This is a genomic window from Polaromonas sp., assembly GCF_013817205.1.
Classification (GTDB): domain Bacteria; phylum Pseudomonadota; class Gammaproteobacteria; order Burkholderiales; family Burkholderiaceae_C; genus Polaromonas.
On the sequence record NZ_JACDDD010000024.1, the window covers coordinates 1 to 45,927 of the forward strand.

At 62.1% G+C, this 45,927-nt stretch carries 45 protein-coding genes; 19 read left to right on the forward strand and 26 right to left on the reverse strand.

What is annotated here, in order from left to right:
* The 4 genes from H0W47_RS07595 to H0W47_RS07610 form a co-directional block, all read left to right on the forward strand.
* On the forward strand, positions 1-1,057 hold a 1,057-nt coding region (locus H0W47_RS07595), incomplete at its 5' end, for a phospholipase (RefSeq protein ID WP_296922595.1).
* A gap of 84 nt (positions 1,058-1,141) precedes the next feature.
* On the forward strand, positions 1,142-1,501 hold the full coding sequence (locus tag H0W47_RS07600) for a type II toxin-antitoxin system prevent-host-death family antitoxin (RefSeq protein ID WP_296922596.1): 360 nt from the start codon (positions 1,142-1,144) through the stop codon (positions 1,499-1,501).
* 12 nt (positions 1,502-1,513) lie between these two features.
* Positions 1,514-2,002 carry a DUF3368 domain-containing protein gene (locus H0W47_RS07605; RefSeq protein WP_296922597.1) on the forward strand — a complete coding sequence of 163 codons (489 nt, stop codon included), beginning with the start codon at positions 1,514-1,516 and terminating at the stop codon, positions 2,000-2,002.
* Positions 2,003-2,473: 471 nt separating this feature from the next.
* Entirely contained in the window at positions 2,474-3,394 is a 921-nt protein-coding gene (locus H0W47_RS07610) for a restriction endonuclease (protein ID WP_296922598.1), read from the forward strand.
* Here H0W47_RS07610 and H0W47_RS07615 read toward each other — a convergent pair whose 3' ends face one another.
* On the reverse strand, positions 3,395-4,531 hold the full coding sequence (locus H0W47_RS07615; RefSeq protein ID WP_296922599.1) for an iron-containing alcohol dehydrogenase: 1,137 nt from the start codon (positions 4,529-4,531) through the stop codon (positions 3,395-3,397). It abuts the gene before it with no gap.
* A 137-nt stretch (positions 4,532-4,668) separates the two neighbouring features.
* On the opposite strand from H0W47_RS07615, the gene H0W47_RS07620 reads away from it, so the two are divergent.
* Both H0W47_RS07620 and H0W47_RS07625 read left to right on the forward strand, forming a co-directional pair.
* Positions 4,669-5,625, forward strand: a complete 957-nt coding sequence (locus H0W47_RS07620) for an alpha/beta hydrolase (RefSeq protein WP_296922600.1) — start codon at positions 4,669-4,671, stop codon at positions 5,623-5,625.
* A gap of 10 nt (positions 5,626-5,635) precedes the next feature.
* On the forward strand, positions 5,636-6,505 hold the full coding sequence (locus H0W47_RS07625) for a YbgC/FadM family acyl-CoA thioesterase (protein ID WP_296922601.1): 870 nt from the start codon (positions 5,636-5,638) through the stop codon (positions 6,503-6,505).
* On the opposite strand, the gene H0W47_RS07630 is transcribed toward H0W47_RS07625, so the two are convergent.
* On the reverse strand, positions 6,502-7,305 hold the full coding sequence (locus H0W47_RS07630) for an NRDE family protein (RefSeq protein ID WP_296922604.1): 804 nt from the start codon (positions 7,303-7,305) through the stop codon (positions 6,502-6,504). The genes H0W47_RS07625 and H0W47_RS07630 overlap by 4 nt on opposite strands.
* Before the next feature lie 12 nt (positions 7,306-7,317).
* On the reverse strand, positions 7,318-8,271 hold the full coding sequence (locus H0W47_RS07635) for a folate-binding protein (RefSeq protein ID WP_296922607.1): 954 nt from the start codon (positions 8,269-8,271) through the stop codon (positions 7,318-7,320).
* A 47-nt stretch (positions 8,272-8,318) separates the two neighbouring features.
* Between H0W47_RS07635 and mltG the strand changes: the two genes are divergently transcribed.
* The 8 genes from mltG (at position 8,319) to H0W47_RS07675 (ending at position 14,948) form a co-directional block, all read left to right on the forward strand.
* Positions 8,319-9,326 (forward strand): endolytic transglycosylase MltG, encoded by a 1,008-nt coding sequence (mltG, locus tag H0W47_RS07640; protein WP_296922609.1) that lies wholly within the window; start codon positions 8,319-8,321, stop codon positions 9,324-9,326.
* A 26-nt stretch (positions 9,327-9,352) separates the two neighbouring features.
* Positions 9,353-10,084 (forward strand): dTMP kinase, encoded by a 732-nt coding sequence (gene tmk / locus H0W47_RS07645; protein ID WP_296922612.1) that lies wholly within the window; start codon positions 9,353-9,355, stop codon positions 10,082-10,084.
* Complete coding sequence (locus H0W47_RS07650; RefSeq protein ID WP_296922614.1) at positions 10,081-11,145, forward strand: DNA polymerase III subunit delta'; 1,065 nt, start codon at positions 10,081-10,083, stop codon at positions 11,143-11,145. Before tmk ends, H0W47_RS07650 begins: the two co-directional genes overlap by 4 nt.
* A gap of 50 nt (positions 11,146-11,195) precedes the next feature.
* Positions 11,196-11,573, forward strand: coding sequence for a PilZ domain-containing protein (locus tag H0W47_RS07655; RefSeq protein ID WP_296922617.1), 378 nt, complete (start codon positions 11,196-11,198; stop codon positions 11,571-11,573).
* Between the two features lie 104 nt (positions 11,574-11,677).
* Entirely contained in the window at positions 11,678-12,475 is a 798-nt protein-coding gene (locus H0W47_RS07660; protein WP_296922619.1) for a TatD family hydrolase, read from the forward strand.
* Positions 12,472-13,125: an ankyrin repeat domain-containing protein gene (locus H0W47_RS07665; protein WP_296922622.1), complete on the forward strand. Its 654-nt coding sequence runs from the start codon at positions 12,472-12,474 to the stop codon at positions 13,123-13,125. Before H0W47_RS07660 ends, H0W47_RS07665 begins: the two co-directional genes overlap by 4 nt.
* Positions 13,126-13,308: 183 nt before the next feature.
* Positions 13,309-13,683: a hypothetical protein gene (locus H0W47_RS07670; RefSeq protein ID WP_296922625.1), complete on the forward strand. Its 375-nt coding sequence runs from the start codon at positions 13,309-13,311 to the stop codon at positions 13,681-13,683.
* Between the two features lie 383 nt (positions 13,684-14,066).
* A complete protein-coding gene (locus tag H0W47_RS07675; protein WP_296922627.1) occupies positions 14,067-14,948 on the forward strand; it encodes a hypothetical protein in 882 nt (293 codons plus the stop codon).
* 72 nt (positions 14,949-15,020) lie between these two features.
* On the opposite strand, the gene H0W47_RS07680 is transcribed toward H0W47_RS07675, so the two are convergent.
* The 3 genes from H0W47_RS07680 to H0W47_RS07690 are packed head-to-tail and all read right to left on the reverse strand — an operon-like array spanning position 15,021 to position 16,004.
* Positions 15,021-15,203 carry a hypothetical protein gene (locus H0W47_RS07680; RefSeq protein ID WP_296922631.1) on the reverse strand — a complete coding sequence of 61 codons (183 nt, stop codon included), beginning with the start codon at positions 15,201-15,203 and terminating at the stop codon, positions 15,021-15,023.
* A 34-nt stretch (positions 15,204-15,237) separates the two neighbouring features.
* Positions 15,238-15,534: a hypothetical protein gene (locus tag H0W47_RS07685; RefSeq protein WP_296922635.1), complete on the reverse strand. Its 297-nt coding sequence runs from the start codon at positions 15,532-15,534 to the stop codon at positions 15,238-15,240.
* Between the two features lie 59 nt (positions 15,535-15,593).
* On the reverse strand, positions 15,594-16,004 hold the full coding sequence (locus tag H0W47_RS07690) for a response regulator (protein ID WP_296922636.1): 411 nt from the start codon (positions 16,002-16,004) through the stop codon (positions 15,594-15,596).
* A gap of 266 nt (positions 16,005-16,270) precedes the next feature.
* On the opposite strand from H0W47_RS07690, the gene H0W47_RS07695 reads away from it, so the two are divergent.
* On the forward strand, positions 16,271-16,540 hold the full coding sequence (locus H0W47_RS07695) for a hypothetical protein (protein WP_296922639.1): 270 nt from the start codon (positions 16,271-16,273) through the stop codon (positions 16,538-16,540).
* A gap of 86 nt (positions 16,541-16,626) precedes the next feature.
* Entirely contained in the window at positions 16,627-18,798 is a 2,172-nt protein-coding gene (locus tag H0W47_RS07700) for a catalase (protein WP_296922642.1), read from the forward strand.
* Positions 18,799-18,820: 22 nt separating this feature from the next.
* On the opposite strand, the gene H0W47_RS07705 is transcribed toward H0W47_RS07700, so the two are convergent.
* A complete protein-coding gene (locus tag H0W47_RS07705; RefSeq protein WP_296922644.1) occupies positions 18,821-21,355 on the reverse strand; it encodes a penicillin acylase family protein in 2,535 nt (844 codons plus the stop codon).
* 51 nt (positions 21,356-21,406) lie between these two features.
* Positions 21,407-22,834 (reverse strand): aldehyde dehydrogenase family protein, encoded by a 1,428-nt coding sequence (locus tag H0W47_RS07710; RefSeq protein ID WP_296922648.1) that lies wholly within the window; start codon positions 22,832-22,834, stop codon positions 21,407-21,409.
* A gap of 305 nt (positions 22,835-23,139) precedes the next feature.
* Between H0W47_RS07710 and H0W47_RS07715 the strand changes: the two genes are divergently transcribed.
* Positions 23,140-23,457, forward strand: coding sequence for a hypothetical protein (locus H0W47_RS07715; RefSeq protein ID WP_296922651.1), 318 nt, complete (start codon positions 23,140-23,142; stop codon positions 23,455-23,457).
* A 34-nt stretch (positions 23,458-23,491) separates the two neighbouring features.
* Here the strand turns inward: H0W47_RS07715 and H0W47_RS07720 are convergent, their stop codons facing one another.
* The 6 genes from H0W47_RS07720 to guaB form a co-directional block, all read right to left on the reverse strand.
* Entirely contained in the window at positions 23,492-24,442 is a 951-nt protein-coding gene (locus tag H0W47_RS07720) for an LD-carboxypeptidase (RefSeq protein ID WP_296922654.1), read from the reverse strand.
* Positions 24,439-25,842: a tRNA adenosine(34) deaminase TadA gene (gene tadA / locus H0W47_RS07725; protein WP_296922657.1), complete on the reverse strand. Its 1,404-nt coding sequence runs from the start codon at positions 25,840-25,842 to the stop codon at positions 24,439-24,441. The genes H0W47_RS07720 and tadA overlap by 4 nt, the downstream gene beginning before the upstream one ends.
* 60 nt (positions 25,843-25,902) lie before the next feature.
* Complete coding sequence (locus H0W47_RS07730; RefSeq protein ID WP_296922661.1) at positions 25,903-26,244, reverse strand: FMN-binding negative transcriptional regulator; 342 nt, start codon at positions 26,242-26,244, stop codon at positions 25,903-25,905.
* 12 nt (positions 26,245-26,256) lie between these two features.
* A complete protein-coding gene (locus H0W47_RS07735) occupies positions 26,257-26,871 on the reverse strand; it encodes a 2'-5' RNA ligase family protein (protein WP_296922665.1) in 615 nt (204 codons plus the stop codon).
* Between the two features lie 9 nt (positions 26,872-26,880).
* Positions 26,881-28,500, reverse strand: a complete 1,620-nt coding sequence (guaA, locus tag H0W47_RS07740) for a glutamine-hydrolyzing GMP synthase (RefSeq protein ID WP_296922668.1) — start codon at positions 28,498-28,500, stop codon at positions 26,881-26,883.
* A gap of 68 nt (positions 28,501-28,568) precedes the next feature.
* Entirely contained in the window at positions 28,569-30,038 is a 1,470-nt protein-coding gene (gene guaB / locus H0W47_RS07745; protein WP_296922672.1) for an IMP dehydrogenase, read from the reverse strand.
* Between the two features lie 145 nt (positions 30,039-30,183).
* Between guaB and H0W47_RS07750 the strand changes: the two genes are divergently transcribed.
* Complete coding sequence (locus H0W47_RS07750) at positions 30,184-30,756, forward strand: DUF4124 domain-containing protein (RefSeq protein WP_296922676.1); 573 nt, start codon at positions 30,184-30,186, stop codon at positions 30,754-30,756.
* Here the strand turns inward: H0W47_RS07750 and H0W47_RS07755 are convergent.
* Together H0W47_RS07755 and H0W47_RS07760 are read right to left on the reverse strand one after the other, a co-directional pair.
* Positions 30,750-31,079, reverse strand: coding sequence for an RnfH family protein (locus tag H0W47_RS07755; protein WP_296922679.1), 330 nt, complete (start codon positions 31,077-31,079; stop codon positions 30,750-30,752). The two genes, H0W47_RS07750 and H0W47_RS07755, sit on opposite strands and share 7 nt — an antisense overlap.
* Positions 31,080-31,526, reverse strand: coding sequence for a type II toxin-antitoxin system RatA family toxin (locus tag H0W47_RS07760; RefSeq protein ID WP_296922682.1), 447 nt, complete (start codon positions 31,524-31,526; stop codon positions 31,080-31,082).
* A gap of 55 nt (positions 31,527-31,581) precedes the next feature.
* On the opposite strand from H0W47_RS07760, the gene smpB reads away from it, so the two are divergent.
* Complete coding sequence (gene smpB, locus H0W47_RS07765) at positions 31,582-32,136, forward strand: SsrA-binding protein SmpB (protein ID WP_296922685.1); 555 nt, start codon at positions 31,582-31,584, stop codon at positions 32,134-32,136.
* A gap of 48 nt (positions 32,137-32,184) precedes the next feature.
* Here the strand turns inward: smpB and H0W47_RS07770 are convergent, their stop codons facing one another.
* The 10 genes from H0W47_RS07770 to H0W47_RS07815 form a co-directional block, all read right to left on the reverse strand.
* Entirely contained in the window at positions 32,185-33,309 is a 1,125-nt protein-coding gene (locus H0W47_RS07770; protein WP_296922688.1) for an enoyl-CoA hydratase/isomerase family protein, read from the reverse strand.
* On the reverse strand, positions 33,306-34,190 hold the full coding sequence (locus H0W47_RS07775; protein WP_296922691.1) for a DMT family transporter: 885 nt from the start codon (positions 34,188-34,190) through the stop codon (positions 33,306-33,308). Before H0W47_RS07775 ends, H0W47_RS07770 begins: the two co-directional genes overlap by 4 nt.
* Before the next feature lie 156 nt (positions 34,191-34,346).
* Positions 34,347-36,170: a translational GTPase TypA gene (gene typA / locus H0W47_RS07780; RefSeq protein ID WP_296922693.1), complete on the reverse strand. Its 1,824-nt coding sequence runs from the start codon at positions 36,168-36,170 to the stop codon at positions 34,347-34,349.
* Positions 36,171-36,203: 33 nt separating this feature from the next.
* Positions 36,204-37,226: a tRNA pseudouridine(55) synthase TruB gene (truB, locus tag H0W47_RS07785; RefSeq protein ID WP_296922696.1), complete on the reverse strand. Its 1,023-nt coding sequence runs from the start codon at positions 37,224-37,226 to the stop codon at positions 36,204-36,206.
* A gap of 88 nt (positions 37,227-37,314) precedes the next feature.
* The gene (gene rbfA / locus H0W47_RS07790; RefSeq protein WP_296922700.1) at positions 37,315-37,683 is read right to left on the reverse strand and encodes a 30S ribosome-binding factor RbfA; all 369 of its coding nucleotides are present in this window, start codon (positions 37,681-37,683) and stop codon (positions 37,315-37,317) included.
* Between the two features lie 60 nt (positions 37,684-37,743).
* Complete coding sequence (gene infB / locus H0W47_RS07795; protein ID WP_296922703.1) at positions 37,744-40,626, reverse strand: translation initiation factor IF-2; 2,883 nt, start codon at positions 40,624-40,626, stop codon at positions 37,744-37,746.
* A gap of 27 nt (positions 40,627-40,653) precedes the next feature.
* Positions 40,654-42,192: a transcription termination factor NusA gene (gene nusA, locus H0W47_RS07800; protein WP_296922705.1), complete on the reverse strand. Its 1,539-nt coding sequence runs from the start codon at positions 42,190-42,192 to the stop codon at positions 40,654-40,656.
* A gap of 22 nt (positions 42,193-42,214) precedes the next feature.
* On the reverse strand, positions 42,215-42,790 hold the full coding sequence (rimP, locus tag H0W47_RS07805; protein WP_296922708.1) for a ribosome maturation factor RimP: 576 nt from the start codon (positions 42,788-42,790) through the stop codon (positions 42,215-42,217).
* A gap of 254 nt (positions 42,791-43,044) precedes the next feature.
* Positions 43,045-44,745, reverse strand: coding sequence for an ABC transporter ATP-binding protein (locus H0W47_RS07810; RefSeq protein ID WP_296922710.1), 1,701 nt, complete (start codon positions 44,743-44,745; stop codon positions 43,045-43,047).
* 83 nt (positions 44,746-44,828) lie between these two features.
* Entirely contained in the window at positions 44,829-45,884 is a 1,056-nt protein-coding gene (locus H0W47_RS07815; protein ID WP_296922712.1) for an ABC transporter permease, read from the reverse strand.
* Positions 45,885-45,927 lie beyond the last annotated feature (43 nt).

Here is a 45,927-nt window from a genome sequence, read left to right on the forward strand (position 1 = left end):
GGACATCCGTGTGGTGCCGGGCGCCGCCGGCGGGCCCAAAGGCCTGGTGCTGGGGCCGCTGGACCGCTTCATCTTTGGCGACTGGTTACGGGCAAGCACGCAGGAAGTGCACCTGGTGGGTGCCTCCATAGGCGCGTGGCGCATGGCCACGGCCTGCCTGGACGACCCGGTGACGGCCTTCCAGCGCCTAGAAGACGACTACATCCAGCAGCACATTGCCGCGCCGCCCGGCAAGAAGTTGCCGCCGGCCCAGCTCGTGAGCGAGCAGTTCGGCCAGAACCTGAAGGACTTTTATGGGGGCCGGGTGCAGCAGGTGCTGCAACACCCGCGTTACCGCCTGCACATCGTGACCTCGCGCGGGCGCCACATGTTGCGCCGCGAACATGGTGTGGCCACGCCGCTGGGCTACCTGGGCGCCTTCCTCACCAACACCCTGCACCGCAAGGCCATGGGCGCCTGGCTGGAGCGGGTGGTGTTTTCCAGCCAGCAGGCACCGCTGCCGTTTGCCACCGGCGACTACCGCACGCGGCAGCTGCCGCTGACCGAAGCCAACTTCAACCCGGCGCTGCAGGCCAGCTGCTCCATCCCCTTCATGCTTAAGGCCGTACACAATATCCCCGGTGCACCCCCCGGCGCCTACTGGGACGGCGGCATCACCGACTACCACCTCCATCTTAACTATGCTTCTGATTTGATAGCTGCTAACGAAGGCGGGGCGGGGGCTACAGGCCGAAATGCTTCAAAAACAGGGGGGCTGGTGCTGTACCCCCATTTCCAGAAAGCCGTGGTGCCCGGCTGGCTCGACAAAGGCCTGAAATGGCGCCACGGCGCCACACACTTCCTTGACAACGTGGTGCTGCTCGCGCCCGACGCCGAGTGGATCAAAACCCTGCCCAACGGCAAACTGCCGGACCGCAATGACTTCGTGCGCTACGCCTCTGACCCGAGCGGCCGCATGAAGGCCTGGAGCCGGGCAGTGGCAGCCAGCCGCCAACTGGCGGAAGAATTTCAGGGCTGGCTGGCAAAGCCGGATATGGGGCTGGTCGCCGCGCTGTGAATCCCGACCGTTCAACTTGACATTTGATCCAGCCGTCGGCTAATATTGTGCCATCATTTGATGGCACAAATTGGAGTCTCAACCATGGAAGCATTTGCAATTCGGGACCTGCGCGAACACACCGGTGAGTTGGTGCGTAATGCAGAAAGCGGGCAGTTTTCTGTGGTCTCCAAACACGGCCGTCCCTTGTTTGTTGCCATGCCTTTTACCGACGAGTTGCTCAGCGCCGGCGTGTCGGTGTCACTGGCCGACAGGCTGGTGCAAAGCGGCGAGTTATCCACGTCTTCCGGGGCCAAGCTGGCGGGTATGCCGTATGCGCGCTATTTGCAGCATCTGGGCGCCATGGGCTACAGCCTGCTGGATGACACCGCCCGGCTGGAGGACGAACTCGCCTTGCTTGATCCCACAGAGCCAGTCGAGGCTGACACGCCATCTCCCCGCTGAAAGCTTGGCGCCATGCAACTGCTGGTGACTGACGCGGGGCCGCTGATTGCACTGTCGGTGGCCGATGTTCTGGCGATCACCCTGCAAAGTTTTGAGGTGCTGGTGCCCCAGGCCGTGCTGAACGAGTGTCTGGCCGACCCCTATGCCCCCGGCGCAGTCCCAGTCGCCGAGGCCTTGCGCCAGCAGATGTTCACGGTTGTTCCTGACGAGTCAATCACCCCGCTTGACGCTGCTTTTGCCGCAGGGCTGGGCTCGGGCGAGGCCGCCGTGCTGGCCTACGCGATGCAGCATCAACAAGTCGCGCTGATCGACGAGCGCCGCGCCCGGCGCATCGCCCAGCGCCTGGGGGTGCAGGTGGTAGGTAGCGGAGCCGTGCTGCTGGCCCTCAAATCCAGAGGCCTTATCAGAAGCCTGCAAACCGTGCTGGATATCTGGCAGGCGCATGGCTATTACCTGTCGCCTGAATTGAGGGCAGAGTTGCTGGAGAGGGCGGGGGAGTAGCCCACGCCAGACCTTGGGCGTGATGGTCACGGTGGGCGCCTGGAACATGCTGTCGCGCTTTCTGGTGGCGCTGGAGATGGGACACTGAGGTGCTGCGCCTGCCTGATTTGCTCTGTTTTTGATAGCTGCTCGCGCAGACGGGTCGGGGGCTGGAGGCCGATTTGATGCTGAGAAATTGCAGAAGAGCTGCTTGACGCCTAAACTCCGTCCATCATGACGCCCGACGTCTACCCGCTCAATTCAGACGGAAGCCGAGTAGAGGGCTGCGCTGCAAGTGGTGGCGCCTTACTTTGAGAATGAGCCTGAGATTTGTGGTGATGCAGCAGTGCACTTTGAGGCGATGCTCGCGCTTATTCAGGCCTACGAGGCAAAACACTACTGACAGCAACCGCATACCGGGCTGGGCTACGGAGGTTTTTCACAAGATCAGTAGCTTTGCTGCGAACGCCCCGGTGCAGTTATCCTCTGGCCATGGCTATTCCTGACTACCAAACCTGCATGCTTCCATTCCTACGCTTTCTCGAAGATTGCGAGGAGCACTCCCTTCGCGAGGCTGAGGAGTCGCTGGGAGAGTATTTTCAGTTGTCTGCTACTGAGCGTGCCGAATTGCTGGCAAGTGGGCAGCAGAGAGTCTTCAAGAACAGGATCGGCTGGGCAAGAACCTATCTAAAAAAGGCATGTCTCATCGAGGCGCCCAAACGTGGCGTGTTCAAGATCACAGACAGAGGACTCAAAGTCTTGTCGACCAATCCACTGCGCATCGACGGGAAATTTTTGGAACAGTTTCCTGAATTCATGGAGTTCAGGGAAATCTCCAAGAAACCAAACGAGAACACATTGGCTTCGGAGCCTGCGTTAAATATGTCGGCTACCGTTACACCCGAAGAGGAAATCGAGCGTGCTTACCAAGGGTTACGTGAGCAGCTTGCGCAGGAACTGATTACTGTGATCCTCAGTTGCTCTCCAGCATTTTTCGAACAGCTTGTTGTTGATGTGCTTGTGAAAATGGGTTACGGCGGCTCCAGGCGCGATGCAGGTGAGCGAATAGGGCAAACCGGCGATGGTGGTATCGACGGAATCATCAAGGAAGATCGCCTGGGCTTGGACACAATTTTCATCCAGGCGAAACGCTGGCAAGGATCGGTCGGGCGACCTGAAATCCAGAAGTTTGTCGGTGCACTTCAAGGTCAGCGCGCAAAGAAAGGCGTCTTCATTACTACATCGACGTTTACAGCCGACGCAACTGACTACGCAACAAGAATCGACACGAAGGTCGTGCTCATTGATGGCAAGGCCTTGTCTGCGCTAATGATCGATTTCGATGTTGGTGTTTCGGCCTCGGCCTCGTATGTGGTTAAGCGTGTGGACTCTGATTACTTCGAAGAGGGTTGATTAAAGCGAATCCCCCAACATCCCCGCATACTCCTCAGCCGTCGCAATCCGCGGATTCGTCTTGTGGCAGTGGTCGGCCATCGCGCCCTTGATGATGTCGGGGAACTGGTCGCGGCTTACGCCCATGGCGGCCAGGCCGGTGGGCAGGCCCAGGCGGGCGTTCATGTCGCGGACAGCATCGGCGACATCGCTGCCGGCGGCCAGGCCCATGGCGTGGGCCATACGTTCCAGGCGTTTTTCTTTCTGGATCGATTCGGCACCGGCGTTGAAACGAATCACAGCCGGCAAAAACATGGCGTTGAGTGAGCCGTGGTGCAGGCGCGGGTCGACGCCGCCCAGGCTGTGACTCAGGCTGTGCACGCAGCCCAAGCCCTTCTGGAAAGCCATGGCACCCTGCATGGACGCGCTCATCATGTTGAGCCGGGCTTCGCGGTCGCTGCCGTCTTTGGTGGCGCGTTCGATATTCGCCCAGCCGCGCTGCAGGCCGTCGAGCGCGATGCCGTCGGCGGGCGGGTTGAAGCTGGGCGCCATAAAGGTTTCCATGCAGTGCGCAATCGCGTCCATGCCGGTGGCGGCGGTCAGTTTGGCGGGCAGGCCCAGCGTCAGTTCGGGGTCGCAGATGGCGGTCTTGGGCACGATGTGCCAGGAGTGAAAACCCAGCTTGCGGTGGTCGTCCACGATGATGATGGCGCCGCGCGCGACTTCGCTGCCAGTGCCGCTGGTGGTCGGCACAGCAATCAGCGGCGCGACGCGGTCGGTGATTTTCAGCGAGCCGCCTTCGATGGTGGCGTAGGTGGTCAGCGGGCCTTCATGCGTGGCCGCAATCGCCACGCCCTTGGCGCAGTCGATGGCCGAGCCGCCGCCGACGGCGATCAGGCCGTCGCAGTTGTTGGCCTTGTACATGGCGGCGGCGGCACGCACGGCGGCTTCGGTCGGATTCGAGGGCGTTTCGTCGAACACGGTGACGGCCAGCCCGGGCAGGGCGTCAAGTGCTTTTTGCAGTACGCCCGCCGCCTTGACGCCGGCGTCGGTGACGATCAGCGGCCGCGTGATGCCGACCCTTTCACATTCCTGCTTGAGCAGCTTGACCGCGCCGTACTCGAACTGGATCTGGGTGACGTAATAAATGAAAGCCATGGTGGGGTGTCTCTCTCGTCTGATGCGCACGTTGTAGGATGGGATGACGTTACTTTAATGGCTGCAGGCGACCTGGCCAGCCAGCAAACCCGAAAACCGTCACTTTGGCGATAGCGCTGCCCCGACTTCTTCATCTGATGACACATTCTGCTGTTCCCAAAGACCCCTTGACCCCGGCCATGCGCGACGTGCTGGTGCGCATGGCGCGCGCTGCGCGGCCGCCGCTTCACACGCTGAGCCCGCAGCAGGCGCGCGCCGCGTACGAGGCCGGTGCCGGTGTGCTGGAGATTCCATCGGCACGGCTCGCACGGGTCGAGGACTTCACCATCGCCACGCGCGACGGGTTTGCGCTGCCGCTGCGCCTCTACGCGCCGTCGTACGACAAACTGCCGGTGCTGATGTATTTCCACGGTGGCGGATTCACGATTGGCAGCGTGGCCTCGCATGACATCCTGTGCCGCCAGCTCAGTCATCTGGCCGGCTGCGCAGTGGTCTCGGCAGATTACCGTCTCGCACCTGAATACAAATTTCCGACCGCCGCCAACGACGCCTGGGACGCGTTGGCCTGGCTGTCATTTCATGCTGACGACAAGGGCCTGGACGGCACGCGGCTGGCGGTCGGCGGCGACAGTGCCGGTGGCTCACTGGCGGCGGCCTGCGCCATCCAGGCGCGCGACATGGCCATGCCGCTGGAGCTGCAACTGCTGATTTACCCGGGCTGCGCGCCGCAGCAGGATTCGGCTTCGCATCAGCACTTTGCCGAAGGCTTTGTGTTGGAAACCTCACTCATCAACTACTTCTTCAGCCAGTACTTACGCAGCCCGGCCGACAGGGACGACTGGCGCTTTGCGCCGCTGACTGCACCCGATGTGGATGGCGTGGCCCCGGCCTGGATAGGGCTGGCCGAATGCGACCCGCTGGTCGACGAGGGTGTGGCGTATGCCGATAAACTGCGCATGGCCGGGGTGACGGTGGACCTCGAAATTTACCGCGGCGTGACGCATGAGTTCATCAAGATGGGTCGCGTCATTGTTGAAGCCAGGCAGGCCCAAGCCCATATGGCACATGCGCTGCGTCATGCCTTTTCAAAGTAGAGTGACTGACATGAAACGACACGACTTCCGATTCTTCCACCGGCTGCGGGTGCGTTGGGCCGAGGTGGACATGCAGAAAATTGTCTTCAACGCCCATTACCTGATGTATTTCGACACCGCCGTGGCCGACTACTGGCGCGCGTTGGCCTTGCCGTATGAAGAAACCATGCATCAACTGGGCGGCGATCTGTATGTGAAGAAGGCTTCGGTCGAATACCACGGCTCGGCGCGTTACGACGACCAGATCGACATTGGCATGAAGTGCGCACGCATCGGCAACTCTTCCATGGTCTTTACCGGTGCGATCTTTCGGGGCGATGCGCTGCTGATCACCTGCGAGCTGATCTACGTGTTTGCCGATCCGGCGACGCAAACCTCGCGGCCAGTGCCCGAGGGTCTGCGCAAAATCCTGACTGCCTTCGAGGCCGGCGAAACCATGGTCACGGTCAAGACGGGATCGTGGTCAGAACTGGGCGAACATGCCAGCGCCATCCGCACTTCGGTGTTTGTCGAGGAGCAGGGCATTCCGCCGGAGATGGAATGGGACGAGGCCGACAAGGCCGCCGTGCACGCGGTCGCCTACAACGGCCTGGGCCGGCCGATAGCCACGGGCCGCCTGCTGCAGCACGGGCCGGGCAGCGCAAAAATCGGCCGCATGGCAGTCAACCGCGTGTTGCGCGGCGCCAGCCTGGGACGCGAATTGCTGAACGCGCTGGTGGCGCAGGCCGAGCAACGCGGCGACACCGAGGTGCTGTTGCATGCCCAGCGCAGCGCCGAAGGTTTTTATGCGCGCCTCGGTTTTACGCCACGCGGCGAACCGTTTGACGAGGTGGAGATTCCGCACATTGAGATGGTGCGGGCCATCGGCGCCAAACGCTAACGCTCCCAGCGCAAGCGCAGGTTTTGCATGCCGGGCGTATCGTCGGCGCCGTGCGCGTGGGTGACTTCCTGCAGCGCGATGTCCCAGCCTTCACTGGCGACGGACGCCCCCAGCACGGTGCTGCAACGCGTGCCGTAACCATGTTCGGGAAAGTCAACAAACGCGCTTGACAGCGCCTCTTCCAGCGCCAGCGGCACGCCGGTGTTGGGCAGGTCTTCGCGGTCGGCGCGCCGCCGGTCCTTGAGGGCCCTCATCAGTTCGGCGGTCAGCGCATCTTCATCAGAAGTTGCCAGCGCCGAATACAGCGCCTTTTTCAGCCCCAGCGTTTTTGGCCAGGGTGTGTCGAGTGCGCCGTTGGACAGGCCGTAAACGCCGGGCTTCAGCGCGCGGGATTCGAGGCCGGGGCCGGGCTTGTTGCTGAGCCAGTGCCAGGCGCCGGTTTTAAAGTCACCCAGCACCAGGTTGAAGCCGCCATAGGCTTGGGCCTTGATGCCTGCCATGAAGCTGGCCGCGTCGACAGTGCGGTCCAGCCAGCGCGTGACCAGCTCGCCGCGCGACTTGTCCCCTGTGAGGGACGCCGGGCCGCGCACATTGGTCAGCATGGCGATACGCCCGCCAGCCGTCAGCCCCATCCAGGTGCCGCCGGCACGCAGGTCGCGGCCGGAGATGATTTCATTGCCGCCATCGCCGTGCCAGCGTGCCAGGGGCAGGGTGGGGCGGTCCAGAAACTCGTCGCGGTTGGCGGCGATGACCAGCGGCCAGCGCGCCGAGGCGCCGATGGCAAAGGCAATCAGGCACATCTCAGGACAAGCTCAAATATCTTCGAGCAAGGAGTAAGGCAAAGGCAGCAACACCAACGCCGGGCCAGTCTCACTGCCCAAAGTCAGTCGCCGGCCGTCGGCATCGGCCGCAGCCGAGGTCTGCATCGACAGGATCACGTCGAAACCGCCGCCGGGGCGCGGCGCGCAGGCTGCAACCAGGCCGCAGGGCTGCTCGGCGTCAGACGCGTGAAACACCTCCTGACCAACCGCCGGCTCGCCGTCGGTGTGCGCCAGGTAGGCGCGACGCTTGAGCGTGCCGCGAAACTGGCTGCGCGCCACGATTTCCTGGCCGGGGTAACAACCCTTCTTGAAGTTCACGCCACCGACGGATTCGTAATTGAGCATCTGCGGCACAAAAGCCTCGAAGATCGGCTGGGTAATCATGGCGATGCCGGATAACACATCGAGCCAGTGCCATTGCTCCAGCGGCAACGCCTCGCCAGCCGGCACCGGCGTGCCGGTCGGTGCGCACCACATCGCGCGCGGCTGGCCGTTGCCGGGATAGAGAAACACCACATTTGCGGCATCAAAATTGGCATTGACCCACGTCGGTTGTGTGCCGCCAGCTATCGATTCGATAGCACTTCCGACAAGCCCGAACAGCGCAAAATCAGCCGATGCGTCGCTGAGTTTTGCCTTGGCGCGCAGCACAAACATCGACAGGCGCTTGAGCGTGGCCGCCAGAATGTCCCGGCTGCAGACCATCAGGATCTCATCCTCGCTGCGTTTGAACACGACGAAGCTGGCCTGCATCCGGCCCTTGGCATTGCAGAAGGCCGCCAGACGTGCTTCGGCCAGGCTCAGCAGCGCGACATCCTGCGTCAACTGGCCCTGCAGAAACTTGACGGCGTCTTCGCCCGCGACGCGGATCACGCCGAGATGGCTCAGTCCGGCAACGCCGGACAAGATGGAAACAGGAGGCAAGTCAGTGGGAAGGGTCAACATAAGCTGAATTATCATGGACCCATCGTTTTCAGGAAGGCAACAGGATTGTGCGTCGATTTTTCATGAGTTTGCTGGTGTTGGTGTTTCTCGGCGGCCTGTTGGCGTTTGGCGCGGTCGGCTGGTGGCTGTACCAACCTTTAAGCTTGCAGCCCAAGACCGGCAGCACCGTGGTGGATCTTGAAATCGAGCCTGGCACACCCGCCCAGCGCGTCGCCGACACCGTGGCCGCCAGCGGCGTCGTTGTGGAGCCCATCCTGCTTCACGCCTGGTTCCGGCTGTCCGGCCAGGCCCGCCAGATCAAGGCCGGCAGTTATGAAATCACCCCCGGCACGACCCCACGCTCCTTGCTGAACATGCTGGTGCGCGGCGAGGAGAGTCTCAAAAGTGTGGTCATCGTTGAAGGCTGGAATTTCCGTCAGGTGCGCGCGGCGCTGCAAAAGGCCGAGGCGCTCAAGCCCGACAGCGTGGGTATGACGCCGGACGCCGTCATGACGCAGCTCGGAAAGCCGGGCGTGCATCCGGAGGGCCGTTTTTTCCCCGACACCTACACCTACGCCAAGGGTTCCAGTGACCTGGCTGTGCTCAAACGCGCGGCGCGGGCCATGGACCGGCGGTTGGAGGCCGCTTGGGCGCTGCGCGACGCCGACACGCCTCTGAAGACGCCGGAACAGGCCCTGATCTTGGCCAGCATCATCGAAAAGGAAACCGGCAAACCTGCGGACCGGCCTGAAATCGGCGGCGTGTTCACCAACCGCCTGCGCACCGGCATGTTGCTGCAGACCGACCCAACCGTGATTTACGGCTTGGGCGAACAGTTCGACGGCAACCTGCGCCGGCGCGACCTGCAGGCCGACACGCCTTACAACACCTACACCCGTGGCGGCCTGCCGCCCACGCCGATTGCCATGCCCGGGAAGGCCTCGCTGCTGGCTGCCGTCAAGCCGGCACAAACCAAGGCCTTGTATTTCGTAGCGCGCGGCGATGGCAGCAGCCAGTTCAGCCCCAGCCTGGACGAGCACAACCGGGCCGTCAACAAATATCAACGAAACCAGTAGAGATGGCCCCCACGCTCCGCACTGACATGTCGTCGCTGCCCCCCGAGGGGGCTAATTTTTCTAGGGGCGGCCCGTCGGAAAATTCCGGTCTTTTCATCAGCTTCGAAGGCATAGACGGCGCGGGCAAGTCCACGCACATCGCGGCGCTGGCCGATGCTTTTAGGGCGCAGGGCAGGGCAGTGACCCTGACCCGCGAGCCGGGCGGCACACCGTTGGCGGAAAAGCTGCGCGCGCTGATCCTCAACGATGCGATGGACCCGCTGACCGAGGCCTTGCTGATTTTTGCTGCACGCCGTAACCATTTGACGACCGTGATCGCGCCGGCGCTGGCTCGCGGAGACGTGGTGTTGTGCGACCGTTTCACCGATGCCACCTTTGCCTACCAGGGCGGCGGGCGCGGTTTTGATTTGGACGTGCTATCAAAACTGGAGCTGTGGGCGCAGGCTGCACAAGGGCTAGGGCCTGATTTCGTTCATGAACTGGGCAGAAAGGGCGCACCACCGGCGATTGTGCAGCCCGACCTGACGGTCTGGTTCGACCTGGCGCCCGAAGAAGCCGCGCAACGCCTGGCGGGTGCCCGGGTGCCGGACAAATTCGAGGCCCAGCCGGTCGAGTTTTTCCGGCGCGTGGCCCAAGGCTACGCGGACCGCATGGCGCAGGACCCGGCACGTTTTGCGCGCATCGACGCGGCGCAGAGGCGCGACGCTGTCTGGCATGCTGTTTTTCAGGTCTTCGCGGGCAGGGGCTGGCTGCCATGAGCGAAGAGGTCATCGACGCCAATCCGCCGCTGGCCCCCTGGCTGCATACCCAGTTGCGCAGCCTGCTGGCGCAGCGCGGCCACGCCTGGCTGCTCAGTGGCCCGTCGGGTCTGGGCCAATTCGATCTGGCACTTGCGCTGGCCCGGGCCTGGCTGTGTGAACAAGCCACGCCCGATGGCGCGTGCGGGGTTTGCGGCAGTTGCCACGCCGTCACCGTCCACACCCATGCCGATCTCTGCATGCTGATGCCCGAAACCCTTTCCCTTGCTTTGGGCTGGCCCCTGGACGAGAAAACCCAGGACGACCTGGACGCCAAGAAACGCAAGGCCAGCAAGGAAATCAAGGTCGATGCGGCGCGTGAAGCCGTCAGCTTCACACAGTTCACACGTTCCCGCGGCACGACCAAGGTGGTGCTGGTCTACCCGGCCGAACGCATGAACACCATCACGGCCAACACCTTGCTCAAGACGCTGGAAGAGCCGCCCGGTGCGGTGCAGTTCATTCTGGCGACCGAAGCGGCGCACCAGTTGCTACCCACCATCCGCAGCCGCTGCCAGGGCCACACCATGCACTGGCCAGCGCAGGAAGAGGCATTGGCCTGGTGGGCGGAGCAGGCGCCGGGCGAGGGCAAGGCCTCGTCCCGGCCGGCGCCCGCCGACCTGCACACCCTGCTGGCCGCAGCCGGCGGCCGCCCCGCCGATGCGCTGGACCGGCTGCGCGCCGGGCCCAGTGCCGCCAGCGCCCAGCATTGGCAGGCCCTGCCAAAAGCCATGGCCCGCGGCGACGTCAGTGCGCTTTCCGATATGGCGCCGGCGCAGGCCGTTGATGCCTTGCAAAAACTCTGTCACGACGTGCTGGCGGTCAAAGCCGGCGCGCAGCCCCGGTTTTTCAGGGCGGGCGACCTGCCGGGCGGCAAATCCGTCGGGCCGGGCTTCTTGGCCCTGAGCGCCTGGGCCAAAGAACTGGCCGCCACCGCCCGCACTGTCGAGCACCCCTACAACCCCGGCCTGATGCTGGAAACCCTGGCCAGTCGGGCGCGTCAGGCGTTGGCCGCCAAATAAGCGCGGTTTCTTGCTGACAGCCGGGCGACCCAGCCTATAAACTAGCCCACATGAGCACCTTGCCACCCGCCAGTACCCCCGGCGCCAGCGCCCGGCCCAGCGTCATCCAGCTGGCTATCAAGGAAAAGGCGGCGCTGTACGCGGCCTACATTCCGCTTTTCTCCGAGGGTGGCGTGTTCATCCCGTCCGCGCGGGACTACAAGCTCGGCGACGACGTTTATGTGCTGCTGACGCTTCCGGACGACATCCAGCGCTATCCGGTGGCGGGGAAAGTGGCTTGGGTCACACCAGCACGCGCCTCGGGCAACCGCACCCAGGGGGTGGGCGTGCGTTTTCCAAAGGACGAAAAGTCGCGGCTGCTCAAGCTCAAGATCGAGGAGATCCTCGGTGCGCATCTCGCGTCTGACCGGCCAACTCAGACCATCTAGTTCAGGCTGTCTGCCCGCTCCCGTCATGCTATTATTTTGATAGCTGTGTTCGCCCGTCGGACAAGGGCTGAAGGCCAATTTGATTCATAGCCCCCCGCTCCTTGATGTTCACCGATTCCCATTGCCACCTGAGTTTTCCAGAGCTTCAAGCCCAGCTGCCGCAGATCCGTGAAGCCATGGTCCAGGCCCAGGTAGACCGCGCCCTGTGCATCTGCACCACGCTGGAAGAGTTCGACACCGTTCACGCGCTGGCCACCACGTATGACAACTTCTGGTGCAGCGTGGGTGTGCATCCGGACAACGAAGGCGTCACCGAGCCCACTCTTGACGATCTGGTGCAGCGCGCCGCGTTGCCCAAGGTGGTGGCCATTGGTGAGACCGGGCTGGACTATTACCGCCTTGGCGAGCGCAGTGTGGCCGACATGGAATGGCAGCGTGAGCGTTACCGGGTCCACATCCGCGCTGCCCGCCAGACCGGCAAGCCGCTGGTGATCCATACCCGCAGCGCCTCTGCCGATACCCTGGCCATCCTGAAAGAAGAGGGCGAAACGGCGGACGGAGCAGGGCGGGCCGGCGGAGTGTTCCACTGCTTCACCGAAACTGCCGAGGTGGCGCGCGCCGCGCTTGATCTGGGGTTTTACATCTCGTTTTCCGGCATTCTGACCTTCAAGAACGCAGCCGACCTGCGCGAGGTTGCCCGGTTTGTGCCGCTGGACCGCACCCTGATCGAAACCGACAGCCCTTATTTGGCCCCCATGCCATACCGCGGCAAAACCAACAATCCTTCCTATGTGCCCTATGTGGCCAAACAGGTGGCCGAGCTCAAGCAGCTGCCTGTCGAGGCTATTGCCGAGGCCACCAGCCGCAACTTCGAACGCCTGTTTTCAGGAATCATGACATGAAAAATTACTTCACAAATTACATTAAAAACGCGGTTTATCTTATTGTTTTTGCTGGATATGTTTCGGCATTTGCCGGATCTTACGAGGACTTCTTCAGGGCCATCAAGCGGGACGATGCAGCGCAAGTCCGGCAACTGCTGGGACGCGGGTTCGATGCCAACACCATAGACCCCAACGGCCAGAACGGCCTGTACCTGGCGCTGCAGGAGCCTTCGCCCAAGGTGGCGCAGGTTTTGAGTGAATGGCCCAAAACCAATGTCAATCTCCTTAACGCCCAGGGCGAAAGCGCATTGATGATTGCCGCGTTAAAGGGTGATCTGGCGGCCGCCACCAGCCTGCTCAAGCGTGAGGCCCACGTCAACAAGACCGGCTGGGCGCCGCTGCATTACGCGGCCACCAGCGGCAGCTTGCCCATCCTGAGCCTGCTGCTGGAGCAGCATGCCTACATTGACGCCGAGTCACCCAATGGCAGCACGCCCCTGATGATGGCGGCCATGTACGGCACGCCACAGGCCGTCAAGCTGTTGATCGACGCTGGCGCCGATCCTTCGATCAAAAACCAGCAAGGCCTGACAGCGCTCGATTTTGCACGCCGCGCCAGCCGTCCCGATGCGATCGATTTGCTGGGTGCTGCTATCCGCAGCAAGTAAGCTGCGGGCAAGGGGAAGTTGCCGTGCCAGGACTCGTCGCCACCTTCATCCGCAACCGCAGGGCAAGGGAACATGGTGCTTCTGTGGCGCGCCGGGCGCGGCTGATCGCAGCCCCGCCTTGTTAAACTCATCAAGAACTTGAGCGACCGCGCTTTATTTGTTGTCAATTAATCAGAGGAATCCATGAGTGAAAAGCCGTTTTCTTGCACGCTGAGTGCCGACAAATCACAGCTCAAAATAACCCCGAGCGCAGTGTCAGCCCAGTATTCGGCAGATGAAGTGTCTGATCTGATTGCTTTCCTGGCTCAACTCAGGGCCCAGATGAGCCCGCCCATTGCCGAAGAATCTGGCGATGTGGTGAATTTTGAAGGCGACCGATGGCAAGTTTTCCGCAAACCCGCAGATGGCAGCGCACGAATCTACTCGCGTATTCCGGGCATGGGCTGGTCGTTTATTCATCTGCAAGAAGATGCCGCGGTGGGACTCGCCGGCGTGCTGAATCCAAAGGGCTTGGTGCAAATCGCCCAAGGCGTTGTGACTGAAGCGCCTCGGCGTTGACGCTCATTTGGTGACATACACAAAGCCAAGTGCGCTGCTCAGGCGTTGAAGTCCGAGCCCGGACAGGTCGCCGGATCCAGGTTTGGGTATGCTCCGGGGAACTTGTTTGATGTTCTACGATGTATATTATGTTAACTAATAATTGCACGTGGTCTGATCTCTGATCGCCGATGGCATCTCATTACCCAGCGACCATTCCTCCCCGCCCCATGTTTGCTTCCGGACCGCCAGCAGTGACTGACTGGGTCCGAGTCAGTCGCGCAAGTGGCCGACTGGCGCTTCTTCATCAGTTCCCCCATGTGTGTAGGACGACGGAGCATCTGGCGACGGTGCGCTTGCGCGACAGGCAAACTGTGGGGATGCTTCAAAAACACACTCTGACAATGAGGCGCTGGGTCGCGTCGGCTTGCCTGTTCTCCAGCTTGGGCGCAGGTCTGGCCCATGCGCAGGCACCCGAAACAGGCGCAGCTGCGCTGCAGGCCAAACACACCGCACTCGCACCTCAGCTCGCACGTAATCAGTTCCAGCGCCCCTTGGTGATGGACTCCACCGAGTCTGCTCAGGCCGTCAGCGGCAGTGCTTATGCAGTCATCAACTATCCATACACAACGGTGCTCGCTGCTTTCAAGGATCCTGAAACTTGGTGCGAGGTGATGATTCTTCACCTCAACACCAAACACTGCAGCGCCAACAAGGACAGCCAGCCGGCCACCATGTCGGTGACTGTCGGCAAGAAAACACCCCAAGAACTCAAGGATGCGCACGCCCTGACCTTCGGTTTCACGCCAGCTGCAACCCGGGCCGACTACCTGGCGGTGCGGCTCAACGCGCCCAGGGGGCCGCTGGGCACCCACAACTATCGTATTGACCTGGAGGCCGTTCCAGTCGACGGCGACAGGACCTTCATGCACCTGCGTTATTCCTATGGCTACGGGATGACCAGCCGTCTGGCCATGCAGGCCTATATGGCCACCGTGGCGAACAGCAAGATTGGATTTTCAGAAGTCGCTGGCGAGGCGGGTGGCGCCAAGGCGCCCGTGGGGGGCATGCGCGGCGCGGTAGAACGCAATACCATGCGCTACTACCTGGCAATTGACGCTTACCTGGCTTCGCTGGCAGTTCCGGCATCGCAACAGTTTGAAAAGCGCTTGCAGTACTGGTTTGACGCCACGGAACAGTACCCGCGTCAACTGCACGAGATCGACAAGACGGCCTATTTGAGTATGAAACGCAGCGAATACAAACGCCAGCAGACGCCGCAGTAAGGTCGCGGCTTGGGGCAGGCCTTACGCAGCGCAGGCCTGCGCCCTGCCCCTCTCACCCCACGTTGATGCCGCTCAGGCCTGAACCGGTGTTACCTTGCCTGGTTCCCTGACCGGAATGGTGGGTTCCGTTGTCGGCGGCTCGATGATCTCGGGCGGGCTGCCGGGCCCGGGCATGGGTGGCATCACTGGCGGCGGCATCTCTGGCGGGATCTGGGTGCCCGGCTCAAGGTTGCTGGCCAGGGTCGTTGAATTCATGGTGTTGTGCAATTGAGGTGACTTGAAATGCAGTTCACCGACGGCGTCGGCTCAGCGCAAGCTGGATCAATGCAGTCAGCAAGCCGCCCGCGACCATTGCAGCCAGGGCGGCCTCGAGAGGCCTCTTCCCGACGAGGCGCCCGAGGCGGCCGGGGCGATGCTCGGCGGGTGTGGCTTCGCCATCCGGTAAAGCTTCTTCGTTCTGCAGCGTCCCGGCCGAAGCCGGGCTGACCAGCACGGCCTCTTCGGCGGACTGAAGCACGTCTTCGGTCAGTGGCCGGGGAGGCGCGCCAAAAGGCAAATCGGAAACATCGGATGCGGTGGTGACCATGGATTACCTCTGAATGACACGTTCAAAAAAGAAATGCGCAGGCTTGGGGGCTGCAATGCTTACTCGCTGGCCAACTGGCGCGGCAGGCTGGTTGTTTCGTCGAGGCTCTTGGCCAGGGCGACGCAGTAGCGAACCATGTCGTCGATTTCCGTGGTTTTATCGAAAACCTGATCGACGCCGAGTTGCGCGCAGTTCCAGCGGATGTCTGCCGTCACGTGGTTGCTGAGGACCACGATCTTCTGCCCGGCATGCCGATAACGGCAAGCCTCAACCACTCCCAGGCCGCTGCCAGCACTGAGATACAGGTCAACGATGGCCAAGTCCCAATGCACATCGTCGCGCGCTAGCCAGCGGATGCCCTCTTCCTCGGTTTCAGCCACACCGATGATCGTGATCGGCACCAGATCTTCGAGGGTGACGATCAGGCTCTGCCTGACGGCAGGGTTGTCTTCGACGAGAAAAACACGCATCAGTCATACCTTGGTTGCGGGGTGCTGCCGGCGTCTTGGTGACCCGTCCGGTTCATCCCTGACTTTAGGAGCTTGCGTGGGATTCAGACGCGGGAGAAGTCGGCGTGGTCATGTAGGAGGACGCCGTGCCCAGCGCCGTGGGACGCGTCTTACAGGTGTTCGCGATTGCCCTTACAGACACTGCGGCAGGGCAGCTACTGGCACGCCCCGATAAGCTGCGTAAGGTAATGATTTGCCAAGCATGTCCGCACTATTCAGGACTCACCATGACATTCGCAGCTTCTTCTTCCAAAATTCCGCCGTGTGACGGTGTGCACCCGGTCCGAACGGCTAGCTTGCAGCACTTTTTCCCACTGTGGCAGGTGCTAATGGTTGCGCTGGTTGCGCTGGTCGGATTTTTGGCGGTGGCGCCGGACGGTTTCGCCGAGCCACTACAAAGTTTAGCCAGCTGGTTGATCGTGGGTGGCTTGGCCACCCTCACCGTGCTGGCCGTCGTGACGGGCCTGACCCGGTTGCTGGACTGCGAAGGTAACTGATACCTGATCACCCGGGTGGCGCCATGCCTGCCCCGAAGGGCGTGATCAACGCCCGCATTTTCTTTTGATTTTCCCGAGGACACCTGATGCCGCAACCCAAGCGCAGCGCTGCTACAGCCGCCAAACCTGCTTCCGCAGGTACAGAAAAGCAAAAACAACTGCTGGCTTCAACCGCCGAGGCAATCGGCAACCTGACAACAAATCAGGGTTTGCAGATCCCTGACAACCACAACTCGTTGAAGGCTGGCGTGCGTGGCCCAACGCTGCTGGAGGACTTCATCCTCCGCGAAAAAATCACTCACTTCGACCACGAGCGCATTCCGGAGCGCGCCGTACACGCGCGCGGCACTGCCGCCCACGGGTTCTTCAAGGTTTACAAACCGATGGCGCAATTCACCAGCGCCGGCTTTTTGCAGGACCCGGAGGCCGAGATCCCGGTGTTCGTGCGCTTTTCCACCGTGGCGGGCTCGCGCGGTTCAGCCGACACCGTGCGTGATGTGCGTGGTTTCGCCGTCAAGTTCTACACCAACGAAGGTAACTACGACCTGGTGGGCAACAACATTCCGGTGTTTTTCATCCAGGACGCGATCAAGTTCCCGGACCTGGTGCATGCCGTCAAGCCCGAGCCGCACAACGAAATGCCGCAGGCGTCGAGCGCACACGACACCTTCTGGGACTTTGTGTCGCTGATGCCCGAATCCACCCACATGCTGATGTGGACCATGTCGGACCGCGCCATCCCGCGCAGCTACCGCATGATGGAGGGCTTTGGCGTGCACACCTTCCGTTTCCTCAATGCCAGCGGTGAATCGCATTTCGTCAAGTTTCACTGGAAACCCAAACTCGGCGTCCACGGCCTGGCCTGGGACGAAGCGCAGAAAATCGCCGGCAAGGACGCCGACTTCCACAGGCGGGACCTGTGGGAAGCCATCGATCAGGGCAATTTTCCGGAATGGGAACTGGGTGTGCAGATCATCGAGGAGGGCAAGGAAGACAAGCTGGGCTTCGACATCCTGGACCCGACCAAGCTGATTCCTGAATCGGTGGTGCCGGTTCAGATCATCGGCAAGATGGTGCTCAACCGCAACCCGGACAACTTCTTTGCCGAAACCGAGCAAGTGGCCTTTCACCCGGGGCACCTGGTGCCAGGCATCGATTTTTCCAGTGACCCGCTGCTGCAGGGCCGGTTGTTTTCGTACACCGACACCCAGATCTCGCGCTTGGGCGGCGCCAACTTCCATGAGCTGCCGATCAACAAGGCGGTCTGTCCCTTCCACAACTTCCAGCGCGACGGGATGCACCGCCAGACCGTTAACAAGGGCCGCGTCAATTACGAGCCCAACACGCTGGCCACCGGTTCGGAATACCGTGTCGACGGCGGCGCCCAGGGCTTCCAGTCCTATCCCGAACCGCTGCAGCCACCAAAAGTCCGGCGTCGCAGCCCGTCATTCGATGATCATTTTTCGCAGGCCACCTTGTTCTGGAACAGTCAGACCCCTGCCGAGAAGGACCACATCGTCGCGGCCTTCCGTTTCGAGCTTTCCAAAGTGGATGTGCCGGAAATCCGCCAGCGCATGGTCGACAACCTGGCCCATGTGGACGCCAAACTGGCCACCCGCGTGGCGGCACCCCTCGGCATCAATACCCCCGACGCCAAGGCCGCCGCCGGCCGCCTCGGTTTTCGCGATTACAGGATCGAAAACGCCGTGGAAGAAGATGCGGCGCTGAGCATGGCCAAAACGTCGGACGGTATCAAGACGCGTAAGATCGCCATCCTGGTGGCTGACGGCGTGGACTGGCTGACCTTCAAGCGCCTGCAGCAAGAACTGACTGATGCCGGCGCCGCCTGCAAAGTGGTCGCACCGCAACTCGGCACCGTCAAAACGTCCTCTGGCAAGCAGCTCCCGGTGGACCATACATTTGCCAACGCCCCGTCCGTGATGTTTGACGCCGTGCTGGTACCCGGCGGCGAAGCCAGCGTCGCGGCGCTGTCGCAGCTTGGGGATGCGGTGCACTTCATCCTTGAAAGCTACAAACATTGCAAGACGCTGTGTGCGCTCAACGAAGGCGTGCAGTTGCTCGGCAGCCTGGGTTTTGCGCTCGAAGGCAAGGGCGACCAAGTGATGGAGCCGACCGCCGGCGTGTTGCTTGCCGATGCGCGCAAGACGGTCGAGGGGCAGATTGCCCAAGCCTTTATCTCATCCATCGCTGTCCACCGGCACTGGGACCGACTCAATGTGGATGCCGTTCCCGCCTGACCCAGCAAAGTGTTGAGCGGGATTATGGCCGGAGCTGGAGTTCGTGCTTGAAGCCGACCGGGCGCATCTGCAACGGCCGATAATCCACGCCGACCCAGCGTGCACTCATGTCGCGATAACGGCTGGAAAATACCAGCCCGCTCTGACCGGTCTGGTAAATAAACTGTGACTTTTCCAGGTCTGCCAGGTCATATACGGCCCGAAGCGACGCGGCGTGCCGGTTCGCAAACGGAAATCTGGCATCGTCGGGCCAGTACTGGCCGACATTGACCGTGAACGAGTCACCACCGGTGGGCACGCTGACATCAAAAAACCGCGCCAGCGCTGCCACATTGCTGAACGGTCGGTGCGCCGACAGTGCCTGGTGCACATCGCCCCACTTCCATTGCGCAGGCTGGCCGCCCCGCGAAGTCTGCAATACCGTCAGCGCGCGGTCCAGCGCCGCCGTGGATTGGGCGGCGCAGCCGGCAGGCCCGCACCAGCCCTTGTCGTCGCGCTCCATGATTTCTTCGATGGCACCGCGGAAGTGGCGCTTGCCGTACATGCTTTTCAGGCGCGCCTCGCCCAGTTTGCTGCCAATGACACCGCGCGTGAGTTCATCGACCCAGACTGAAAAAATCAGCGGCGCTGCGCTGTCGGCGCGCATCACGCCGTCGAAGCCGGCAAGCGCCTGCTGCGCCTGAGCCGCCAGCGGGTGCTGCGAGGCCGTTTTCTGCAAGAACGGCAGCAAGCGGGCGGTGGCCAGCGACAGCTGGTCGGCGTGGATTTTCTGCACGGAGGCAGCGTCATGCCGGGGGGTGGCGGCGAGCAGCTGTTCGATGCGGTTAAAGCGGTAAGGCTCCGCCCAGTCCTGCCCGAGAAAAAGGTCAGACCCGGGCGGCACCACGCTCTGGTTGGCGTTGGAGAACCAGCCCTTTTGGCCGATGCTGGCCGCATCGGCCTGCGGTGTCTGCGTATAGGGCAGCCAGCCGGCCCAGTCGTAACGGGCGTCCCAGCCCGGCGAGGGCGCGACGCCGCGGATGTCGTTGTCGGCTTTGCGCAGTGGCGCCTTGCCGATGGCTTTGTAGGCGACCTTGCCGGCCACATCGGCCATCACCACGTTCTGCATCGGCGAATGGTGATCGGCATAGGCCGCGATCAGTTCGTCCACCGACTGCGCCTGGTTGGCTCGCAGGGCGGCCATCGCCGAGCGGTTGTCGGTTTCCAGCGCGCTCCAGCGCAGCGAGATCACGTACTTGCCGGTGTCCAGCAGCTGGCCATGGGTTTTCTGCGCGTCGCTGAGCACCGGCCCGTGGCGGCTGCTGCGCACGGGTAGCGTGACGTCGGGCTTGCCCTTGACCTTGATAGTTTCATTGCGGATCTTGAACTCCGCCCACTGCGCCGGCCCGCTGCCCGGCACGCGGTATTGCTGCGGGTTCGCCGGGTTGATCTGTTCCAGGTAGAGATCCTGCACGTCGGGGCCGGTGTTGGTGAAGCCCCAGGCGACTTTGGCGGTGCGGCCCAGCACCACAAATGGCAGGCCCGGCAAAGTGGCGCCGATCACGTCGAGCGCGGGTGCAGGCTTGCCGTCAGCGCCCTGCCCTGCAGGCGCCTGCAGCCGGGCGAAGTACCAGATCGCGGGCGCGGACAGGCCCAGGTGCGGATCATTGGCCAGCAAGGGTTTGCCGCTGGTGGTGTGGCTGCCGGCCAGCACCCAGTTGTTCGAGCCCTTGCCTTCCACATTGCCGATGTTGGCGGCCCAGTCGTTGATGTCCAGCGCCAGCAGATCTGTGTTTGCTGGAATTTTCATGCCAAAAAGGCCTCCAGCCCCCGCCGGATATTCGTCACTAGCTCCTGTTTTGATAGCATCCGGACGAAACACGCCGAGACCGGCATACAGTTTGGCAAAGTCGGTGCGCGACGCGGGCGCCTCGCCCGGGTAGGGCGTGAAGAGCTGCCAGAGTTCTTCGGTGTTCAGGACTTTGGCCGCCGACAACCGGGCGAATTCGTTGCCCCAGTTGCCGCCCAGGTCCAGCGCCATCATCAACGCCCAGCCCACGCTGTCCTGGGGGGTCCAGGGTTGGCCGGCGCCGCCCGGCTTGACACCGAGGATGTGAAACTCCGGTGACAGCGCCTGCGCGCTGCCAGCGTAAAACGCATTGACGCCGTCGCTGTAGGCTTGCAGCGGCTGTTTCGCTTCGGCCGGCAGCGCCTGCCACTGGCGCTCGGCCGCCTCCATGATGCCCAGCGTGCGCAGCAGCTTGTCAGTGTCCAGCGTGACTTCGCCCAGCACTTCGGACAGCTCGCCGCGCATCACCCGGCGATTGAATTCCAGCTGCCAGCCGCGCTCTTGCGCATGCACATACCCGAGCGCCATCCACGCGTCGCGCGGGGACTGAGCCTTGATGTGGGTGACATCGGCAGCATCGCGGGCCACATTCACGGCTGCGGTCAGCCCGCTGACCTTGAGCTCACCGTTAAGCGCCGGAAAGCTTCGGTACACATAGATGCCGATGGTTGCGGCCAGCAGCAGCACGAGCAGCAGGACACCAGCGAAAAATCGTTTGATCCAGACCACGATGGTGTCTCCCGGAATAAATGGAGGGACCGGGCCGACCGGCCGGAAAAATCAGGCGGCGGCTGGCTTGAGCTGCAGGGATTTGAATTCGAGGAACTCCTCGAAACCGTAAACCCCGTTCTCACGGCCATTGCCCGACTGCTTGTAGCCGCCGAAAGGCGCGTTGCCGTTGAAGGGGCCACCGTTGATGTCAACCTGCCCGGTGCGCAGGCGGCGCGCCACCTTCATCGCGTGTTCGTCGCTGCCGCTCCAGACGCCGCCGCCCAGTCCGTAAATGGTGCTGTTGGCAATCGCCACGGCTTCTTCTTCGTCCTTGTACGGAATGACCACCAGCACCGGGCCGAAAATCTCTTCCTGGGCCAGGGTGTCGCTGGCCTTGATGCCGAGGATGGTGGGTTGCACAAAATAGCCTTTGTCGATGGCTGGCGCCTCAGCCCCTCCGGCGATCACCTCAGCGCCCTCTTCGATGCCGGTGCGGATGAAACCCAGCACACGTTCGCGCTGGTTCGCACTGACCAGCGGGCCGAGCCGGCTACCCTCTTCCAGGCTGGGGCCGATGCTGAATTTGGCGATCGCGGTCTTCGCCAGCGCCTTAACCTCGTCGTAACGACCCGCCGGAACCAGCATGCGGGTGTGGGCCGAGCAAGTCTGGCCACTGTTGAGCATGCAGGCCGAGATCGTGCCCTTGACAGCGGCTTCCAGGTCCGCGTCTTCCAGGATCACGCTGGCCGACTTGCCGCCGAGCTCCAGCGCCACCCGCTTGACCGACTGGCTGGCCAGCTCGCTGACACGTTTGCCGGCGCGGGTGGAGCCGGTGAAGCTGACCATGTCGACCTCGGGATGCGTGGCCAGCACCTCGCCCACCACCGGGCCCATGCCGTTGATCAGGTTGAACACACCAGGGGGCAGCCCGGCTTCGTGGATGATCTCAGCGAGGATCATGGCGTTGACCGGGGCGATCTCGCTGGGCTTGAGCACCACGGTGCAGCCGGCTGCCAGCGCCGGCGCAATTTTCAGGGTGATCTGGCTCAGGGGAAAGTTCCAGGGCGTGATGCAGCCGACCACCCCGATGGCTTCGCGGACCACCAGCGAATTGCCGACGTTTTTTTCCCACTCGAAGTTGCGCGCCACCTTGGCGAAATTACCCCAATGCCAGGTCGGGCCGCCGACCTGCACGGATTTCGCCATCTTCAGTGGCATGCCGACCTCGCGGGCGATTGCCAGTGCCATCTCGTCGGTACGTGCTTTCAGGCCGGCCGCGACCTTTTCCAGATAGGCTGCGCGGGTTTCAACCGGCAAGGTGGACCACGCATCAAAGGCGGCACGTGCCGCCAGAACGGCACGCTCCGCCTCCTGCGCGGTACCGGCGGGCACGGTCGCCATCACCTCTTCGGTGCTGGAGTCATGGACTGGCAGGGTTTCGGCAGATTGGGCGGGGACCCACTGGCCGTTGATGTAATGCGAAGGGTAGGTGGTCATGGAGGAGCTCACAGTGTTGGAGAGGACAAAAGAGAAAATCGAAGGTAAATATTTCACACGATTAATCAGACCCAGTTTTCTGGACGCTGCAAAACGACGCCGCATTCGAAAGTATTGGCTTGATACAAATTCAAGAATCAACCTGACATTTAGTTACTAACAGGTTGATTTCTTTGTTGTTTTACGTTAACCCTGTCACAAGATGGATCTTGCATCTGGCACTTTCCGGGCTTAATCTACCAGAACGCGCACTGCCCGCGTCAATTTCAAATCCCTGGAGACCTATGCGCTGGATTACGCCTCATTTGAAAAGCAGTTTGCTTGGCTTGCTGAGTGGTGGCGGCGCGACACCGGCTGTCAATCAAACTCGCACCGAGTCCATACGGCAGATCATGCTCAACGAGTTGGGCGAGTTCGGTGAAAAGCATTACCCGAAAATCGCGCTGCGGGTGCGTTACGCCCAGGACGCGCAGGGCCTGTGGTATGCCCGCGGCGACGTGATGGCCGTCTTGTCGGCTATGCAGGGTGAGACCATTGCCCGACAAAAAGTCGGCACCATCACCAAGATGTTCGATGGCCTGTTACCCGGCAGCCTGGGCTCACGCCGCAGCTCCCTGAACTGACGCCCCGGTTCGCGTCATCGCTGCCTGCTCACGCTCAGTGGGCATGGCTCCAGAGCAAAAACGCATCTCGGCCTTCCACGGTCAAAACCACTTTTTCACCCACCGGCAGCAGGACCTTGGTCGGAACATGACCGAAAGGTAGGCCCGTCAGCACCGGCGCCTTGATCTGCTTTTGCAGCCAGGCCACCACCGTCGCCAGTTTGAAGCCCTTGTCGTGCGGCACCAGCTTGTAGTTGGTGAACTGGCCCAGAACAATTGCTTTTTGCTGCGCAAGTACGCCCGCATGCAGCAGCGTCGTCAACATGCGCTCGAGCCGGTAAGGGTGTTCATGGACTTCTTCAAGAAACAGGATGCCACCCTTGACCGCCGGAAGATACGGTGAGCCCACCAGAGAGGTCAGCACCGCCAGGTTACCGCCCCACAGGGTTGCATTATTGATGCTGAACACGCCTCCAGCCCTTGCAGGTATTGCGCTAGCAGCTCCTTCTTTGATAGCAGACGGCGGCAAGCGCCAACCTGTACCCTCGCCCTGCCCCGTGATCAGGTCGTCGAAACAAGCTTCCATGATGTCGTCGGGCTCGCCATCGACGCCAAAGTCCTCGCCCAGCGCCGGACCAGACCAGGACACAGCGCCGGTTTTGGCCAGCAAGGCGCTTTGCAGCGCAGTGAAGTCGCTCAGGCCGACAAAATGCGTGCCCTTGTCCACCGCTTTTGCGATGGCTTTGTAGTTGATGGCCGGCAGGATACGTGTAAGGCCATAGCCACCGCGCGAGATCAGGGCCACGTCCGCGCCACTGGCAGCGGCCCGGTGAATCGCCGCGAGGCGGGTTTCGTCGTCACCGGCAAAACGCTGGTGGCTGCTCAAGGCGGCGGCATCGACCTCGACTTCGTAACCGAGTTTTGTCAATCGCAGCACACCGCGCCTGAAGGCCGGTTTGTCGCGCACGGCGCTGGAGGGGGAAAAGATGTAGATATGTTTTGTCACGACCTGGAGTATCCCACCGCAGCAGGCGCAAACACGCCGAGCGCGTGTTGCGCAATCGCCTGGCCGTGCTCCTGCACAAAATGCCCAGCGTTGTCGATGACCAGCGGCTCGGGGCAGCCTCGGATCATTTCCTGCAGATTGCGCATCACCGGCAGACCCAGCACTGGGTCTTGCGCACCCACAGCCATCAGGGTCTGGCCCTGCCATTGCTGGCCCCAGAAGTCGCGCGCCTGCCGCGAAACCTCCGCGCCGGGTGAATCGGCAAATTGCGGAAACATGGGCGGAAAAGCGCGCAAGGCGGCGCGGTGGCCACGGTCAGGAAACGGCGCATTGTAGGCAGCACATTCGGCGGCGCTCATCTGCGGGTTGCCACGGGCGAACAGGCGGCCCACATCAAATTCCGGGTTTTTGGCACACATCTCGCGCCAGGCCAGAAAGCCTGCCGACAGCGGCTGCTCCCCGGTCGCCAGCGTGGTGTTCATCACCAAGAGGCCCGCGTAACGCTGCGGCACCGCCATCGGCAGGGTCAGGCCCAGCAGACCACCCCAGTCCTGCACCACCAGCACGATGTTGCGCAGGTCCAGCCGTTCCACCAATTCCAGCAGGTTCTGCCGGTGATCGTCAAAGGTGTGGAAGCTGTCTTTCTTGGGCTTGTCGCTTTTGCCGAAGCCGATCAGGTCGGGCGCCACAACCCGGTGACCCCCAGCTAAAAAGACGGGAATCATTTTCCGGTAAAGATAGCTCCACGCCGGGTTGCCATGCAGGCACAGATAGGTGAGTTGGCCGTGGGTCCCCTCGTCCAGATAATGCATGCGCAAACCAGCCAGCGATGGCAGGTCGCTGAGGTAGTTCGGTTGCCACGGGTAGCCCGGCAAACCGTCAAAGGCCGCGTCGGGCGTACGCAGGGTGTCGTCCCGTAACGGGTGCGCACTGCGTGTTTCTTCGCGCTGCGTGCTACGCCGCTGCCTGAAAAAATCCTGCAGCGCGGCACCGCATTCTTCCGCGAGCACCCCGCCCTGCACCTGCGTCTGGTGATTGAGCTGCGCATGCTCAAACAGGTTGAGCACCGATCCGGCGGCACCGGTTTTTGGATCGGCCGCGCCGAACACCACACGTTTGAGCCGGGCATGCAGCATGGCGCCAGAGCACATGGCGCAGGGCTCCAGCGTGACGAACAGCTCGCAGTCTTCGAGGCGGTAGTTGCCCAGCGCAAGCGCTCCGGCGCGCAAGGCCAGCATCTCAGCGTGGGCGGTCGGGTCCTGGCCGGCGATGGGCGCATTGCGGCCGGTGGCGATGACCTCACCCCGATGCACCAGCACAGCGCCAACCGGCACTTCCCCTGCGGCGGCCGCTTCACCGGCCTGCGCCAGCGCCAGGCGCATGAAGTCCTCGTCACCCATGTTGCTTCTCTTTTGATAGCTGCTCGCGCTCAGCCGACGGGGGTTGGAGGCCGATTTGATTCATATTTCCAGATCCACCGTGCCCATGCCCAACCGGTCCATCCACTGCGCCAGCGCCTGCTCGTCCGGGGAACCGGCGGCGTAGACGGCTTTCATGGCGGCATGTGCTTGCGGCCTGGCCTGCAGGTAGCGCCAGTGAGGGTTGGGTTTAGCGACGTGGCCGAGCAACACGAAGTCCGGCTGTCCTGAGCCCGACGACGGGCGTTGTTCAAGATGCAGCGGCAGGTGCGTCACATACGGCAAACCGGTGTCATCGACGCTGATCAGGCTGACAAACGGATGGCTTTGAATCAGCTGCGCAGCCTGCTCGGCCTGGCCTTTGAACTGGGGGGGCTGGTACATGACCCGAGTATCTCAAATCGGTTGGAATACCCAGCGTCCCATCACGTCATAGTGCGTTTGTTTCAGGGCGCTGTGGATCAACACAAATTCCCCGGCTTGCCACCCTATCGGGCCAGCAGGCTCTTCCTGTAGAACCTGACGGTCATACAGCAGACTGACATGCGGCGTAAAGGAGCTGCGTGGGCCGCCCGGCACACCTCTTGCCGCCAGCGCATCCCACAGGCGGCTCCGAAATTCTGCAAGCATGGCATTGCTCGAACTGGAATCACGAAGCACCACGGGGCGTGAGTCATCGCCGCGCCCGAAACTCACCGTCTGGTCCAGGCGCACCGCAAAACCATGGCATTGCGCCGCGAGCTCGCTGGCCACTTCAATTGCATGCCTCACGATATCGGAGGGCATGCTCTCGAAGTCACCCAGGTGGTCCAGCGTCAGATGCAGGCGATCTTCCAGGTGGAGCTTCCCGGCCAGCTGGTGCCTGCTTTTGATCTCGGCGCCAAGTGCCAACATCTTATTCCGGGCGTCTCCATCGGGAAACAGGGCAAAAAACAGCCTGCACAAGCCCTTGCGCGGTGCCGGAGGCCTTTTCAGTTTGGGCGGCGGTGGCTCGAACCCGAAAAGATCCACAGGCTCACCTTATTCCCACTCAATCGTCGCAGGCGGCTTGCTACTGACGTCATAAGTCACGCGGTTGATACCGCGCACCTCGTTGATGATGCGGCTGGAGACCTTCTTGAGCAGCGCATAGGGCAGTTCGGCCCAGTCTGCCGTCATGAAGTCGCTGGTCTGGACGGCTCGCAGGGCCACGACGTAATCGTAGGTGCGGCCGTCGCCCATCACGCCGACACTTTTCACCGGCAGGAAAACCGCAAAAGCCTGGCTGGTCAGGTCGTACCAGCTCTTGCCGGTATCGAGGTCCTTGAAGTTGCGCAACTCCTCGATGAAGATGGCATCAGCGCGGCGTAACAGATCGGCGTATTCCTTTTTGACTTCACCGAGGATGCGCACGCCCAGGCCCGGGCCCGGGAAGGGGTGGCGGTAGACCATGTCATGCGGCAGGCCCAGCGCGACGCCGAGTTCGCGCACCTCGTCCTTGAACAGTTCACGCAGCGGCTCCAGCAGTTTGAGGCCCAGCTGCTCGGGCAGGCCGCCGACGTTGTGGTGGCTCTTGATGGTGACGGCCTTCTTGTTCTTTGCGCCGCCGGATTCGATCACGTCGGGGTAGATCGTGCCCTGCGCCAGCCATTTGGCGCCTTTGTGGCCCCCATCGCCGGCCTTCAGACGCGCCGCTTCAGCCTTGAACACTTCAACAAACTCGCGGCCAATGATTTTGCGTTTGGCCTCGGGCTCGTCGACGCCAGCCAGATGGCCTAGAAACTGCGCGGCAGCATCGACCCGGATAACCTTGGCATGCAGTTTGCCGACAAACATGTCCATCACCATGTCGCCCTCGTTCAGGCGCAGCAGGCCATGGTCAACGAAAACGCAGGTGAGTTGGTCGCCAATGGCACGGTGGATCAGCGCCGCAGCCACCGATGAATCGACACCGCCCGACAGGCCGAGGATGACTTCTTCATCACCCACCTGCTGGCGGATTTTTTCCACCGCTTCGCTGATGTAGTCGCCCATGATCCAGTCCGGGCGGGTGCCGCAGATGTCCAGCACAAATCGCTTGAGGATGGCATGGCCCTGTTTGGTGTGGGTAACCTCGGGATGGAACTGCACCGCGTAGAAGCGGCGCGTTTCATCGGCCATGCCGGCAATCGGGCAGGACTCGGTCGATGCCATGAGCTTGAAGCCGGGCGGCATCTCGGTGACCTTGTCGCCATGGCTCATCCAGACGTCCAGCATGCCCTGCCCCTCGGGCGTGGTGTAGTCGGCGATGTCTTTGAGCAGCGCGGTGTGGCCGCGCGCGCGCACGTCGGCGGAACCAAATTCACGCTTGTGCCCGCTTTCGACCTTGCCGCCGAGCTGGTGCGCCATGGTCTGCATGCCGTAACAGATGCCGAGCACCGGGATCCCGAGCTCGAACACCGCTGCTGGTGCCTTGTCGGTGGTGTCTTCGTAAACGCTGGCATGGCTGCCGGACAGGATCACACCCTTGAGCATGCCGTCTTTAGCATAGTCACGCACCCAGTCGTCGGTCACGTCACAGGGATGAACTTCGCAAAATACGTGGGCATCCCGCACCCGCCGTGCGATGAGCTGGGTAACCTGGGAGCCGAAATCGAGGATGAGGATTTTCTGGTGCTGCATGAAAGATTTTCTTCAAGGCAAAAAAAGAAAAAGGCGCCTGTCAAGACGCCTTGGGCAAGTCAAAGCGGTCAGTCTGCCCTGTAATTCGGGGCTTCCTTGGTGATTTGTACATCGTGGACATGGCTTTCACGGATGCCTGCCGTGGTGATCTCAACAAACTCGGCCTGGTTGCGCATGTCCTCGATGGTGGCGCAGCCGCAGTAGCCCATGCTGGCACGCAGGCCACCAGCCATCTGGAAAATGATGGCGACCATGGAGCCCTTGTAAGGCACCCGGCCTTCGATGCCTTCGGGCACCAGCTTGTCGGCATTCGGATTGCCGGTGCTGCTTTCCTGGAAGTAACGGTCGGCGCTGCCCTGCTGCATCGCCCCTATGCTGCCCATGCCGCGGTAACTCTTGTAGCTGCGGCCCTGGAAAAGAATCACTTCGCCGGGCGCTTCTTCGGTGCCGGCGAACATGCCGCCCATCATGACGGTACCTGCGCCGGCAGCAATCGCCTTGGCGATGTCACCGCTGTAACGGATGCCGCCATCCGCGATCAGCGGCACGCCGCTGCCGCGCAGCGCGGTGGCCACGTTGTCGATGGCCATGATCTGCGGCACACCGACACCTGCGACGATGCGGGTGGTACAGATGCTGCCGGGGCCAATGCCGACCTTGACGGCGTCGGCGCCGGCCTCAGCCAAGGCCAGCGCTGCCGCGCCGGTAGCGATGTTGCCGCCTATGACATCAACATTCGGGTAATTCTGCTTGACCCAGCGCACCCGGTCGATCACGCCCTTGCTGTGGCCATGGGCGGTGTCGACCACGATGGCGTCCACGCCGGCTCGGACCAGTGCCTCGACACGTTCCTCGGTGCCCTCGCCCACGCCGACCGCCGCGCCCACGCGCAGCTGCCCGTGCGCGTCACGCGCGGCGTTCGGGAAAGTCGTCTGCTTGGTGATGTCCTTGACGGTGATCAGGCCCTTGAGCTCAAAGTCCTCGTTGATCAGCAGGATGCGCTCAAGCCGGTGTTTGTTCAGCAGCGCCTTGGCATCGGCCAGGGTAGCGGTTTCGGGCATGGTGATCAGCCGCTCACGCGGCGTCATGATGGTGCTGACCGGCACGTCCATGCGCGATTCAAAGCGCATATCGCGGCCGGTGACGATGCCGACGACCTTGCCGCCATCGATAACTGGAAAGCCGGAGATGCCAAGCTGTTCACTGAGGGCCATGACCTGGCGCACCGTATGCGTCGGGGTGATGACGACCGGGTCTCGCAGAACGCCGCTTTCGTAGCGCTTGACCTTGGCCACCTCGGCCGCCTGCTGCTGGGGCGTGAGGTTTTTATGAACGATGCCGATACCACCTTCCTGCGCGATCGCAATGGCCAAACGGGCCTCAGTTACGGTGTCCATGGCGGCCGAAACCAGGGGCAGGTTCAGGCGGATATTTCGGGAAAACTGAGTGGAAAGCGAGGTGTCCTTGGGCAGGACCTGGGAGAACGCTGGCACCAACAATACGTCGTCGAAGGTGAGCGCTTTGCCGAGTAGGCGCATAGGGAGGGCTCCAAAAACACGATTGTACCCGCGCCCGTCGGTACAAACCCTGCCACCGCCGCGCCGACCCGTCGCGTTACAAATAGACGCTCCGCCCACATGACGATTTGTTGTGCCCGCGTTGGGCGGCGCTACACTGGAAACCATGGACCTCAAAATCACTCCCCAACAGCTGATTCTGGTGCTCGCCGGCTGGGCGTTTGCGTTCTCCGCTGCAGCCCAGTACCAGTGGATTGGCAAGGACGGCCGCAAGGTATTCAGCGATCGCCCGCCCCCCTCGGACATTCAGGAAAAAAACATCATTAAGCAGCCCGGCGGGCGCCGCGCTGCCCAGCCCACTGTCACGGTGGAGCAGCCGGCGGACGCTGATGGCAACAGCGCTGCAGCAACGCCTCCCGTAGCGGCCGCAAAACCCAAAGCCGATCCCAACGCCCCGAAGATTTCCGGCAAGGATGCCGAACTCGAAGCCAAGAAGAAAAAACTTGCGGAAGAAGAAGCGACCAAAAAGAAGGCTGAGGAAGAAAAAGTTGCGCAGTCCAGGGCGGAAAACTGTGAACGTGCCAAAAAGGCCGTGTCCATGTTTCAGTCAGGTGTACGCGTGGCCAGCACCAATGCCAAAGGTGAGCGCGAAATCATGGACGACAACGCCCGGGCCACTGAACTCAAGCGCGTGCAGGCGGTCGCCGACCGGGACTGCAACAAGCTTCCTGCTCAGTAGCCGGCCTTGGCCCCGGCCCTCTTGCGGGCAAACAAACCGGACTTTTTCACGCCCTGGCTGTTGAAGCGCTCGCGCCGCGCGACCTTGGGGTCGACTCGCAAAGGCCGGTAGATTTCCAGTCGGTCGCCTTCCTGCAATATCTGTTTCAGGCTGGTTTTTCGGCCCCAGATTCCTGCCAGCAAGGAGCCAGACATCAGCTCCGGGAATTCCGCAACAACCCCGCTGGCCTGCAGCGCCTGTGCCACCGTGCTGCCCGATGGCAGCACCAGTGCCCATTCCCGCACCTGACGCGGCGCCGGGGAATACAACAGCACGATGTTCATTCAGGTCTCGCCATACGCCTGGGTCGCGCGTTTGACAAAAGCGTCCACCATGCTCCCAGCGATCTTGTCGAACACCGGGCCGACCAGTGCGGCCAGCGCCGCATTGTCGAAGTCGTAACGCAGGCTGAAGTTGATCTTGCAGGCGCGCTGGCTGCCGTCGCCCAGCGGCGTGAACTCCCAGTGGCCATCGAGTTTTGAAAACGGGCCATCCACCAGTTTGAGGGTCACCTTGCGGTCCTTCACATGGGTATTCCGCGTCGTGAAGCTCTGGCTGAGCCCGGCAAACGAAATGCCGACCCTGGCGGTCATGCCGTCGGCGTCTTCCTCTACCACCGCGGCTTGGTCACACCACGGCAAAAACTGCGGATAACTCGCGACATCGGTGACCAGGGCAAACATTTCAGCTGCGCTGTACCAGATCAGGACGGACTTGTGGACGGTTTTCATACAATCAGGGGCTGCGCCCGATTGTATTAGCCGAGGCCACCCCTAACTTTCCTTCATGGCCACCAAAGAAGCATCCTCCAAAAAACCGGCCGCCGCCTCCTCCGGAAAAGCCGTAGGCAAGCCCGCTGCCAACCTCACGCCCAAGGCCGCAGCTGCGGCCGTGCGCATTGCCGACAACAAAAAAGCGCTGTTCAACTATCACATCGAGGAGCGTTTCGAGGCCGGCATGGTGCTCGAAGGCTGGGAGGTGAAGTCTCTGCGCGAAGGCAAGGTGCAACTGACCGACGGTTATGTGGTGATCCGCAATGGTGAGCTTTTCATCATCGGCTGCCAGATCAACCCGCTGGGCACGGCATCAACCCATATTCGGCCGGACTCGGTGCGCACCAAGAAGCTGCTGATGCACAAGGACGAGATCCGCCGCCTGATCGGCAAAATCGAGCAGAAAGGCTACACCCTGGTGCCGCTGAACCTGCACTGGAAAGCAGGCAAGGTCAAATGCGAGGTCGGCCTGGCCAAGGGCAAGGGCGAACACGATAAACGCGACACCATCAAGGACCGCGAAGGCAAGCGCGAGGTCGAGCGCGCCATGAAGTCGCGCAGCCGCTAAAGGCGCCTTGCCGGGCTGGTTCATCGCCAGCCTTGAGCCGCGCTTTTTTTACAGCTCGCGCAGCGGGTGAGCGTCAGTCGTCCAGGGGCTGGCGAAAAATGCTTGCGTCATCTCCGGCTTCACATCTTCGATGCGTGCCGGGTTCCACTTCGGTGTGTAATCCTTGTCGATGGCGAGCGCGCGTATGCCTTCCACGGTCTCCCCAGCATTGCCGGGACGCAGATGGAAGCAGTGGTGCACGATGTCACGCTCCATGCGCAGATCGTCGGCCAGGCTCATGCTGCGTGCGCGGCGGATCTGTTCCAGCGCCACATGCAGCATCAGCGGCGAGCGTTTGCGCAACATGGCGCCAACTTTCTTCGCCGCCTCGTCCGGCGATGCCTCCAGCGCATCGACCATGTGTTTCACCCGCGCCAACGAAAAACAGGGGTCAAATTGGCCTCCAGCCCTTGTCGGACGGGCGCGATCAGCTATTAAATCAGTAGCAATCCACTGATCCACATCAGCCGCTGAAGCAAAGACCCGATCACCCAGCGCCTGCCATAAGGCGGGCAGCTCTGCCGCCGACAGCTTGATGTCGGCCAGACCATAGTCCATCGCCTCATCCGCGGCGATCACGACGCCGGTAAGCGCCAGATATTCGCCCACGCTGCCCGGGCACCGGCTCAGGAAGTAACCCCCGCCGACATCGGGGAACAGGCCGATGTTGGTTTCCGGCATGGCCATTTTGGTGTGCTCGGTGACGATGCGCACACGCGCCCCTTGGCTCAGTCCCATGCCGCCGCCCATGACCACGCCGTCCATGAAGGCGATATAGGGCTTGGGGTAGGTGTGGATCAAATGATTGAGGCGGTACTCTTCGGTGAAAAAGTCGTCGAGCGAGGAGTCACCCGCGAGCGCCACCTCATGGAAAAAGCGGATGTCGCCGCCCGCCGAGAAGCCACCGAAAAGCGCCTCAGGCGTGCCGGGGCGTCCGGCCTTGTTGCTGCCGCGTATCGCCACCGCCAGCACGGCCGGGTCGTCGTGCCACGCCGTCAGGGCCGCAGCCAGCTCTCGCACCATGGCCAGCGACAGCGCATTGAGCGCCTTGGGCCGGTTCAGGGTGATGAAACCGACCTGGCCGCGTACCTCGGTCAGCACGTCGCCGTTTGTTTTGCTTGCGTAGCTCGTCATGCTCTTTGTCTCCACCCCAAAAGTTCATTCACCACCAGCGCCCCTATGACCAGCGAGCCGCCAGTCAGTACACTGGCAGCAGGCACCTCGCCAGCGCCGGCCCAAGCCAACAGGATGCCAAAAATAATCTCAAGCAGCGCCAGCAAAGCCATTTCCGGCGCTTTCAGCACCCGCGCACAGACGACCGAAAGCACGCAGGGAATCGCCAGCTGCACCACGCCCAGCAGCGCCAGCAAGCCAATGTCATGTGGCGTCGCGGCAAACGGAAAAGCCAGCGGCAAAGTCATCAGCGATGAAATCACCGCGCCCACCAGTACGGCCGGTACCAGGTCGATCTTTTCGCCATGCGCCTGGCTGCGCTGCACAACTGTCCAGTTCACTGCCGCCGCGATAGGCACCAACAGGGCCACCAGCGTGCCGGCGAATTGCCCTGCCCCGCCGCCCACGCTGACCTGGCTGCCATACATCCACGCGATGCCCATGCCTGCCACGGCGATGGCGAACCAGGTGCGCGGTGCAATGCGGTGGCCGATGAAGACCCGCGCGATCAGCGCCGTGAGTAAAGGCCCGAGCGCCATGGTCACCAACACGTTGGCCACGCTGGTCATGGTCAGCGCCAGCATGAAGGCGGTGAACATGACGCTCCAGCACACGCCAGACAGCCACAGGAAGCGGCCCGCATGGCGAATTTTGGAAAACACCTGCCGACCTTGAAACACCGGAAGAATGACCAGCAGCGACAGCATCGTGAAAAAGCTGCGCCAGAAGGTCACTTCAAAGCTCCTGGCCGACTCGAGATGGCGCGTCACCACACCCGCGATCGACCACATCAGCGTGATCGCGATCATCAGTAATACGGCGCGGCTGTGAGTCAGTTTCATCTCTTGTTCCGAACGAGGTCAGGCCCGCAATAACAGCCAAACCCGAGACCGCCTCTCTTAAGTCAAGCAGGGGCCGCGGATCTTGCTCCGCCAGTCCGCAGGCGCAGCGCCCCTCGGGGGGCAGAGAGCTACACGCAGTGAGCGAACGTGGGGGCCTTATCTACCAGCGCGCTTACGCTCGCTCTCCGTCAGGTGGCGCTTGCGCAGACGAACCGACTTGGGCGTGATTTCGACAAGCTCGTCGTCTTCAATAAATTCCACGCCGTATTCCAGCGTGCATTCGATTGGTGGCGTGATCTTGATCGCATCTTCCTTGCCCGACACGCGGAAGTTGGTGAGCTGTTTGGTACGTGTGGCGTTGACCACCAAGTCGTTGTCGCGGCTATGAATGCCGACAATCATGCCTTCGTATACAGGATCGTTGGCCTTGACGAACATGCGGCCACGGTCGTCGAGCTTGCCCAGTGCGTAGGTGAAAATCTCACCCGCGTCCATGGAAATCAGCACACCGTTTTTACGGCCGCCGATGTCGCCCTTGTGGGCTTCGTAGCTGTCAAAGATGTTGGAAATCAGTCCCGAACCGCGTGTCAGGTTCAAAAATTCGTTGGTGAAGCCAATCAGGCCACGCGCCGGGATGCGGTACTCCAGACGCACGCGGCCACGGCCATCTGATTCCATATTCACTAGGTCGCCCTTGCGCTCACCCAGGGCCTGCATGACACCGCCCTGGTGGATCTCTTCGATGTCAGCAGTTACCAGTTCGATGGGCTCGTGCTTTTCGCCGTTCACTTCTTTCATCACCACGCGCGGCTTGGACACGGCCAGCTCAAAGCCTTCGCGGCGCATGTTTTCCAGCAGGATGGTCAGGTGCAGCTCACCGCGGCCCATGACTTCAAAGATACCCTCTTCGTCAGTCTCCTTGACGCGCAGCGCCACGTTGTGCTGCAGCTCTTTTTGCAGGCGGTCCCAGATCTGGCGACTGGTGACGTACTTGCCTTCACGGCCGGCCAACGGGCTGGTGTTGACGCAGAAGTTCATGGTCAGGGTCGGCTCATCCACCTTGAGCATGGGAAGCGGCGCCGGGCTGGTCGGGTCAGTGATCGTTACGCCGATGCCAACGTCATCAATACCGTTGATCAGAACAATCTCGCCGGGGCCGGCCTCGGTTGCCTGCACACGCTCAAGACCCTGGAAGGTCAACACCTGGTTGACCCGTCCCTTGACAGCCTTGCCATCAGGACCTTCCATGACAACAACGTCCATCATGGGTTTGATCGTGCCCTGGCTGATGCGGCCGACGCCGATACGACCGACGAAGGTCGAGAAGTCGAGCGCGGAAATTTGCAACTGCAGCGGCGCGGCAGGGTCGCCTTCCTGATGCGGCACGTGCTTGAGGATGGTGTTGAACAAGGCCGACATGTCGGGCCCCCACTGTTCATTAGGCGGGCCTTCTTCCAACGAAGACCAGCCGTTGATGCCGGAGGCGTAGACCACGGGGAAGTCGAGTTGTTCGTCGGTAGCGCCCAGCTTGTCGAACAGATCGAAAGCGGCGTTGACCACGTAGTCAGGGCGCGCGCCTGGCTTGTCCACCTTGTTGACGACCAGAATGGGTTTGAGGCCCAGGGCCAGCGCCTTCTTGGTCACAAAACGCGTCTGGGGCATGGGGCCCTCTTGCGCGTCGATCAGCAGCACCACACCGTCCACCATGGACAAGGCGCGTTCCACTTCGCCGCCAAAGTCCGCGTGGCCTGGGGTGTCAACGATGTTGATGTGCGTGCCTTCCCAGGTCACGGCGCAGTTCTTGGCCAGAATGGTGATGCCACGTTCTTTTTCGATGGCGTTGTTGTCCATCACGGTGTCGACCACCTTTTCGTGCTCGGCAAAGGTGCCAGACTGGCGCAGCAGCTGGTCTACCATGGTGGTTTTGCCGTGGTCAACGTGGGCGATGATGGCGATGTTGCGGATTTGTTTGATGCTCATGGTTCGCTTTCTAAAAACTTCGAATCGGTGATGTCAGGCCAGTGCGGCGCTGGCCGCAGTGCTGGAGAAAACAGGTGAATCAGAGGGTCGGACAGCCAGCATGTCCTGGATTTCAATCGGGCTGAGCAGGCGCCCGGGGATTAATTCGTCAGCCGTCACGTGAGCCGAGCCCAGGAAAGCCGCAGGATCCGTGCCGAAGACCTGTACCAGTGCGGCATCGGGGCCCCACTGGCCACTGCTACCACGGCGGCGCAAACCGCTGAGAAAACGCCCTGCATCGTCGGCGCCCAATGTGACAGACGGATAAGCCGCCACCAGCGACTGCACCGGCAACAGGCAGGTTTCACGCTCGGCCTCACTCATGGCTTCGAGCGATGGCAGGCTCACACACTGACCGTCGGTGTAGCCGCCGGTCTCCAGCCGCCTGAGCGCCCCCAGGTGCGCGCCGCAGCCAATGGCCTCGCCGATGTCTTCGCCGAGGGTGCGAATGTAGGTACCCTTGCTGCAGGTTACTATGATTTTGATAGCTGTCGGCGCCCGCGGGTCATGGGCTGGAGCCATTTCCAGCTTATAAATCGTGATGCGGCGGGCTTCCCGCTCGACTTCCTGGCCCTTGCGCGCGTATTCGTACAAGGCCTTGCCGTCCTTCTTGAGCGCCGAATACATGGGCGGCACCTGCGAGAGCGGGCCGGTGAAGCGGCGCGTCAGATTCTCCAGCAGCTCCGGAGTGATGGGCGGCACCGGGCGCGTCTCAATCACATCGCCTTCGGCATCGGCGGTGCTGGTTTTGGCGCCCAGCAATAGCACGGCTTCATAGGTCTTGTCGGCGTCGAGCTGAAGTTGACTGAATTTGGTGGCTGCGCCGAAACACAGCGGCAACACGCCGGTAGCCAGCGGGTCCAGCGTGCCGGTGTGGCCGGCCTTGTCTGCGCGCAGCAGCCACTTGGCCTTTTGCAACGCCTGGTTGCTCGACAGGCCCAGCGGCTTGTCGAGCAGCAGCACGCCGTGCACGGGACGTCGCTGGATTTTCTGGCGGTGAACAGGTGTTTGCGGCATAAGCGTTTCGACAAGCTCAACGCGAACGGAAAAACCGCTCGCGGAAAGTACCGTTCACCCTGAGCCTGTCGAAGGGGAACGGTACGTTTCAGTCGTCTTGGGCGCGGGAGGAAACCGCCTTGGCGATCAGCGCGTTCATGTCGGCCGCACGTTCGGTCGTGCGGTCAAACTGGAAATGCAGGGTCGGCACCGTGTGGATCATCAACTTCTTGAACAGGCCATTGCGCAGGAACCCTGCCGCCTGGTTGAGCGCGGTTTCGCATTCGGTTGGGTCGCCGATCAACACGCTGAAAAATACCTTGGCATGCGCGTAGTCGGCCGTGACCTCGACCGCCTGGATCGTGACCATGCCCACCCGCGGGTCCTTCAACTCGCGCGCGATCAACTCCGTCAGATCACGCTGGATCTGGTCGGCGACGCGAAAACCGCGGTTCGGGGTGGATGATTTTTTACGCATGGGGTAGTAGGCCTGCCGGGTCGGCGGACTGCCCTTTCACAGGCAGCCGCCTTGCGGCGATCAGGCCTCCAGTGTCCTGGCCACTTCGCGGATTTCAAAGAACTCCAGCATGTCGCCGACCTGGATGTCGTTGTAACCCTTGACGTTCAGGCCGCACTCGAAACCTTCCTTGACTTCCTTGGCGTCGTCCTTGAAACGCTTGAGCGAATCGAGTTCACCGGTGAAGACGACCACGTTTTCGCGCAGCAGGCGCAGACGCGCGTTGCGGCGGACCACACCGGCCGTGACCATACAACCGGCGATCGAGCCGATCTTGCTGACCTTGAACACCTGGCGGATCTCGGCGGTACCGATGACTTCTTCCTTCTTGTCCGGCGTCAGCATGCCCGACATCGCGGCGCGCAGCTCGTCCACAGCGTCATAAATGATGTTGTAGTAACGCAGATCGACGCCGTTGTTCTCGGCCTGTTTGCGGGCCTGGGCGTCGGCGCGGGTGTTGAACCCGATGACCACCGCCTTGGACGCAATCGCCAGATTCACGTCGGACTCGGAAATGCCGCCCACGCCGGAATACACCAGCTGCACCTTGACCTCGTCGGTCGAGAGCTTGAGCAGCGACTGGGCCAGCGCTTCCTGCGACCCCTGCACGTCGGCCTTGATGATGATGGGCAGCATCTTGACCTCGCCGGCGCCGATGTCGGAGAACATGTTCTCCAGTTTGGACGCCTGCTGCTTGGCCAGCTTGGTGTTGCGGAACTTGCCGGCACGGTAAGTCGCGATTTCGCGGGCACGGCGCTCGTCGAGCATGACCATGAACTCGTCACCGGCCTGCGGCACTTCGGTCAGGCCCTGGATTTCCACCGGAATCGACGGACCTGCGGTCTTGATCGGCTTGCCGTTTTCGTCCAGCATGGCACGGACGCGGCCAAAGGTCGAACCAGCCAGCACCACGTCGCCGGCTTTGAGCGTGCCGGCCTGCACCAATACGGTGGCGACCGGGCCGCGGCCCTTGTCGAGGCGGGCTTCAATCACTAGGCCCTTGGCCAAGGCATCAACGGGCGCCTTCAGCTCCAGCACCTCGGCCTGCAGCAGCACCTGCTCAAGCAGGGCATCAATGCCGGCGCCTGTATGGGCCGACACGCCGACAAAAGGCACGTCACCGCCGAACTCTTCGGGGATCACTTCTTCGGTCACCAGCTCGCCCTTGACGCGCTCCATGTTGATGCCGGGCTTGTCGATCTTGTTGATCGCGACCACGATGGGCACACCGGCTGCTTTGGCGTGCTTGATGGCTTCACGCGTCTGCGGCATCACGCCGTCGTCGGCAGCCACTACCAGAATCACAATGTCGGTCGCCTGGGCGCCGCGGGCGCGCATGGCAGTAAACGCTTCGTGGCCCGGTGTGTCCAAAAAGGACACCATGCCGCGCGGAGTTTCCACGTGGTAAGCGCCGATGTGCTGGGTAATGCCGCCGGCTTCGCCGGAAGCCACTTTGGCAGTGCGGATGTAGTCGAGCAGCGAGGTCTTGCCGTGGTCGACGTGGCCCATGACGGTCACGACCGGCGCACGTGGCAGCAGCTCGGCTTGCTGGCCTTGCACGTCCTCGTCGGCAAAGGCTTCCGGATCGTCCAGCGAAGCGGTGACGGCCTTGTGGCCCATTTCTTCCACGACGATCATCGCGGTGTCCTGGTCCAGCGGCTGGTTAATGGTGACCATCTGGCCCAGCTTCATCAGGTGTTTGATGACCTCGGACGACTTCACGCTCATCTTGTGGGCGAGTTCGGCGACCGTGATGGTTTCCGGCACATGGACTTCGATGACCTTGAACTCGGTCGGCGCCACAAAAGTGGACTCGGAACGCGAATCGCGGTCAGATGTGCGGCGGCCGCGCGGGCCGCCACGGAAGTTGCCGCGTCCAGGCACAGCGGTCGCGCCACGGGTCTTGATCTCGCCCTTTTTCTTGGCGGCGTCATCTTTCCAGGTCGAAGACAGGTTTTCCGACTTGATTTCCTTTTTGCCGGCGGTTCCTGCGGCTGCGCCTGCAGCGGCAGGTTTGGCGGCGCCCGGGACCACGGCCGGCTTGTGCAGCGTGCCCTTGATGGCGGCTTTCGGGTCGACATGCGGCACCAGCACGCGCTTGGGCGCATTCATCATGGCGCGGATACCGGCGGCTTCAGCCTCGGCCTTCTTGCGGCGGTCCTGCAGGTCCTGCGCCTTGACGGCATCGGCCTGGAACTCGGCAGTGGCCTTGGCCTTGGCTGCCGCTTGCGCAGCGCTGGCTTCTGCAGCCTTGGCTGCGGCCTTTTCAGTGGCTGCAGTGTCATCGGCGGCGGGCGTTTCGACAGCCATAGCCTTGGCAGCCTTGCTCGCGGGCTTGACCTTGCTGGCGGCTTCGGCAGCCTGCGCAGCGGCTTGCGCCGTCTGCTCGGCAGCGTCACGCTCCTGCTGCTCGCGAGCCTGGTCTTTGGCATCCTGCTCTTCACGCAGGCGGCGTTTTTCCGTCAGCTCTTCTTCCTGGCGGCGCAGCAATTCGGCGTGGCGGCTGGCTTCTTCCTCGCGGCGAACCAGTTCGGCGTCCTCGACCGTCGAGGTCTGGGGCGCGGCAGCGGCTGGCACCTCGACGACGGGCTCGGAAGTCTCGTCACGCTTGATGAAGGTGCGTTTTTTGCGGACTTCGACCTGAATGGTCCGGGCCCGGCCGGTGGCATCGGCCTGTTTGATCTCGGTGGTCGACTTCTTGACGAGCGTGATCTTCTTGCGCTCTGCGCTGGCGGTGCCGTGGCTGGCCTGCAAATAGCTCAGCAGTTTCTGCTTGTCACCCTCGGACAGGGAGTCGGTGGGCTGCGCCTTGGCAACACCGGCACTGGTCAATTGCTCGATCAGTGTGGCGGTGGGTTTATTCAGTTCAGCTGCGAATTCAGCGACGGTAGTGGTACTGGACATATGTTTTTTTCCTGCTGGCCTCCATGATCATTGCTCTTTGGACGCGAGGTCTGCACTTGCAGGCTCTTCGGCGTCGGCAGGCTCGGCTTCATCGGTAAACCAATGCGCGCGCGCTGTCATGATCAGGGCCTTGGCTTCGTCTTCAGACTGGCCGGTGATATCGGTGAGTTCATCCACGGCCAGGTCGGCCAGGTCGTCACGGGTGCCGACACCCGCTTCAGTCAGCTTGGCGATCAGTTCGGGCGTGAGGCCTTCAACATCACGCAGATTCTGCGAGACGCCTTCGGCGTTTTCTTCCTTGGCGATTTCCATGGTCAGCAACGCGTCCTTGGCGCGGGTGCGCAGCTCGGTGACGGTGTCTTCGTCGAAAGATTCGATCTCCAGCATTTCCTGGATCGGCACATAAGCCACTTCTTCGAGGCTGGTGAAACCTTCGGAGATTAGGATGTCGGCGATTTCCTCATCCACGTCGAGTTTTTCCATGAACAGCTTGCGACTGGTGTCGGTCTCGGTGGCCTGCTTTTCAGCAGACTCGTCGGCCGTCATGATGTTGATTTTCCAGCCGGTCAGCTCGGCAGCCAGGCGCACATTCTGGCCGCCCCGGCCAATGGAGATCGCGAGGTTTTCCTCGTCAACCACCACGTCCATGGCGTGACGCTCTTCGTCCACCACGATGGAAGACACATTGGCCGGTGCCAGCGCGCCAATTACAAACTGCGCCGGGTCTTCACTCCACAGCACGATGTCGACGCGTTCGCCTGCCAGCTCGTTGGTCACGCCGTTGACGCGGGTGCCGCGCACGCCGACGCAGGTGCCGATCGGGTCGACGCGCTTGTCATGCGACAGCACGGCGATCTTGGCGCGCGAGCCGGGATCCCGCGCGCAGGATTTGATCTCCAGCAGGCCTTGTTCAATCTCGGGCACTTCCTGACGGAACAACTCGATCATGTATTCAGGAGAGGTACGCGACAGGATGATGGGGGCGCCACGCAGGGTGGTGTCGACTTCCATGATCATGGCGCGCACGCGGTCGCCGGAACGCAGGTTTTCTTTCGGGATCATGTCACTGCGGCGCAGCCGGCCTTCGACCCGGCCGGACTCGACAATGATGTCGCCCTTGTCCATGCGTTTGACGGTGCCGACAAAAATCTTGTCGCCGCGCGACATGAAGTCGTTGAGCAGCATTTCACGCTCAGCATCGCGGATCTTCTGCAGAATGACCTGCTTGGCCGCTTGCGCGCCGATGCGGCCGATCGGCAGGCTTTCGACTGGCTTCTCGATGAAGTCGCCTTCCTCGATGTCAGCGATTTCCTCGCGGGCATCGCTGACCAGTTCTTCGCCTTCAGGATTTTGCAGGCCGGCTTCGTCGGGCACAACCAGCCAGCGGCGGAAGGTCTCGTAGTTGCCACTGTCACGGTCCACCACGACACGGATGTCCGTGCCTTCGGCGTACACCTTTTTGGTGGCCGAGGCGAGCGCGAGCTCGACGGCACCAAAAACGACGTCACGTTCAACATTTTTCTCACGCGAGATGGCATCCACCAACATCAACAGTTCGCGATTCATTTCACAAGCCTGCCTTTCCTTTTTATATCTCTGTTGCGGGCGGGCTTTTCGGCCGGCGCCCCTTGAAGTCAACCACAGGCGCCAGTCGGGCCTGCGCAATTTCATCGAGCGTGAAGCCCAGCGCCTGCAGCGGCGCGGGCACCTTGTTCTTGCTCACTTTTGCACCGGGCTTGGCGGCGGGCTCTTCGCGCCACACAATCTGCCACCCGGAGGCTGCACGCTCAAGCGTGCCGCGAAATTTCTTGCGGCTGGCGGTCACACCAGAGCCGGCCGCTGCCGACCCGATGGCCGCCTTCAGCGTGATGTCCACCAGCTCGCCGGTAAAACGCACAAAATCCTTTTCGCTGCGCAGGGGCCGGTCTATGCCCGGCGAGCTCACCTCGAGCCGGGAATACGCTGCACCTTCGACTTCCAGCACAAACTGCAGCTGGCGCGTGACTTTTTCGCAGTCCTCCGCATTGATGAACTGTTCCGGCGAACCTTCGACCTGCGGCTGATCGATGGTCACACGCAGCAAACCACCGGTGGTACGTTCAATGTCCACCAGTTCGTAACCCAGTCCCGTGACGGTCTGCTCAATCGTTTCGTGTAATGCCATTCAGTCTGTAGATCGCTGCGCCAGCTTCTCAAAAAAAAATCAGTTTGCAAAAACAAACGCCCAAAAAAAATGGGCGGTGAAAACCCGCCCATTTGGTCGTGAAGCTCATATTCTACCCCGATACTGGCACCCGCGCAAGCAGTTTGCATGCCGGCAGTCGCTGGCGACCTGTGCTGTTGGGCGATAGCGGTGCCAACTGATGAGTTCGTATTAAACCGGTTGAATCTCAAAATTTGCGAAAACTGACAATAGCGTCAGACCTGCGCCGCGACAAGAATGCGGGTGTAAGGGTGTTGCGGCGCATCCAGCACCTGACTCACGGTCCCGGTTTCCAGCACCTCGCCGTCCTTCATCACCATGACCTCGTGCGCCATGGCGCGGATCACGTCCACGTCATGGGTGATCAGCAAATAACTCAGGCCGCGTTCGCGCTGCAGCTTTTGCAGCAGTTGCAACACCTGTTTCTGGATGGTCACGTCAAGCGCGCTGGTCGGCTCGTCGAGCACCAGCAATTGGGGCTGGACGATCAGCGCCCGGGCAATTGCCAGACGCTGGCGCTGGCCGCCGGAAAACTCATGCGGGTAACGCTGCAGTAGGCCGGGGAAATACAGCCCCCGCGCGCCCTCACTGCGTGTAGCTTGCTGCCCCCCAAGGGGGTGCTTTTCGTCTTGGGACGGCCCGGCGACGAAATCCTGAACCTCCCCCATGCCGACATCGGCCAGCGCGGCGACTACCCGTTCGCGGCGTGCTGCGGCAGACAGGCCGGGTTCGTGGACCAGCAAGCCCTCACCTACGATTTCCTCCACAGTCATGCGCGGCGACAATGAGGAAAACGGGTCCTGGAACACGACCTGTACCAACCGCCGGATTGCCTTGTTGCCGGCGCTACTGACGCCCCAGTGCTGGCCCATGGCTTCGAGTGCACCGGTGTGCGGCATCAGCCCCAATGCGGCCAGCGCCAGCGTGGATTTGCCGGACCCCGACTCACCCACGACGCCCAGCGTGCAGCCCGGCGCCACCTCGAAGTCGGCGCCCTTCACTGCAACGAACTCGCCCTTGCGAAACCAGCCGCGTACGCCGGGAATTCGTACGGAATAGGCTGCGCGCAGGCCGCTGGCACGCATCGCCGGCGGCCCGCTGGCGGGTGAAAGCTGTTCCACCACATCACGCGCGGGCCGGCTGTCGATCAGCTTGCGTGTGTAGGCATGTTGCGGATCGGCGAACACCTGCGCTACCGGCCCCTCTTCCACCAAGTGCCCGTTCTCCATCACTGCCACCCGGTCGGCGAATTTGCGCACCAGGTTCAGGTCGTGGGTGATCAGCAGCACCGCCATGCCGGTCTGGCGTTGCAGATCAGACAGCAATTCCAGGATCTGCATGCGCAGGGTGACATCGAGCGCCGTTGTCGGTTCGTCAGCCAGCAGCAGGCGCGGGCGGCAGGCCAACGCCATCGCGATCATGGCGCGCTGGCGCTGGCCACCCGAGAGCTGGTGCGGAAAAGACTGGGCGCGCCGCGCCGGCTCCGGGATACCGGTGGCGGCCAGCGCCTCAATGGCGGCGTCCCAGGCCTGGCGTTTGCTCAGGGCCTGTTTCAGTTCCAGCACCTCGGCGATCTGGTCACCCACGGAAAACAGCGGGTTCAGCGCCGTCATCGGCTCCTGGAAGATCATGGCAACCTCTTCACCACGGATGCCGCGCAGTTCACGCTCCGGAATTGATAGCAGGTCACGCTTGATGGACGGGGGCTGAGGGCCGAAAAGGTTTGCAGATCCGGAAATGTCGGCATTCTGGACCAGGCGCAGCAAGCTCAGTGCCGTCACCGTCTTGCCAGAGCCGGATTCGCCGACCAGTGCCAGCTTTTCACCGGGTGCGATGCTGAAGTTGACGCCGTGGACGACGGCCTTGCCGCCAAAGGAGACACGCAGGTCCCGCACTTCCAGTAGTGGATGAGTCATCCGTCCCGCCGCCGGGCCGCCCCAAGGCGGGACAGCCCCCTCGGGGGGCAGCGACGACGCGTCAGTGCGGAGCGTGGGGGCCATTATTTGTCGGCCTTACGCGGATCCAGCGCATCGCGCAGCGCATCACCCATGAAGGTCAACAGCAGCAGGGTCATCACCAGCACGCAAAAGGTCGACAGGGAGATCCACCAGGCGTCGATGTTGTTCTTGCCCTGGCTCAGCAGCTCGCCCAGCGAAGGCGTGCCGGGCGGTACACCGAGGCCGAGGAAGTCGAGCGAGGTCAGCGCCAGGATGGCCGCGCTCATGCGAAACGGCAGAAAGGTCACCACCGGCGTCATGCTGTTGGGCAGGATGTGGCGCCACATGATGCGGCCATTGCCCACGCCCAAGGCGCGCGCCGCGCGCACATAGTCCATCTGGCGATTCCGCAGGAATTCGGCGCGCACGTAGTCGGACAGGCCCATCCAGCCGAACAGGCTCAGCAGGATCAGCAGCAGCGCGAGACTGGGCGTGAAAATCGCGCTGAAGATGATCAACAGGTAGAGCTCGGGCATCGCGCTCCAGATCTCAATAAAGCGCTGAAAGGCCAAATCGGTCTTGCCGGCAAAGAAACCCTGCACTGCCCCGGCCAGGATACCGAGCACCGTACCGGTGAGGGTCAGCGCCAGGCCGAACAGCACACTGACGCGAAAACCGTAAAGCAGCTGCGCCAGCAGGTCGCGGCCGCGGTCGTCGGTGCCCAGCCAGTTGTCGGCAGTGGGCGCGGCCGGGCTGGGTGACTTGGCGAAGTAGTTCAGCGTTTTCGGGCCATAGGGGTTGAGCGCGTAGATTGCCCAGTTGCCGCCGCTGGTGATGCGCTCACGGATGAAGGGGTCGAGGTAATCAGCCGGCGTCGGGAAATCGCCGCCAAAAGTCTGCTCGGAGTAATCCTTGACGATGGGAAAATAAGTCGTGCCTTCGTAGCGCACCACCAGCGGCCGGTCATTGGACAACACCTCGGCGAACAGGCTGAGCACCACCATGATGGCAAACAGCACCAGACTCCAGAAGCCCAGCGGGTTGCGGCGGAACCTGCGCCACGCTCGGCGCCCGGGGGACAGTGACACGACCCCTTCTTTTTCAGGGCCGCCGTGGATCGGGCTCGGCCCGGCCACAGGCGGCGCCCCCTCGAGGGGGGAG

What these genes read in the sequence shown, in the direction of transcription:
- guaA (WP_296922668.1), bottom strand. Translation starts at nt 28,500, where the DNA reads ATGCAGCACCAGAAAATCCTCATCCTCGATTTCGGCTCCCAGGTTACC.
- H0W47_RS07675 (WP_296922627.1), top strand. Translation starts at nt 14,067, where the DNA reads ATGAGGCGCTGGGTCGCGTCGGCTTGCCTGTTCTCCAGCTTGGGCGCA.
- tadA (WP_296922657.1), bottom strand. Translation starts at nt 25,842, where the DNA reads ATGGGTGACGAGGACTTCATGCGCCTGGCGCTGGCGCAGGCCGGTGAA.
- H0W47_RS07670 (WP_296922625.1), top strand. Translation starts at nt 13,309, where the DNA reads ATGAGTGAAAAGCCGTTTTCTTGCACGCTGAGTGCCGACAAATCACAG.
- truB (WP_296922696.1), bottom strand. Translation starts at nt 37,226, where the DNA reads ATGCCGCAAACACCTGTTCACCGCCAGAAAATCCAGCGACGTCCCGTG.
- H0W47_RS07760 (WP_296922682.1), bottom strand. Translation starts at nt 31,526, where the DNA reads ATGAAAACCGTCCACAAGTCCGTCCTGATCTGGTACAGCGCAGCTGAA.
- H0W47_RS07660 (WP_296922619.1), top strand. Translation starts at nt 11,678, where the DNA reads ATGTTCACCGATTCCCATTGCCACCTGAGTTTTCCAGAGCTTCAAGCC.
- smpB (WP_296922685.1), top strand. Translation starts at nt 31,582, where the DNA reads ATGGCCACCAAAGAAGCATCCTCCAAAAAACCGGCCGCCGCCTCCTCC.
- H0W47_RS07665 (WP_296922622.1), top strand. Translation starts at nt 12,472, where the DNA reads ATGAAAAATTACTTCACAAATTACATTAAAAACGCGGTTTATCTTATT.
- H0W47_RS07635 (WP_296922607.1), bottom strand. Translation starts at nt 8,271, where the DNA reads ATGTTGACCCTTCCCACTGACTTGCCTCCTGTTTCCATCTTGTCCGGC.
- H0W47_RS07710 (WP_296922648.1), bottom strand. Translation starts at nt 22,834, where the DNA reads ATGACCACCTACCCTTCGCATTACATCAACGGCCAGTGGGTCCCCGCC.
- nusA (WP_296922705.1), bottom strand. Translation starts at nt 42,192, where the DNA reads ATGAATCGCGAACTGTTGATGTTGGTGGATGCCATCTCGCGTGAGAAA.
- H0W47_RS07750 (WP_296922676.1), top strand. Translation starts at nt 30,184, where the DNA reads ATGGACCTCAAAATCACTCCCCAACAGCTGATTCTGGTGCTCGCCGGC.
- H0W47_RS07775 (WP_296922691.1), bottom strand. Translation starts at nt 34,190, where the DNA reads ATGAAACTGACTCACAGCCGCGCCGTATTACTGATGATCGCGATCACG.
- H0W47_RS07700 (WP_296922642.1), top strand. Translation starts at nt 16,627, where the DNA reads ATGCCGCAACCCAAGCGCAGCGCTGCTACAGCCGCCAAACCTGCTTCC.
- tmk (WP_296922612.1), top strand. Translation starts at nt 9,353, where the DNA reads ATGTCGTCGCTGCCCCCCGAGGGGGCTAATTTTTCTAGGGGCGGCCCG.
- H0W47_RS07605 (WP_296922597.1), top strand. Translation starts at nt 1,514, where the DNA reads ATGCAACTGCTGGTGACTGACGCGGGGCCGCTGATTGCACTGTCGGTG.
- H0W47_RS07600 (WP_296922596.1), top strand. Translation starts at nt 1,142, where the DNA reads ATGGAAGCATTTGCAATTCGGGACCTGCGCGAACACACCGGTGAGTTG.
- infB (WP_296922703.1), bottom strand. Translation starts at nt 40,626, where the DNA reads ATGTCCAGTACCACTACCGTCGCTGAATTCGCAGCTGAACTGAATAAA.
- H0W47_RS07730 (WP_296922661.1), bottom strand. Translation starts at nt 26,244, where the DNA reads ATGTACCAGCCCCCCCAGTTCAAAGGCCAGGCCGAGCAGGCTGCGCAG.
- rbfA (WP_296922700.1), bottom strand. Translation starts at nt 37,683, where the DNA reads ATGCGTAAAAAATCATCCACCCCGAACCGCGGTTTTCGCGTCGCCGAC.
- H0W47_RS07680 (WP_296922631.1), bottom strand. Translation starts at nt 15,203, where the DNA reads ATGAATTCAACGACCCTGGCCAGCAACCTTGAGCCGGGCACCCAGATC.
- guaB (WP_296922672.1), bottom strand. Translation starts at nt 30,038, where the DNA reads ATGCGCCTACTCGGCAAAGCGCTCACCTTCGACGACGTATTGTTGGTG.
- H0W47_RS07695 (WP_296922639.1), top strand. Translation starts at nt 16,271, where the DNA reads ATGACATTCGCAGCTTCTTCTTCCAAAATTCCGCCGTGTGACGGTGTG.
- H0W47_RS07770 (WP_296922688.1), bottom strand. Translation starts at nt 33,309, where the DNA reads ATGACGAGCTACGCAAGCAAAACAAACGGCGACGTGCTGACCGAGGTA.
- H0W47_RS07615 (WP_296922599.1), bottom strand. Translation starts at nt 4,531, where the DNA reads ATGGCTTTCATTTATTACGTCACCCAGATCCAGTTCGAGTACGGCGCG.
- H0W47_RS07655 (WP_296922617.1), top strand. Translation starts at nt 11,196, where the DNA reads ATGAGCACCTTGCCACCCGCCAGTACCCCCGGCGCCAGCGCCCGGCCC.
- H0W47_RS07650 (WP_296922614.1), top strand. Translation starts at nt 10,081, where the DNA reads ATGAGCGAAGAGGTCATCGACGCCAATCCGCCGCTGGCCCCCTGGCTG.
- H0W47_RS07690 (WP_296922636.1), bottom strand. Translation starts at nt 16,004, where the DNA reads ATGCGTGTTTTTCTCGTCGAAGACAACCCTGCCGTCAGGCAGAGCCTG.
- H0W47_RS07685 (WP_296922635.1), bottom strand. Translation starts at nt 15,534, where the DNA reads ATGGTCACCACCGCATCCGATGTTTCCGATTTGCCTTTTGGCGCGCCT.
- H0W47_RS07810 (WP_296922710.1), bottom strand. Translation starts at nt 44,745, where the DNA reads ATGACTCATCCACTACTGGAAGTGCGGGACCTGCGTGTCTCCTTTGGC.
- H0W47_RS07755 (WP_296922679.1), bottom strand. Translation starts at nt 31,079, where the DNA reads ATGAACATCGTGCTGTTGTATTCCCCGGCGCCGCGTCAGGTGCGGGAA.
- H0W47_RS07620 (WP_296922600.1), top strand. Translation starts at nt 4,669, where the DNA reads ATGACACATTCTGCTGTTCCCAAAGACCCCTTGACCCCGGCCATGCGC.
- typA (WP_296922693.1), bottom strand. Translation starts at nt 36,170, where the DNA reads ATGAGCATCAAACAAATCCGCAACATCGCCATCATCGCCCACGTTGAC.
- H0W47_RS07625 (WP_296922601.1), top strand. Translation starts at nt 5,636, where the DNA reads ATGAAACGACACGACTTCCGATTCTTCCACCGGCTGCGGGTGCGTTGG.
- rimP (WP_296922708.1), bottom strand. Translation starts at nt 42,790, where the DNA reads ATGGCATTACACGAAACGATTGAGCAGACCGTCACGGGACTGGGTTAC.
- H0W47_RS07630 (WP_296922604.1), bottom strand. Translation starts at nt 7,305, where the DNA reads ATGTGCCTGATTGCCTTTGCCATCGGCGCCTCGGCGCGCTGGCCGCTG.
- H0W47_RS07610 (WP_296922598.1), top strand. Translation starts at nt 2,474, where the DNA reads ATGGCTATTCCTGACTACCAAACCTGCATGCTTCCATTCCTACGCTTT.